The sequence below is a fragment of the Dietzia sp. NPDC055877 genome, assembly GCF_053615975.1.
This window is the reverse complement of record NZ_JBSHCV010000017.1, coordinates 1-55,648: the sequence shown is the minus strand read 5'-3', so window position 1 is coordinate 55,648 and position 55,648 is coordinate 1. Positions and strand designations below refer to the sequence as shown.

General features: G+C 70.2%; 50 protein-coding genes and 4 pseudogenes (1 of these 54 cut by a window edge). 29 read left to right on the top strand and 25 right to left on the bottom strand.

Going from position 1 to position 55,648, the window contains the following annotated elements; genetic code table 11:
• Both ACWGLC_RS14745 and ACWGLC_RS14740 read right to left on the bottom strand, forming a co-directional pair.
• Positions 1 to 1,281, bottom strand: partial view of an SPFH domain-containing protein gene (locus tag ACWGLC_RS14745; protein WP_452100591.1) — the 5' portion only. 21 nt of this gene lie to the left of the window's left edge; the window shows 1,281 of its 1,302 coding nt (coding positions 1-1,281); its start codon is at positions 1,279 to 1,281; its stop codon lies beyond the left edge, outside the window.
• Between the two features lie 68 nt (positions 1,282 to 1,349).
• Positions 1,350 to 1,784: an NfeD family protein gene (locus ACWGLC_RS14740; protein ID WP_452100590.1), complete on the bottom strand. Its 435-nt coding sequence runs from the start codon at positions 1,782 to 1,784 to the stop codon at positions 1,350 to 1,352.
• Positions 1,785 to 1,893: 109 nt separating this feature from the next.
• On the opposite strand from ACWGLC_RS14740, the gene ACWGLC_RS14735 reads away from it, so the two are divergent.
• The gene (locus ACWGLC_RS14735; RefSeq protein WP_452100589.1) at positions 1,894 to 2,784 is read left to right on the top strand and encodes a cation diffusion facilitator family transporter; all 891 of its coding nucleotides are present in this window, start codon (positions 1,894 to 1,896) and stop codon (positions 2,782 to 2,784) included.
• 246 nt (positions 2,785 to 3,030) lie between these two features.
• Positions 3,031 to 3,429: an MmcQ/YjbR family DNA-binding protein gene (locus ACWGLC_RS14730; RefSeq protein WP_344991776.1), complete on the top strand. Its 399-nt coding sequence runs from the start codon at positions 3,031 to 3,033 to the stop codon at positions 3,427 to 3,429.
• A gap of 72 nt (positions 3,430 to 3,501) precedes the next feature.
• Here ACWGLC_RS14730 and ACWGLC_RS14725 read toward each other — a convergent pair whose 3' ends face one another.
• From ACWGLC_RS14725 to ACWGLC_RS14715, 3 genes and pseudogenes are all read right to left on the bottom strand, one after another.
• Entirely contained in the window at positions 3,502 to 5,118 is a 1,617-nt protein-coding gene (locus ACWGLC_RS14725) for an MFS transporter (protein WP_452100588.1), read from the bottom strand.
• Positions 5,115 to 6,148, bottom strand: a pseudogene (gene glsA / locus ACWGLC_RS14720) (glutaminase A). Before glsA ends, ACWGLC_RS14725 begins: the two are co-directional and overlap by 4 nt.
• Positions 6,148 to 7,143 carry a carbon-nitrogen hydrolase family protein gene (locus ACWGLC_RS14715; protein ID WP_452100587.1) on the bottom strand — a complete coding sequence of 332 codons (996 nt, stop codon included), beginning with the start codon at positions 7,141 to 7,143 and terminating at the stop codon, positions 6,148 to 6,150. Before ACWGLC_RS14715 ends, glsA begins: the two are co-directional and overlap by 1 nt.
• A gap of 134 nt (positions 7,144 to 7,277) precedes the next feature.
• On the opposite strand from ACWGLC_RS14715, the gene ACWGLC_RS14710 reads away from it, so the two are divergent.
• On the top strand, positions 7,278 to 7,706 hold the full coding sequence (locus ACWGLC_RS14710) for a hypothetical protein (protein WP_452100586.1): 429 nt from the start codon (positions 7,278 to 7,280) through the stop codon (positions 7,704 to 7,706).
• A 60-nt stretch (positions 7,707 to 7,766) separates the two neighbouring features.
• A complete protein-coding gene (locus ACWGLC_RS14705) occupies positions 7,767 to 8,072 on the top strand; it encodes a hypothetical protein (protein ID WP_452100585.1) in 306 nt (101 codons plus the stop codon).
• A 63-nt stretch (positions 8,073 to 8,135) separates the two neighbouring features.
• On the opposite strand, the gene ACWGLC_RS14700 is transcribed toward ACWGLC_RS14705, so the two are convergent.
• From ACWGLC_RS14700 to ACWGLC_RS14680, 5 genes are all read right to left on the bottom strand, one after another.
• A complete protein-coding gene (locus ACWGLC_RS14700) occupies positions 8,136 to 9,008 on the bottom strand; it encodes an alpha/beta fold hydrolase (protein ID WP_452100584.1) in 873 nt (290 codons plus the stop codon).
• A gap of 86 nt (positions 9,009 to 9,094) precedes the next feature.
• The gene (locus ACWGLC_RS14695) at positions 9,095 to 10,081 is read right to left on the bottom strand and encodes a glycine betaine ABC transporter substrate-binding protein (RefSeq protein WP_452100583.1); all 987 of its coding nucleotides are present in this window, start codon (positions 10,079 to 10,081) and stop codon (positions 9,095 to 9,097) included.
• A complete protein-coding gene (locus ACWGLC_RS14690; protein WP_452100582.1) occupies positions 10,078 to 10,839 on the bottom strand; it encodes an ABC transporter permease in 762 nt (253 codons plus the stop codon). The genes ACWGLC_RS14695 and ACWGLC_RS14690 overlap by 4 nt, the downstream gene beginning before the upstream one ends.
• Positions 10,836 to 11,993, bottom strand: a complete 1,158-nt coding sequence (locus tag ACWGLC_RS14685) for an ABC transporter ATP-binding protein (RefSeq protein ID WP_452100606.1) — start codon at positions 11,991 to 11,993, stop codon at positions 10,836 to 10,838. The genes ACWGLC_RS14690 and ACWGLC_RS14685 overlap by 4 nt, the downstream gene beginning before the upstream one ends.
• An 86-nt stretch (positions 11,994 to 12,079) precedes the next feature.
• Entirely contained in the window at positions 12,080 to 12,724 is a 645-nt protein-coding gene (locus ACWGLC_RS14680; RefSeq protein WP_230930502.1) for an ABC transporter permease, read from the bottom strand.
• 116 nt (positions 12,725 to 12,840) lie between these two features.
• On the opposite strand from ACWGLC_RS14680, the gene ACWGLC_RS14675 reads away from it, so the two are divergent.
• Entirely contained in the window at positions 12,841 to 13,773 is a 933-nt protein-coding gene (locus ACWGLC_RS14675; RefSeq protein ID WP_452100581.1) for an inositol monophosphatase family protein, read from the top strand.
• 222 nt (positions 13,774 to 13,995) lie between these two features.
• On the opposite strand, the gene ACWGLC_RS14670 is transcribed toward ACWGLC_RS14675, so the two are convergent.
• Entirely contained in the window at positions 13,996 to 14,610 is a 615-nt protein-coding gene (locus tag ACWGLC_RS14670) for a GNAT family N-acetyltransferase (RefSeq protein ID WP_452100580.1), read from the bottom strand.
• A gap of 186 nt (positions 14,611 to 14,796) precedes the next feature.
• Between ACWGLC_RS14670 and ACWGLC_RS14665 the strand changes: the two genes are divergently transcribed.
• The 3 genes from ACWGLC_RS14665 to ACWGLC_RS14655 are packed head-to-tail and all read left to right on the top strand — an operon-like array spanning position 14,797 to position 17,648.
• Positions 14,797 to 16,272, top strand: coding sequence for an MFS transporter (locus tag ACWGLC_RS14665; protein ID WP_452100605.1), 1,476 nt, complete (start codon positions 14,797 to 14,799; stop codon positions 16,270 to 16,272).
• 6 nt (positions 16,273 to 16,278) lie between these two features.
• Positions 16,279 to 16,974, top strand: coding sequence for an alpha-ketoglutarate-dependent dioxygenase AlkB family protein (locus tag ACWGLC_RS14660; RefSeq protein WP_452100579.1), 696 nt, complete (start codon positions 16,279 to 16,281; stop codon positions 16,972 to 16,974).
• Entirely contained in the window at positions 16,971 to 17,648 is a 678-nt protein-coding gene (locus ACWGLC_RS14655; protein WP_452100578.1) for a hypothetical protein, read from the top strand. The genes ACWGLC_RS14660 and ACWGLC_RS14655 overlap by 4 nt, the downstream gene beginning before the upstream one ends.
• Before the next feature lie 124 nt (positions 17,649 to 17,772).
• Here the strand turns inward: ACWGLC_RS14655 and ACWGLC_RS14650 are convergent, their stop codons facing one another.
• On the bottom strand, positions 17,773 to 18,387 hold the full coding sequence (locus ACWGLC_RS14650; RefSeq protein WP_452100577.1) for a malonic semialdehyde reductase: 615 nt from the start codon (positions 18,385 to 18,387) through the stop codon (positions 17,773 to 17,775).
• 71 nt (positions 18,388 to 18,458) lie between these two features.
• Positions 18,459 to 19,214 carry a PIG-L deacetylase family protein gene (locus ACWGLC_RS14645; protein WP_452100576.1) on the bottom strand — a complete coding sequence of 252 codons (756 nt, stop codon included), beginning with the start codon at positions 19,212 to 19,214 and terminating at the stop codon, positions 18,459 to 18,461.
• 122 nt (positions 19,215 to 19,336) lie between these two features.
• On the opposite strand from ACWGLC_RS14645, the gene ACWGLC_RS14640 reads away from it, so the two are divergent.
• Positions 19,337 to 20,494 carry an acyl-CoA dehydrogenase family protein gene (locus ACWGLC_RS14640; protein ID WP_452100575.1) on the top strand — a complete coding sequence of 386 codons (1,158 nt, stop codon included), beginning with the start codon at positions 19,337 to 19,339 and terminating at the stop codon, positions 20,492 to 20,494.
• A 286-nt stretch (positions 20,495 to 20,780) separates the two neighbouring features.
• Here the strand turns inward: ACWGLC_RS14640 and ACWGLC_RS14635 are convergent, their stop codons facing one another.
• The gene (locus tag ACWGLC_RS14635; RefSeq protein WP_452100604.1) at positions 20,781 to 21,167 is read right to left on the bottom strand and encodes a MerR family transcriptional regulator; all 387 of its coding nucleotides are present in this window, start codon (positions 21,165 to 21,167) and stop codon (positions 20,781 to 20,783) included.
• 99 nt (positions 21,168 to 21,266) lie between these two features.
• On the opposite strand from ACWGLC_RS14635, the gene ACWGLC_RS14630 reads away from it, so the two are divergent.
• The 4 genes from ACWGLC_RS14630 to ACWGLC_RS14615 all read left to right on the top strand — a co-directional run bounded on the left by ACWGLC_RS14630 (position 21,267) and on the right by ACWGLC_RS14615 (position 25,343).
• Positions 21,267 to 22,847, top strand: coding sequence for a SulP family inorganic anion transporter (locus tag ACWGLC_RS14630; RefSeq protein WP_452100574.1), 1,581 nt, complete (start codon positions 21,267 to 21,269; stop codon positions 22,845 to 22,847).
• 154 nt (positions 22,848 to 23,001) lie between these two features.
• A complete protein-coding gene (gene ectA / locus ACWGLC_RS14625; protein WP_230930511.1) occupies positions 23,002 to 23,517 on the top strand; it encodes a diaminobutyrate acetyltransferase in 516 nt (171 codons plus the stop codon).
• 70 nt (positions 23,518 to 23,587) lie between these two features.
• A complete protein-coding gene (gene ectB / locus ACWGLC_RS14620) occupies positions 23,588 to 24,883 on the top strand; it encodes a diaminobutyrate--2-oxoglutarate transaminase (RefSeq protein WP_452100573.1) in 1,296 nt (431 codons plus the stop codon).
• A 37-nt stretch (positions 24,884 to 24,920) separates the two neighbouring features.
• Positions 24,921 to 25,343, top strand: coding sequence for an ectoine synthase (locus ACWGLC_RS14615; RefSeq protein ID WP_230930513.1), 423 nt, complete (start codon positions 24,921 to 24,923; stop codon positions 25,341 to 25,343).
• A gap of 60 nt (positions 25,344 to 25,403) precedes the next feature.
• On the opposite strand, the gene ACWGLC_RS14610 is transcribed toward ACWGLC_RS14615, so the two are convergent.
• Both ACWGLC_RS14610 and ACWGLC_RS14605 read right to left on the bottom strand, forming a co-directional pair.
• Positions 25,404 to 26,231 carry a PIG-L deacetylase family protein gene (locus ACWGLC_RS14610; RefSeq protein WP_452100572.1) on the bottom strand — a complete coding sequence of 276 codons (828 nt, stop codon included), beginning with the start codon at positions 26,229 to 26,231 and terminating at the stop codon, positions 25,404 to 25,406.
• A gap of 60 nt (positions 26,232 to 26,291) precedes the next feature.
• On the bottom strand, positions 26,292 to 27,326 hold the full coding sequence (locus tag ACWGLC_RS14605; protein WP_452100571.1) for a DUF2332 domain-containing protein: 1,035 nt from the start codon (positions 27,324 to 27,326) through the stop codon (positions 26,292 to 26,294).
• A 169-nt stretch (positions 27,327 to 27,495) separates the two neighbouring features.
• Here ACWGLC_RS14605 and ACWGLC_RS14600 point away from each other — a divergent pair, with 169 nt between their 5' ends.
• The 5 genes from ACWGLC_RS14600 (at position 27,496) to ACWGLC_RS14580 (ending at position 31,439) form a co-directional block, all read left to right on the top strand.
• The gene (locus ACWGLC_RS14600; RefSeq protein ID WP_452100570.1) at positions 27,496 to 28,566 is read left to right on the top strand and encodes a glutathione S-transferase family protein; all 1,071 of its coding nucleotides are present in this window, start codon (positions 27,496 to 27,498) and stop codon (positions 28,564 to 28,566) included.
• Positions 28,567 to 28,640: 74 nt separating this feature from the next.
• Complete coding sequence (locus tag ACWGLC_RS14595) at positions 28,641 to 29,174, top strand: GtrA family protein (RefSeq protein ID WP_452100603.1); 534 nt, start codon at positions 28,641 to 28,643, stop codon at positions 29,172 to 29,174.
• A 9-nt stretch (positions 29,175 to 29,183) separates the two neighbouring features.
• Entirely contained in the window at positions 29,184 to 29,999 is an 816-nt protein-coding gene (locus tag ACWGLC_RS14590; RefSeq protein WP_452100569.1) for a trimeric intracellular cation channel family protein, read from the top strand.
• Positions 30,000 to 30,008: 9 nt separating this feature from the next.
• The gene (locus tag ACWGLC_RS14585; protein WP_452100568.1) at positions 30,009 to 30,704 is read left to right on the top strand and encodes a hypothetical protein; all 696 of its coding nucleotides are present in this window, start codon (positions 30,009 to 30,011) and stop codon (positions 30,702 to 30,704) included.
• Between the two features lie 60 nt (positions 30,705 to 30,764).
• A complete protein-coding gene (locus ACWGLC_RS14580) occupies positions 30,765 to 31,439 on the top strand; it encodes a DNA-3-methyladenine glycosylase I (protein WP_452100567.1) in 675 nt (224 codons plus the stop codon).
• Here the strand turns inward: ACWGLC_RS14580 and ACWGLC_RS14575 are convergent.
• Positions 31,428 to 32,720, bottom strand: coding sequence for a glycoside hydrolase family 3 N-terminal domain-containing protein (locus tag ACWGLC_RS14575; RefSeq protein ID WP_452100566.1), 1,293 nt, complete (start codon positions 32,718 to 32,720; stop codon positions 31,428 to 31,430). The genes ACWGLC_RS14580 and ACWGLC_RS14575 overlap by 12 nt on opposite strands.
• Positions 32,721 to 32,857: 137 nt before the next feature.
• Between ACWGLC_RS14575 and ACWGLC_RS14570 the strand changes: the two genes are divergently transcribed.
• From ACWGLC_RS14570 to ACWGLC_RS14555, 4 genes are all read left to right on the top strand, one after another.
• Positions 32,858 to 34,186 (top strand): APC family permease, encoded by a 1,329-nt coding sequence (locus ACWGLC_RS14570; RefSeq protein ID WP_452100602.1) that lies wholly within the window; start codon positions 32,858 to 32,860, stop codon positions 34,184 to 34,186.
• A gap of 10 nt (positions 34,187 to 34,196) precedes the next feature.
• A complete protein-coding gene (locus ACWGLC_RS14565) occupies positions 34,197 to 35,294 on the top strand; it encodes an NAD(P)H-dependent flavin oxidoreductase (RefSeq protein WP_452100565.1) in 1,098 nt (365 codons plus the stop codon).
• 367 nt (positions 35,295 to 35,661) lie between these two features.
• Positions 35,662 to 35,805, top strand: a complete 144-nt coding sequence (locus ACWGLC_RS14560; protein ID WP_344991861.1) for a hypothetical protein — start codon at positions 35,662 to 35,664, stop codon at positions 35,803 to 35,805.
• Between the two features lie 64 nt (positions 35,806 to 35,869).
• On the top strand, positions 35,870 to 36,040 hold the full coding sequence (locus tag ACWGLC_RS14555) for a hypothetical protein (RefSeq protein WP_344991864.1): 171 nt from the start codon (positions 35,870 to 35,872) through the stop codon (positions 36,038 to 36,040).
• Positions 36,041 to 36,117: 77 nt separating this feature from the next.
• Here the strand turns inward: ACWGLC_RS14555 and ACWGLC_RS14550 are convergent, their stop codons facing one another.
• The 4 genes from ACWGLC_RS14550 to ACWGLC_RS14535 all read right to left on the bottom strand — a co-directional run bounded on the left by ACWGLC_RS14550 (position 36,118) and on the right by ACWGLC_RS14535 (position 38,247).
• Entirely contained in the window at positions 36,118 to 36,633 is a 516-nt protein-coding gene (locus ACWGLC_RS14550) for an SRPBCC family protein (RefSeq protein ID WP_452100564.1), read from the bottom strand.
• A gap of 101 nt (positions 36,634 to 36,734) precedes the next feature.
• Positions 36,735 to 36,875 carry a hypothetical protein gene (locus ACWGLC_RS14545; protein ID WP_452100563.1) on the bottom strand — a complete coding sequence of 47 codons (141 nt, stop codon included), beginning with the start codon at positions 36,873 to 36,875 and terminating at the stop codon, positions 36,735 to 36,737.
• A 702-nt stretch (positions 36,876 to 37,577) separates the two neighbouring features.
• Entirely contained in the window at positions 37,578 to 37,733 is a 156-nt protein-coding gene (locus ACWGLC_RS14540) for a hypothetical protein (RefSeq protein ID WP_452100562.1), read from the bottom strand.
• A 367-nt stretch (positions 37,734 to 38,100) separates the two neighbouring features.
• On the bottom strand, positions 38,101 to 38,247 hold the full coding sequence (locus ACWGLC_RS14535) for a hypothetical protein (protein ID WP_452100561.1): 147 nt from the start codon (positions 38,245 to 38,247) through the stop codon (positions 38,101 to 38,103).
• 158 nt (positions 38,248 to 38,405) lie between these two features.
• Between ACWGLC_RS14535 and argJ the strand changes: the two genes are divergently transcribed.
• Complete coding sequence (argJ, locus tag ACWGLC_RS14530) at positions 38,406 to 39,836, top strand: bifunctional glutamate N-acetyltransferase/amino-acid acetyltransferase ArgJ (protein WP_452100560.1); 1,431 nt, start codon at positions 38,406 to 38,408, stop codon at positions 39,834 to 39,836.
• Positions 39,837 to 39,841: 5 nt separating this feature from the next.
• Positions 39,842 to 40,351: a nuclear transport factor 2 family protein gene (locus ACWGLC_RS14525; RefSeq protein ID WP_452100559.1), complete on the top strand. Its 510-nt coding sequence runs from the start codon at positions 39,842 to 39,844 to the stop codon at positions 40,349 to 40,351.
• Positions 40,352 to 40,595: 244 nt separating this feature from the next.
• Here ACWGLC_RS14525 and ACWGLC_RS14520 read toward each other — a convergent pair whose 3' ends face one another.
• Both ACWGLC_RS14520 and ACWGLC_RS14515 read right to left on the bottom strand, forming a co-directional pair.
• A complete protein-coding gene (locus ACWGLC_RS14520) occupies positions 40,596 to 42,473 on the bottom strand; it encodes a long-chain-acyl-CoA synthetase (protein WP_452100558.1) in 1,878 nt (625 codons plus the stop codon).
• A gap of 107 nt (positions 42,474 to 42,580) precedes the next feature.
• A pseudogene (locus ACWGLC_RS14515) lies at positions 42,581 to 43,180 on the bottom strand (TetR/AcrR family transcriptional regulator); the annotation flags it as partial.
• A 180-nt stretch (positions 43,181 to 43,360) separates the two neighbouring features.
• Between ACWGLC_RS14515 and ACWGLC_RS14510 the strand changes: the two are divergent.
• Both ACWGLC_RS14510 and ACWGLC_RS14505 read left to right on the top strand, forming a co-directional pair.
• Positions 43,361 to 43,528 (top strand): DUF2613 domain-containing protein, encoded by a 168-nt coding sequence (locus tag ACWGLC_RS14510; RefSeq protein WP_230930530.1) that lies wholly within the window; start codon positions 43,361 to 43,363, stop codon positions 43,526 to 43,528.
• Positions 43,529 to 43,564: 36 nt separating this feature from the next.
• Positions 43,565 to 47,065 (top strand): annotated as a pseudogene (locus ACWGLC_RS14505) (alpha-(1->3)-arabinofuranosyltransferase); the annotation flags it as partial.
• 1,022 nt (positions 47,066 to 48,087) lie between these two features.
• Here ACWGLC_RS14505 and ACWGLC_RS14500 read toward each other — a convergent pair.
• The gene (locus ACWGLC_RS14500; protein WP_452100557.1) at positions 48,088 to 49,419 is read right to left on the bottom strand and encodes an acyltransferase family protein; all 1,332 of its coding nucleotides are present in this window, start codon (positions 49,417 to 49,419) and stop codon (positions 48,088 to 48,090) included.
• Between the two features lie 100 nt (positions 49,420 to 49,519).
• Between ACWGLC_RS14500 and ACWGLC_RS14495 the strand changes: the two genes are divergently transcribed.
• A complete protein-coding gene (locus ACWGLC_RS14495) occupies positions 49,520 to 50,992 on the top strand; it encodes a DUF3068 domain-containing protein (RefSeq protein ID WP_452100556.1) in 1,473 nt (490 codons plus the stop codon).
• Positions 50,993 to 51,325: 333 nt separating this feature from the next.
• On the opposite strand, the gene ACWGLC_RS14490 is transcribed toward ACWGLC_RS14495, so the two are convergent.
• Entirely contained in the window at positions 51,326 to 52,522 is a 1,197-nt protein-coding gene (locus ACWGLC_RS14490; protein WP_452100601.1) for a polysaccharide biosynthesis protein, read from the bottom strand.
• Positions 52,523 to 52,710: 188 nt separating this feature from the next.
• On the opposite strand from ACWGLC_RS14490, the gene ACWGLC_RS14485 reads away from it, so the two are divergent.
• The gene (locus ACWGLC_RS14485; RefSeq protein ID WP_452100555.1) at positions 52,711 to 54,810 is read left to right on the top strand and encodes a hypothetical protein; all 2,100 of its coding nucleotides are present in this window, start codon (positions 52,711 to 52,713) and stop codon (positions 54,808 to 54,810) included.
• Positions 54,811 to 55,407: 597 nt separating this feature from the next.
• Positions 55,408 to 55,648: pseudogene (locus ACWGLC_RS14480) on the top strand (leucine zipper domain-containing protein); the annotation flags it as partial.

Here is a 55,648-nt window from a genome sequence, read left to right as displayed (position 1 = left end):
GACCGGGTAGGCACTGTAGCTGCTGGGCGAAGTCCCAGGCTGTGGGGCCTGCGGCCCGTCGATTGCGGCTGTGCCGGCCTGTCCGGGTGCAGCCTGGCCAGATGTAGAGGGGTCGGGCGCGGCCCCACCCTCGGATTCGGGAACCATGTCGAAGACGCCGGGCCTGGGCTTGCTCGCGCGGGTCTCTTCTTCGGTTACCGAGGTGGTGCCCTTCGCCGCGGCCTCCGCCATGGCGACGGACCGCGCGATCTCGGGATCGGTGGAGGTGTCGAACCACGCGTCCGGCGCGGACGGCAGATCCGCATCCGTGTCGACCTCGGAGGGTTCGTAGCGGAACACCCCGTCGTCGTCCTTCTTCGCGACGGCCTTGACGAAATTCTCCAGCGAGTCGCCGAATTGCGACGGGATCATCCACATGGTGGCGGCGTCGCCCTTGGCCATCTCCGGCAGATTCTGCACGTACTGGTAGGCCAGCATCTCCGGCGTCGGCTTGGACGCCTTGACCGCCGCATTGACGCGGGCGATCGCCGCGGCCTGGCCCTCGGCGACGAGGTAGCGCGCCGCACGCTCACCCTGCGCGCGCAGCATGCGGGACTGGCGATCGGCCTCGGCCGAGAGGATGGCCGCCTGCTTGTTGCCCTCGGCGTCGAGGATCGCGGCCTGCTTGGCGCCCTGCGCCGTGGTGATCGCAGCCTCGCGCTGGCCCTCGGCGGTGAGGATGGTGGCGCGCTTCTCGCGGTCGGCGCGCATCTGCTTCTCCATCGAGTCCTGGATGGAGGGAGGCGGATCGATCGACCGCAGCTCGACGCGGGCCACACGCAGTCCCCAGCGACCCGTCTCGGAGTCGAGCACGCCACGCAGCTGCTTGTTGATCATGTCGCGGCTGGTGAGCGTCTGCTCGAGCGTCAGACCGCCGACGACGTTACGCAGTGTCGTGGTGGCGAGCTGCTCCACAGCGATGATGTAGTTGTTGATCTCGTAGACCGCCGACTTGGGGTCGGTGACCTGGAAATAGACGACCGTGTCGATGCTCAGCGTGAGGTTGTCCTCGGTGATCATCGACTGCGGCGGGAAGGTGACGACCCGCTCGCGCAGGTCGACCTTGGCACGCACCCTGTCGATGAACGGGATGATCAGCGTCAGCTGACCGCTGGCGGTTCGTTGGTAGCGACCGAGCCGCTCGATGACGGCGGCCTCCGCCTGGGGGATGAGCTTGACCGAGCTCACCACCACCGAGGCGATTAATATGACGATGACGGCAAGGAAGATCAATCCACCCATGGCATTCCTCTGGTTGTGTCGTGCGTGTCGGGTTTATTGGTCAGACCGATGCGGAGTCCGCGACGGTCCTAGAAGCCGCGCACGACGATGGCCGTGGCGCCCTCGATCTCATGCACGAGGATCTTCTCGCCCGCGGCGAACGTCTCGCCCTCGATGAGCGGCCGCGCCGTCCAGGTGTCCCCGGAAATCTCGATCAGCCCGCTCGAGGAGTCGATGGCCTCGACGACGGTTCCGTCCCGCCCGGTCAGCGCTGCGGTGTTGGTGTCGTGCTCCGGCAGTGCCGCGAGGAGACGACGTCGGACGACCGGGCGCACGGCGACGAGCATGATGACGGAGACGAGGGCGAACGCCAGAGCCTGCCCCCAGATCGGCACGCCGAGGAACGCCGCGCCCGCACCCCCGAGCGCCCCGGCGGCCAGCATGAGCAGAAACAGTTCGCCACCCGCCGCTTCTCCGGCGGCGAGCAGCACTGCTGCCCCGAGCCAGATCAGTCCTACGTGCATGTCACGAGACTACCGGCATCACGCTGCCCGGGAGGGCGGTCCCGAGGGTCGGATCGGGGCGGACGAGCGCCGGAGCGGGACCGCTGGTGGTCGGACTAGGCTCGTCCGCGTGTCGATACTCAAGAAGTTCGCGTGGCTCTCGGTGGCCACGGCGATCGTCACCATCGTGCTCAAGATGGCGGCCTGGTATGTCACCGGTTCGGTGGGCCTGCTCTCCGATGCCGCGGAGTCGGTGGTCAACCTGGTCGCCGCCCTCATCGCGGTCGGGGCGGTGACCGTCGCCGAGCGACCGGCCGACGACGACCACCAGTACGGACACTCCAAGGCCGAGTACTTCTCGGCGGGCGTCGAGGGCGCGATGATCTTCATAGCCGCCGCGTTCATCCTCGTGGTGAGTGTCGAGCGCATCATCAATCCGGCACCGCTGGAATCCATGGGCGTCGGCCTGGCGATCTCGGTGGTCGCCGCGGTGATCAACGGGATCGTCGGGGCGGCTCTCGTGCGAGCCGGCACCACACACCGCTCGCCGACCCTCAAGGCGGACGGCAAGCACCTCATCACCGACGTGATCACCTCCGTCGGCGTGGTGGTGGGCCTGACGCTCGCGTGGCTCACCGGGTGGGAGATCCTCGACCCGTTGGTGGCGATAGGAGTGGGGCTGAACATCCTGTTCATCGGCTACAAGCTGGTCAAGGAATCCGGGATGGGGCTGATGGACGCAACCCTCCCGGAAGAGGACAACCGGGCGATCGAGGAAGTGCTGGATCGCCATCGCGAGCCGGGGCGCGTCGACTTCCACGAGTTGCGCACCCGTGAGTCAGGCAAGTGGCGCTTCGTCGAGTTCCACGCCCTGGTGCCGGGGGACTGGAGCGTCGATCGCGGGCACGACCTGGTGGAGACGGTCGAGCAGGAGATCCACGCGGCCCTGCCGAACTCCCACATCGCCAGCCACCTCGAGCCGATCGAGGACGAGCGCGCCTACAACGACGTCCATCTCTGATCTGCCCGCGGGGTAGGTCGCGCGGGGCGCGCGCCGCAGAAAGCCGGCCGGGTGTGCCGCCCGCGCTGCCGGGCCGCGGGGTGCCGGCCGGGCCGGGTCTGCCGCTCGCGCTGTTGTCGCGTGGTCGCAAATCTTGCTGGCGCCAGGGCCTGTCCTGGGAGAATGTGAGCGGGTCAGACCACTCGGCGAAATTCGGTTCGCGCAAGTCGCGCAGTCCGGCCCGGCCCCGGTCGTATTCTTATCCGCGTGGCACACCCGATCATGTTCGACGCCGACGATCCGCTGCTCGCCCGGCTGCGGGGCATCTGCATGGAGTTCCCGGACGCCGCGGAGAAGATCTCCCACGGCCGGGTGGTCTGGTTCACGACCAAGGTGTTCGCGGTCTACGGCGGCAAGGTCAAGGGCGACCACGCCGATCCGTTGCTCGATCGGGCCCTGCTCGTCCTTCCGGATCCGGCCGAGCGTCTGGCGCTGGACCAGGACGAGAGGTTCCACGTGCCCGCCTATTACGGCCCGGCCGGGTGGCTGGCCCTGCCGCTGGACGCAGGCGACGTGGACTGGGATGAGGTGGCCGAGCTGGTCGAGTCCTCGTACCGCCAGACGGCGGGCGTCCGCCGGGTGGCGCGGCTGGACGAATCCCGCTGAAGGGCCCGGCCGCCGCCCGACCGGCCGACCGACCCTGCAGGCCGGGGCCGGCCGGTCAGCCGGGGAACCGCACTAACCGGCGGCGATCTCGTGCGGCCGATAGCGCGGCAGCCGCGACGCCGGCAGGATCGCCAGCGCGCTGATCCCGGCGAGGATCAGCAGCCCCATCTTGAGGGCCCGCAGGCGCTCCTCCTCGTTGAGCTGCACCGCGTAGTCGATCTGCTCGGCGGTGGCGTCGGTCCGGGCCAGCACCTCGTCGAGGTCGTCGTTGGACACGAAGTTCACGCTGTCCAGGTCCACCTGCGCGATGAGCTCAGGCGGCAGCGCCGGGTGCTCGACCACGGCCCTGCCGATGCCGACGCTGAGCAGCGCCACGAGTAGCGCGCCGACCACGGCCGTGCCGACCGCGGAGGCGAGGTTCTGGGTGCTGCCGCGGATCGAGCCCACGTCGCCGGCGAGCTCGGCCGGGGCGGAGGTGACGAGGACGTTGAACACGAGCGTCACGAGCGCGCCCTGGCCGATACCGAACGCCACCAGCCCGATGATCGTGGGCAGCGTCTCCCAGTTGTTGTTCACCACGAACGACAGCCACACCAGCGCGGCGGTGGCCAGCGTGAACGCGGCGACCCCGATCGTGCGCGGGCTGAACCGCTTGTAGAAGCGCACGATCAGCGTCGCGGTGATGAACACGGTGATGTTGAAGGGCATCATCGCCAGCGACGTCTCGAACGGGGTGCGTCCCTGCACCACCTGGATGTAGAGGGGCACGGTGAAGTTCAGGGCCGCCTCGAGCGCCACCACGATGAACATCGCGTACACGGCCGCACGTTCGCGCCCCGAACCGAGAACCGACAGGTCGACCAGCGGGACCTTGCCCTCGCGGATGCGGCGCCTCGTCCACAGGAAGAACGCCTGGCCCAGGATGATGCCCACCACGATGAGCATCGGGGCGGGCGAGATCCCCCCGAGGTCGAACGGCGCGCCGGGCCCGGCGAAGAACGCGCCCCACGCGTTGAGGTTGTTGAACCCCAGGGTGAGGACCATGATCGCGATGCCGATGAGGAACGCGGCCACCACGTCGATCGTGATCGACGAGTCGCCGCGGTCGGACCGCAGCGTGAAGCTCAGCGCGAACACGGCGACCGCGATCGCGAACACGATCCAGAAGACGGGCCGCCAGCCCACGAGGGTGCCGAGGGTGCCGCCGATGAGGAACGCGCTCACGCCGGCCAGCGCGCGGGCAGACCCCAGCGAGCCGATCGCGGTGGCCTGCTGGTCACCGCTGTAGTTCTCGGCGATCAGCGCCACCAGCGCGGGGACGATGATCGCCGCCGCGGCGCCGGCGAGGGCCTGCCCCGCGATCGCCCAGCCCACCGAGGGGGAGAAGATCATCATGAGGGAGGAACAGGCGAAGACGACGACGACGATACGGAAGATCCGCACCCACCCGAGGCGTTGACCGAGTTTGGCCCCGGTCATCACCAGGGCTGCCACCACCAGGCCGTAGATGACGATCGTCGACCCGGCGACCGTGGGAGGGACCCCGAAATCGGAGACCATCCCGCCGATCGAGATCGGTAGCGCGGAGACGTTGAACGACATGACGATCTGGCCGAGGAAGAGCCCGACCATCGGGAGCCAGGACCGGCGTTCCTCCTGCTCGTGGTGCATGGGCGTCGTGGTGGTCATGAACGTGTCCTTTCCGCTGCGACGGTCCCGCCGATCCGCGCGTCCGCATCGGAGGCGAAGAGGTTGAGCCCGAGGGCTCGCGAGAGGTAGGCGATCGCCCGCTGGCCGCGCACGCTGTTCCCGGCCGAGTTCAGGCGGGGCGAGAACGCGCCGATCGCGCCCTTGCCAGGGGCGATCGCGACGATCCCGCCGGCCACCCCGGACTTGGCGGGGATGCCGATCTCGAACAGCCACTCCCCGGATCTCTCGTACATGCCGCTCGCGGCGAGCATCGCCAGCGTGTCGCGGCAGACCTCGGGGGAGACCACCTGCTCGCCGGTCACCGGGTTCGCGCCGCCGTCGGCGAGGGTCGCGCCCATGACCGCCAGATCCTCCGCCGTCACCAGGAGGGCGCACTGCCGGGTGTAGACGTCGACGATCTCCAGCGGGTCGGCGTCGAGCCGGCCGTAGCTCTCCAGGAGTCGCGCGATCGCCTTGTTCCGGTGATTGCTGCCCATCTCCGAGGCGTACACCGTGCCGTCCATGGTCAGCTGACGGCCCGCGAACGCGGACAGGCCGGTCCGGATCAGCTCCCACTTCTCGGCCGGGGTGGCGCCGGCATCAACGCGGTGGTGGCGATCGCGCCCGCGTTGACCATCGGGTTCATGGGGTGGCCGTCGTTCAGTTCGATCGCCATCACCGAGTTGAAGGGCAGGCCGGTGTTGTTGACGCCCACCCGGTCCTTGACCACCTCGTGCCCGTACTCGCGGCAGACGAGGGCGTAGACGAATGCCTTGGACACCGACTGGACTGTGAAGGTGTGGGCGCTGTCGCCGACCCTGTGAACCGCACCGCTGACCTCGCTCACGGCGAGACCGAACAGGCCGGGGTCGGCCTCGGCGAGGACGGGGATGTAGTCCGCGACCGTGCCGTCGTGCAGGTCGCGGTAGCGCTCGTGGGCGGTGACGGTGAGCGATTCGACCTCGTCCCAGCCGGGGAGCCGGCCGGTCGACACGCGTTGCGGGACTCCCGCCGATTCCGATGTGATCATCAACCTCCCGTCGCGGCCCGCAGGCCTGCTGTCCGCCCTGACCGCCTGTAGTAACTCCGACCCGCCAGATTCTGTTGGTGCCAGTATCCGCGCACCAGTAGCGGCAGATCCGGAATCCAGAAATCTTCTCCCACCGGAATGACGCCACCGCGGGCCCCGAGCTCGACATCTGCAGAGACGACGCCGGGCCCCTCTGTGGTCCGCCGGGAGGCCAGGACGGTGCCGTCCGGGTCGACTATCTGCGTGGCTCCCACGAACTCGGTCTCGTAACTGACGGAGAGATCCGATCCCGGTGCCAGCAGGAAGTCCGATCGGATCGATCCGCAATGGGAGGCCTGCAGCACCGGCACCCCCAGCCGCCGGGCGAACTCCGCGGGCGCGTTCTCCGACAGCGCGCGGTTGCGCCGGGCGACCGGAGCCAGCGCCCGCGAGGCGAGCCCTCCCCAGTTGCTCGGCACGGTCCACCAGTGCGTGCCCGTCATCGCGATATCGATCCGACCCCGCAGCCTGTGCACGGTCTGGTTGCGGATGAGCTCCCAGCAGCTCGCGACCCCCACCCCGCCGAGCGCGGTGTCGAACGCGCCGTCGTCGTGGCCTCCGGTGTAGAAGCAGTTCTCCCACATCGTCGGCAGGTCCTTGTCATGAGTGTGGACGCGGCCATCGGGTTCGACCAGGTGATAGCGGTTGTAGACCTCGTCGTCGTCGGCGATCAACATCGAACCGCCGATCGTCGCGCCGTACCACGCGGCCAACCGTCGGAACATCTCCACCGCCGCGTTATCGCGCGGCAGCACCGCCGCGTGGACCTCGGCGCGCATCGGCACCGGCGACGTGCAGAACTCGGGCACCGCGATGAGTTTCGCGCCCCGCTCGCCGGCCTCGACGATCATCGCCTCCAGGCGTTCCAGCGTGAGGTCGACCCGCCCGGGCACGCCCTCCAACTGGATCGCGGCGGCGTGCACGCGGCGGAGCGGGGAGTCGACGTGATCCGGCATGGATTCTCCTGGAGGGCGGTGAGCGAGATTGATGCTGCGCGGCCATCGGGCAGGCCACGTGACCTAGGATCGAAGTCTACAAATCCCCACGGTTTGTCAGGTGGATTGTTCTCTAGCCTCCCTCGAAAGGACCCATGGAACTCGGAATCGACACCCGGCTCACGCTGCTCGCCGCCGGGCTGATCTTCCTGCTGGCACTTGTGCTCGGCGTGTGGAAGTACCGGCAGATGGCGACCAGCCCGGAGCACTTCGCGCACCCTTACGTCGACATCTCGCACCGGGCTTCGCTGCTGTATTCGTTCGCCACGCTGCTCATCGCGGTGTTCGTGGAGTTGAGCAGCTGGCCGACGTGGGTGAACCTCGCGGCCGCCTCCGTACTGGTGTTCTTCTTCCTCGTGGCCATCGGGGCCTACATCGTCCACGGCGCGAAGCAGGACACCACCAATCAGTTCGAGAACCCCACGGCGTCGCTGCACATCGGCATGTGGGCGCTCGTCGTCGGCGAGATAGGCGGATTCGCGGTGCTGCTGGCCGGGTTCATCGCCGGGCAGTTCTTCGGCTAGCCGACCGGGCCGCGACCGTCGTGGCATCGCGGGCGGCATGCCGGCCGCTACGCTGGCGGCATGCCCATGCGCCCCCGCTCGCGCGGCTCGAAGCCCCGGAAATCGTCCGAGGGCATGGATCTCGGCACCCGCGCCCTGGTCCTGGGGATCGGGTCGCTGCTGTTCTCGTGGGTGCCTCTGCTCAACATCGTGGCGTTCCTCGCGGCGCTGATGGCGGTCGCCTTCGGACTGATCGCCCGCTGGCCGGCGGGCGGCATGATGGCCGGCGGTGAGCCGAACGAGCGGCGCGGCCTGTGGGGCGTGGTTCTCGGTGCGATCGCGCTGGCCGTCTTTGTGGTGACCGCGGTGCGCTACTCGGTGATCTAGTTCTCGGCGTTCCAGCGGGCGTCACAGGGCGGCGCTCCGGCGACGGGATTTCGGTGGGGGACTTCAGCGCCCGTTGGAGACCACCCAGCCGATCGCGGTGCGCATCCGGCTGGCGAACCGGCCCGGCTGGGTGGCGCACACCGCGTGGCCGCCCTGGATCGGGAACACCGCGCTGTGCGGCAGCAGGTCGGCCATCTCGTCCTGGATCGACTGCGGGAACGCGATGTCCCGCATCGTCTTGACGATCGCCACCGGAAGGTCGAGTTCATGCAGCCACGACGTGGAGTTGAAGCGCGCGACCTGACTGATCACCGTGCGATGCGCGGCGAGGGAGACCGACGACAACTCCCGCAACGCCCACGCGGTAGGGCCGGGCACCTCCTCCTCGATCTCGCGGGCTACCTCCACCGGGACCGCGTTGAGGAGCGGGGCCGTCCGCGCGAACCCGCCGAGGGTCGCCTTCTCCAGGGCGTTGCGCTGCGCGCCGGTGCCGGTGGCGGCCAGCACGAGACCGCCGAGCCGGGAGGGATCAGGACGGGCGGCCAGCTGCGCCACGATCCCGCCCATCGAGTACCCGCCCACCGCGGGCTGCTCCAGTTCCAGGTGGTCGGCGACCCGCAGGACGTCCTCCGACAAGGTCTGGAAGTCGAAGTTCCCGGTGTGGCCCATGCCGTGATGGCGCTGGTCGTAGGCGATGAGCCGGTACTCGCCGTGCAGGCGCTGAAAGGTCTGATACCAGTTGAGCATGCCGGTGGCGGCCATGCCGTGCAGCAGGATCACCGGCTGGAGGTGCTCTTCGCCGGTGTCGTACAGCCTGGTCACCACGTCGTCGGCGAGGGTGACGATCCGGCCCGTCGGCAACAGCGACATATCCGGGGCCATCCGGGGCAACCGCCGCGCGGAACGCGGCAGTGCGATGAGCGGGTTGGTGCGCATGGGAATCCTCCTCGCAGACGCCTGGCCGGTAGTCGTGTCAGCGATTGTCCGCCACGCGCGTTCCCGCCGCAGCACCCACCTCGGACTCAGCCGGCCGTCACGAGCCCCTCGGCCACCAGGAAATCCCTCGCGACCAGCGCGGGATCCTCGCCGTCCACGTCGACACGCATGTTGAGTTCCACCATCACCTCGTTGGTGAGCAGATCGATCAGGGGCTCCAGAACCTGTTCGATCTGCGGATGCGCGTCCAGGTAGCTGCCCCGCACCACCGTGGCGAGGTTGTAGACGGGGAAGAACCGCTTGTCGTCCTCCAGCACCACCAGGTCGAGGCCCTTGACCCGGCCGTCGGTGGTGTAGACCTCGCCGAACGCGCACTCGCGGCCCACGGAGGTGGCCTGGTAGATGATCCCCGGCTGCATGATCGGCGTCGGCACGGTCGCGGCGTCGAAGCCGTAGGCCTCCGCCAGGCCCGGCCAGCCGTCCCGACGCACCGAGAACTCGGTCTCCATGCAGCTCACGGCCGCCTGCGGATCGGAACGCACCAGGTCGGCGTACTCGGAGAACGTGGTCACCCCGGTGGCCTCGGCCGTGGCCCGGTTCATGGCGAACGAATAGGTGTTGTCCACGGTGGTCGGCGGCAACCAGCGGATGTCGTGCTCGGCCAGGTCGGCATCGCGCACGGCCTCCCACTGCTGCTGCGGGTCGCGCACCGGTTCGTCGTTGCCGAGGTAACTCATCCACGCGGTGCCGGTGTACTCCATGCCGATGTCCACCTGCCCGGTGACCAGCGCCTGCCGGAAGCTGTTGGAGCCGGCCAGCGAGGACATGTCGGAGACGTCCATGCCGGCCGCGGCGAGCAGGAACTCCACCAGGTAGCTGGCGATCACGCCCTCGGTGAAGTCCTTGCCGCCGACAGTCACCTTCACGCCCTCGAGCTCGGGCACGACGCCCTGCGAGCCGGGGCCCACGGGAAGCGGCACCGAGCCGCCGTTGTTCAGGCCGCAGCCGGTCGCCACGAGCACCACGGCCAGCAGAGAGGCCAGCAGCCTCCGCACCCGCGCAACGCTTCTCATCGCAGCCCCTTCGGGTTGAACAGGACCTCGCCGACCGCGCCGAGCCAGTCCACGAGCAGCGCCAGCGCCACCGCGAGGACAGCGCCCACGACCATCGTCTTGTAGTCCTGGAGCCGGTACCCGGTGTCGATGAAGATGCCCAGCCCGCCGGCGTCGACGAGGAAGCTCAGCGTGGCCGTGCCCACCGCCAGCACGAGTGTGGTGCGCAGGCCGGCGAGGATGAACGGCACCGCCAGCGGCAACTCGACCGTGCGCAGGACCCGCGTCGGCGCCATGCCCTGGCCGCGGGCTGCGTCGATGAGCGCGGGGTCGACGTTGTGGATGCCGACGATCGTGTTCCGCAGTACCGGCAGCAGCGAGTAGAACGCCACCGGCAGCACACCGATCCAGAACCCGGTCCGGTTGGTGACCAGGAACAGCAGCACGAGCAGACCGATCGCCGGCGCCGCCTGCCCGATGTTGGCGATCCCGATCGCGACCGGCGCGAGGAACCGGGTGCGCCGCCGGGTCAGGATGATCCCCAGCGGCACGCCCACGGCCACCACGATCAGCGTCACCGTCACGGTGATCTGGACGTGCTGGAGGGTCCGCTCGGTGATGGACGCCGCGTTGAGCGACGCCGCCTGGGTCTCGGTCATCGGGCTCGCGAACGCCCACCACAGCACCCCGACCACTGCGATGATCACCGCCGCCGGCTGGATGAACAGCCGGGCGGTGTCTCCGCGGGCCAGCGTCTCGGTGGCCGTGGGTGTGCTCATGACGGGTCGGCCGGGTCGGTACCGGCGGGCTCGTCGTCGTTGTGCCGGTGGTGGATGCGTCGCAACTCGTCGACCAGGTCGTCGATCCCGATCGTGCCCCGGTACGCGCCGTCGCGGTCGACGACCACGGTGGTCGCACTAGCCGTCGACAGCAGCCCGTCCAGCGCTTCCTGGAGCGTCGAATCGACCGTGACCGTGCCGCTCACGAGCTGACCCCCCGAGCCCAGGTCCGGCATCTGCGCCACCCGATCCCCGCGCACCCAGCGCACCGGGCGGCCGGCCTCGTCCAGCACCACGGCCCACTCGTCATCGGATCGGCGCAGGCGGGCGGCGAACTCGGCCGGGTCGTCGGACACCCTCGCCGTCGTCGTCGTCCCCAGGTCCACGTCCCCCACGCGCCGGAGGGTGAGGGTCTTGAGCGCGGCGTCGTCCCCGATGAACCCGGCGACCGTCTCGTCGGCCGGATTGGCCAGGATCGCCTCGGGGGTGTCGAACTGCAGGACGGACGAGCCGGGGCCGAGCACCGCGATCCGGTCGCCCAACTTCACGGCCTCCGAGAAATCGTGGGTGACGAAGACGATCGTCTTGTGCAGCTCGGACTGCAGCCGCAGCAGCTCGTCCTGCAGCGACGCGCGCGTGATGGGGTCCACCGCGCCGAACGGCTCGTCCATGAGCAGCACCGGCGGATCCGCGGCCAGCGCCCGGGCCACGCCGACGCGCTGCTGCTGCCCGCCGGACAGCTGCGCGGGATAGCGATCACGGTAGTCACCGGGGGCCAGGCCGACGAGCTCGAGCATCTCGTCCACGCGCTCGCGGGTGCGCTTCTTGTTCCACTTGAGCAGCCGCGGCACCGTGGCGACGTTCTGCGCGACCGTCATGTGCGGGAACAGCCCGGAGGCCTGGATGGCGTAGCCGATGCTGCGGCGCAGGGTGTCGGCGTCGAGGCGGCGGTTGTCCTCGCCGTCGATCGTGATGGTGCCGGAGGTGGGTTCGATGAGGCGGTTGATCATGCGCATCGTGGTGGTCTTGCCGCAGCCGGACGGCCCCACGAACACCGTCGTGTGACCGGCCGGCAGGTCGAGCGAGACGCGGTCGACGGCCGGCCGCTCCTGGCCGGGGTAGATCTTGGTGACGCCGTCCAGGACGATCGGCACGCCCGAGACAGCTGTATTGGGGCCGTCGGTGCGGGTTCTGTTGGTGCGGGGCCCGTCGGCGTGGGCCTCGCGGCCGGTGGAAGTGGTCACTGGTTCCCCCTGATGGTGAGGCGGCCGAGTAGGACGAGCAGGGCGTCCAGGACAAGAGCGAGGACGACGACGAGGACGGTCGCCGTGAGCGCCATCGGCAGGGCGGTGGGCGTTCCCACGCGGGACAGGGCGGCGAAGATGAGGTTCCCCAGGCCGGGCCCCTTGACGTAGGCGGCGATCGCGAGGATGCCCATCGACATCTGCGTGGACACCCGGATGCCGGCCAGGATCGAGGGCCACGCGAGCGGCAGCTCGACCCTGCTCAGCACGCCGAGTCGGCTCATCCCGACCCCCCGCGCGGCGTCCACGGTGGCGGCCGGCACCGCGTCCAGGCCGACGATCGTGTTGCGCAGGATCGGCAGTACGGCGTAGATGACCAGGGCGGTCATGGTGGGCAGCACGCCCAGCCCGAGCAGCGGGATGAGTAGGCCGAGCAGCGCGAACGACGGGATGGTCAGCGCGGTGGCGGCGAGTCCGGTGGCCACGGCCGAGCCGGTGCGGCTGCGGTACACGGCCACCCCGACCGCCACCGACAGCACGGTCGCGAGCAGCACGGCCTGCACGGTGGCGCTGACGTGCTGCCAGGAATCCGTGGCCAGCTGGACCCGGCGGGTCGAGAGGAAATCCATCAGGGCGGTCATCGCGCCTCGGCTCTGTTGGTGGGCGGTGTGAACACGTTAGCCGTTTCCGCACGTGTAGAGGGCCAAGACGGGGGATCCGGTCGGCGGTGCAGCGGGGGCTGGGGCACGATGGTGTGATGACGCCACGGCCCTCCCGCCCTCTCGGACCGGATCAGATCGAGCGCCTCGACGAGTTGCTCGCCGCCAGCGGCCGGATCGCCCGCCGCCACTTCCACGGTGACCTCGCCGCGCTCGGTGCCGCCGACAAGAACGCGGCAGGCGCTGGTCACGGCGTTGGTGGCGGTGCCGATTCTGCTGCCAGCGTGGATTCCGGCGGCGCCGATTCCGCCGGCGGCCCCGGCGCCCACCGCGGCTACGACCCGGTCACCGAGGCCGACCGCGCGATCGAGGAACTGCTGCGCGCGGGGATCAATGCGATGTCGCCGGGCGATCGCGTGGTGGGGGAGGAGAACGGCCCCATGGGCCCCGCCGACGCCCCCCGCACCTGGTACCTGGATCCGATCGACGGCACGAAGGCCTTCCTCACGGGTATGGCGGGTTGGGGGACGCTCGTCGGCGTGGTCGAGGACGGGCGCGCGGTGGCGGGCTGGATGGATCAGCCGATCCTGGGCGAGACGTTCTCGGCGGTGGGCGGCCGCGCCGTGGTGCGTCGCCCGGCCGCGGACGGTGGTTCGGTGCAGATCACGGACCTGCGCACGTCGGACTGCACGGAGCTGTCCGAGGCGATCCTGTACACGACGCATCCGTCGATGTTCGGTGACAGCGGCTCGACCCGCGACCGCTACGACGAACTCGGCCGACGCGTTCGTCTCCAGCGCTTCGGCGGCGACTGCTACGCCTACTGCATGCTCGCCGCCGGCCGGGTCGACCTGGTCGTCGAGTCCGACCTCAACTCCTACGACATCGTGGCGCTGATCCCGATCATCGAGGCCGCGGGCGGGGTGATCACCGGCCCGGACGGGCGGCAGCCGCTGGAGGGCGGCACGGTGGTCGCGGCCGCGACGCCTGAGCTCGCCGAGCAGGCGTGGGCGGTGCTGGGCCGGGACTGATTCCGGCGCTGTGGCTGATCGACGGCCACTTCCGGGCCCACCGCGGCCCCGCCGGCACGGTCGGGGCCGGCCACGGCGCGCCCAACACGTCCGCGGCACCGCCTGGCCCCGCCCAGCCCGGCTGGTCTACACCTTTGCGATCCTTGTTGGCACCACTGCGGTGAAAGCTGCGAATCTTCGCAATGGTGTCGACATTTATCCGCGGCGCGAGTCTGCTGATGGTCACAGCGGGGCCGCGTCGCAGCGCATCACCCACACGGGAGGCCCGCCGGGTACCTCGGCGTGCGCGACGGTGGCGAAACCGAATCGCTCGTAGAGCCGCACGTTTCGCGGATCGGAGGTCTCCAGCGCGATTGCGTGTGCGGCGTGCGCGGCGTGTCGCGCTGCGGCCTCGAGCCCGAACCGCACCAGCGCACTGCCGAGCCCAGCACCCTGCCGGTCAGGGCGTACGCCGAGGGTCTCGAGTCGCCACGGTGCGGGCGCCGCGGTCTCGGATTCCGCAGCCGGTGGCGCGCTGTCGCCGGGCGCGAGCCGACCCGCTCGATCGCCGTGGAGCGCGATGATCTCCTGCACGGTCGCGGGGTCGGGCTCGGGGGCGTCCGGCGGGAGGAGCGCGATCACCCCGCCAGCCGGATCGGTGACGCCGACAATCCCGTGCTGGAGCGCATGACGCAGGTAGAGGAACTGGATCCTGCGCAGTCGCTCGGCGTAGCCGTCGTCGGGGATGACGAAGCGGGTCCAGGGATAGTCGGCGAACGCGGCCGCGAGGGTGTCGGCTGCGCCAGCCAGATCCGTCGGCGCGGCGGAGCGGACATGGGTACTCATCGGGTTGATCACCCGGCGCACGCTATCCGACCCGGTGATGCCGCTACCCGCGTGCCCGCGCCACCGGATGCGACGCGCGTCAACACCGGATAGAACCACGTCATGGAGCGGCGATCCCGGGGTGATGCATCCCCCGACACCAGGTCAGGACCCGGCAAGCGCAAGCTGGGCACCATCTCCACGGCGATCCCCGCCCGGATGGACCGCCTGCCCTGGGCGGGCATCCACTGGAAGGTCATCCTGGGCCTGGGGACGGTGTGGATCCTCGACGGCCTGGAGGTCACGCTCATCGGCTCGCTGGCCGCGCGGCTGGTCGAGCCGGGCAGCGGCCTGCCCATCACGGAGGGGCAGATCGGTCTCGCGGCGTCAATCTACATTCTCGGCGCCTGTCTGGGCGCGCTGTTCTTCGGGCGGCTGACCGACCGCTGGGGCCGCAAGAAGCTCTTCATGCTCACGCTGGTCGTGTACTGCATCGCCACGTTCGCCACGGCGTTCTCGGTCGAGCCGTGGATGTTCTTCCTCTGCAGATTCGTCACCGGCGCCGGGATCGGTGGCGAGTACGCGGCGATCAATTCCGCGGTCGACGAGCTCATCCCCGCGAACTACCGCGGCCGCGTGGACATTCTCATCAACGGCACCTACTGGTTGGGTGCGACGTTCGGCTCCTTCTATTCGCTGTTCTTCCTCAACACCGCATGGTTCTCCGAGGGCCTGGGTTGGCGCTTCGCGCTCGGCGTGGGCGCATTGCTGGGCGTGGTCATCATCTTCGTCCGAAGGCACGTCCCGGAGAGTCCGAGATGGTTGTTCATCCACGGCCGCGAGGACGAGGCCGACGAGATCGTGGAGGACATCGAGGAGCAGGTCGAGGAGGAGAAAGACGAGCCGCTGGAGCGGGTCGGCCGCGACGAGCAGATCACCATCCATCAGCGGGCCAGCATCCCGTTCACCGAGATCGCCAAGACCGCGTTCGGCAAGTACCCCAAGCGAGCGCTCCTGTGCCTGGCCCTGTTCATCGGCCAGGCGTTCCTCTACAACGGCATCACCTTCAACCTGGGCACGCTGTACCAGAACTACTACGGCATCGACTCAGGCAGTGCACCCCTGCTGTTGGCACTGTTCGCGATCGTGAACTTCCTCGGCGCGCTCACCCTGGGCCCGTTGTTCGACAGGGTCGGCCGCAAGAAGATGATCGCCGGCACCTACATCGGGTCCGCGCTGGTGACGGTGCCGCTGTACTTCGTCTTCCTCAACGAGGTCGGGGGCCTGTGGGGCTTCGTGGTGCTGCTGTCGTTGACGTTCTTCATCGCCACCGCCGGCGCCTCGGCCGCCTATCTGACGGTGTCGGAGATCTTCCCCATGGAGACCAGGGCCCTGGCGATCGCTTTCTTCTACGCGATCGGCACGGGCGTCGGCGGCATCATCGGACCGCTGATGTTCGGTAACTTCATCGAGAGCGGCGATCGCGCGTTGGTGGGCATGGGCTTCCTCATCGCGGCCGGGGTGATGGCGGTCGGCGGCATCGCCGAGATCTTCCTGGGCGTGGACGCCGAGGGCCAGTCGCTCGAGGACATCGCGGCCCCCATCACCGCCGCGGATCCGGACGCCGGGCACAGCTCGGAGATGGACCAGACGCCGGACGTGGACCAGAGGCCGGGCACGACGAAAGGGGGCTGATCAGGCGTGACAGAGCCGCTGTTCGGCGTCCGCCGCGAGCCGGCGATCCTCGGCCCCGGCGCGGTGCACGTGCCCGACTGGCTGAGCCGCGAGCAGCAGGAATTCCTCCTGCGGGCCTGCGCGGACTGGGCCGCGGTGCGCGCGCCGCGCTCGATCGTGCTGCCGGGTGGCGGCCGCATGTCGGTGCGTACGTTCAGCCTGGGACGCCACTGGACGCCCTATAGATACGACGACGACAACGCCGACGTCCCGCCCATCCCCGAGTGGCTCGTGCGCGCCGCCCGGTCCGCGCTGTCCGCGGCGGCCGCGGTCGATCCGCGCGTGGCGGAGACCGACTCGGCCATCTATACGCCCGATGCGGCGCTGGTGAACCTCTACGGTCCCGGCGCGACGATGGGCCTGCACCAGGACCGCGACGAGGCCAGCGGCGACCCGGTGGTCTCGCTCAGCCTGGGCGATGCGTGCACGTTCCGGTTCGGCACTCCCGAGCACCGCGGCCGCCCGTACACGGACGTGCGTCTGGAGTCGGGGGACCTGGTGGTGTTCGGCGGGCCGTCTCGGATGGCGTTCCACGGGGTGCCGAAGGTCGTCGACGGTACGGCTCCCGCCTGGTGCCGCGACGTGCTGGGCGCGGCCCCCGGTCGGGTGAACATCACCCTCCGACGCACGCGCCCCGCGGACCCGCCTACGCTGGGTCCATGAGCGCGAGTGTGAGCCCGACTTCATCTTCTGGTCGTGGCAAGGCCATCCTGTTGATCGTCCTGGTGGCGGTCGTGGCCGTGGTCGCGGCGGTGCTGACGGTGGTCGTCTCGCAGAAGACCTACGCCCCGGGCGAGCGCACGCTGAGCCCCAAGATCCAGGTGGCGGCGGGCTCCGACCACATTGACGAGGCCGCAGGGCTCGCCATCCGCGTCCCCGAGGGGTGGCAGGCCGAGTCCGGCGACCTGCTGTTCGGGACCACTGCGCTGCTCCCCGAGAAGGTGTCGACGGACGGCGGCGCGGGCGGACTCGTCTTCATCGGTGCACTGACCGAGGAGATGCTGGGCGGCCAGGAGGTCAACAACGAGCAGGCCGCCTACGCGCTGGCCTCCGCCATCGGCCAGACCGTCCTTCCGGTCCCGGGCCAGCCCACCGACGAGAGCCTGGAGCCGATCTCGAGCCGTGTCGGCGACGGCTCGGCGTTGTCCTTTCGGGTGATCCCCATGGCCCAGCAGGCGATGCTCGGCCCGGAGGGAGCGCTGATCTACACGGCAGTCGTGGGTGAGGGCGACGACAGGTACTGGCTCACCTACATCGGCTCGCCGGCCGACGGCAGCATGGATTCGCCGCGCGCCGAGTGGGCGGACGAGATCGTCGAGCGCTTCCGCCCGGCCTGACCTCGCGCTGCTGACCAGGCTTTTTCCCGCGCCGACAGCAAGAACAGGCCGGACCCTGTCGGGATCCGGCCTGTTCTTGTATCACCGCGGGGGCGCGGGATCAGACTGCTGCGGGAACGCAGGGTCAGAGGGTCGTGACGACCTCGTCGTAGTCCAGGCGCGGGAGGCGGTCGAACCAGGCGTTCTCGGCGGGCTTGCCGATGTTGACCGCGACGAGCACACGGTGGCGTCCGTCGGGGAAGAACTCCGTGGCGATCGCGTCGGCGTCGAAGCCGGTCATCGGGCCGGCGGCCAGGCCGGCCGCGCGGATGCCGAGGATCAGGTAGCCGATCTGCAGGCCGGCGTTGAGCTCGGCCGTGCCGATGCGCGCGTCCTCGTCGGCGAACAGGTCGCGGGCGCCGGGGAAGTGGGGGAAGACCTTCGGCAGCTCGTCGTGGAAGTCCACGTCGGCGGCCAGTAGAGCCACGGCCGGGGCGGCGGCGGTCTTGGCCTGGTTGCCCTCGGCCAGGAGGGGGATCAGACGGGCCTTGGCCTCCTCCGAACGCAGCACCACGACGCGCAGCGGCTGGTTGTTCATCGAGGTGGGGGCCCACTTGACCAGGTCGTAGATCGCCTCGAGCTGCTCGTCCGTCACCGGCTCACCGGTGAAGGCGTTGGCGGTGCGGGCCTCGCGGAAGAGGAGGTCCTGGGCGGCCTCGTCGATCTGGATGGCCTGGGCGGTGTCCAAAGAAGTTGTCATGTCTAGTAGAACGGGCCGCCGGTCCGGATTGATTCCGGGACCGGCGGTGACGCTCCTCACGTGGCTCGCGATCAGGGGCGCTTGCGGGTGAAGCCCACCACCGGGTTGCCGTCGGCCAGGCCCTCGACGGGCGCCACCATGCGCTCGACCTGCGTCTGCGCCTGCTCGCGCACCGGCGTCTGCGGGTCGAGCACCGACATGTACTCCTTGTGCTCGGCCAGCGCGTCGATGGCCGGGTCGACGAACCCCGTGACGTCGACGTAGTGGCTCGGCCGGGGATCGGACTCGAACCACATCTGTGGGCGCCCCTCGCGCGAGTCCACGCCGACCGCGGCCACCAGATCGTCGTAGGCGGCGCCCACCGCGTCGCCGAACTCCATGTGATCGGACTGGTTGGGCATACCCGGGCCGAACTCCGGGCCCGAGTACAGGGACACCACGATGTCCGGCCGGTGCTTGCGGATCGAGTCGGCGATCGCGTCCCGCAACTCACCGTTGTTGACGATCCGACTGTCCGGGAAACCCAGGAACTCGACGGTGTCCACCCCGACGTGCGCCGCCGACCGCCGCTGCTCCTCCTCGCGGATCGGCCCGGCGATCTCCGGGGCCATGCCCTCGATCCCGGCCTCGCCACTGGACGCGAGCACGTAGACGACGCTGCGCCCCTCGGCCGTCCACCGGGCCACCGCGGCGGACATGCCGTACTCGGGATCATCAGGGTGCGCCACAAGGATGAGGCAGCGCGTCCAGTCGGTCGGGAAAGGTACGGGGAGGGCGCCCGTCTCGGGCTGGGAGTCCTGCTCTGGCCGGTCCGTGGAATCGCTCATGGCACGAGTATGGCCCCGCCCGCGCCCGCTGCATCCGGACTCGGCCAATACCGCGGTCGTAGACTGTCGCCGAACTCGATGTAAATGCTGTTGTCGTCGTCGTACTTCCTTGGAGGCCCCTCGTGTCCGCACTCTTCCCCGACTACCGCCCCTCGTGGGAAACCGACGATCACCGCCTCCTCCGGGAGCACGCCCGCGCCTTCTTCGCCAAGGAGATGACCCCCAACCAGGAGAAGTGGGCCGCGCAGAAGCACGTCGACCGCGAGACCTGGGTGCGCACCGGCGAGGCCGGCCTCATCTGCCTCGACGTGCCCGAGGAGTACGGCGGGCAGGGCGGCGACGCCGGCATGGAGTACCTCGTCACCGAGGAGCTCGTCTACTCCGGCGACACCGCGTTCGGCATGGGCGTCGGCTCCACCATCACCCCGCACTACGTCGCCAACTACGCCACCGAGGAGCAGAAGAAGGCATGGCTGCCCAAGATCTGCTCCGGTGAGTGGATCTCCGCGATCGCCATGACCGAGCCCGGCGCCGGCTCCGACCTGCAGGGAGTGCGCACCACCGCCAAGCGCGACGGTGACGACTACATCATCAACGGCTCCAAGACCTTTATCTCCAACGGCGGCTCCGCCGACTTCGTTGTGGTCGTGGCCAAGACCGACCTCGACGCCGGCCACAAGGGCATGGCCCTGTTCGCGGTCGAGGCCGACACCCCCGGCTTCGAGCGCGGCCGCGTGCTCGAGAAGATGGGCCGCCACGGCGCCGACACCGCCGAGCTGTTCTTCAACGACATGCGCGTGCCCGCCGCCAACCTGCTCGGTGGCGAGGAGGGGCAGGGCTTCTACCAGCTGATGAACCAGCTGCCGCGCGAGCGTCTGGCCATCGCGGTCGACGCGCTGGCGATGGCCGAGGCCGCCGTCGTGGAGACGCTCGAGTACACCCGCGAGCGGCAGGCGTTCGGCAAGCCGGTGCTCGACTTCCAGAACACCCGCTTTGAACTGGCGCACTGCAAGACGCAGGCCATGGCGACCCGCACGTTCGTCGACTACTGCATCGAGCAGGAGCTCGCCGGTGAGCTCGACGCCGTGACCGCCTCCATGGCCAAGATGCAGGCCACCGACATGCTCGACGACGTGGTGGACCGCTGCCTCCAGCTCTTCGGCGGCTACGGCTACATGATGGAGTACCCGATCGCGCAGAAGTTCGCCGGCGCCCGCGTCATGCGGATCTACGGCGGCACGAACGAGATCATGAAGGAGGTCATCGGGCGGGCCCTCTGAGTTCGGTCTCTGCGGGCCCGGATCGGCCGCCCCGGGCCTGCCTTGGCAGCCCGCCCCGCCCTGGCCCGCCCCGGGCCCGCCTGTATGGCAGCCCGGCCCGCCCTGGCTCGGCCTGGCTCGGCCCGCCCGCCCGTTCCATTGAGAAGAGGGTTTCGCACGTATCGGCCGGGTGCCAACGTGCGAAACCCTCTTCGCGTTTACCGGTGGGGGCGCGGGACGGGCCGGCGGGGATGGAGAGGCCGGCGAGAGTGGCGCGGGAGGGGTCGGAGAGGGTCGGTTGCGGCGCTCAGCTGAGGCGGTCGATGATCTCGACGAACTCCTCGGCGTAGGCCAGGTGCTTGCGCAGGCGCTCGAGTCGCTCCGCCGCTTCAGCGCCGATCTCGGTGATCGTGGTGCGGGCGGCGGCATCGTCGTCGGCCCCCTCGCCCACGCCCCCGGACCCGGTCCACTCCCCCCGCGCGTCGAGGGCGCGGCAGAAGTCCTTCATGCGGTCGAGGCTGAACCCGAGTGGCTTCATGCGCCGGATGAGCAGCAGGCGCTCGACGTCGGCCTCGGTGTAGAGGCGGAACCCGCCGGGGGAATGGGCGGACGGGCTGACCAGGCCGAGTTCGTCGTAGTGGCGCAGGCTGCGGATCGATAATGCAGTGCGCTCGGCGACCTCCCCGATCTTCATGGTCTGCTCGCCCTGAGTTTCCCCGGCCACAACTCTCCCGCTACGGTAGCTTTTACTCTCTCGCTACGAGAGAGTCGGTACTACGACTGTAGGTGATCTGTGAGCAACGAGTTCCCGACCGGTGTGCTGCCCTCATTCCGGGCGGCGTTCTCCTCGCCGGCCAGACTGCGGACCGAGGTGTTGGCCGGCCTGGTGGTGGCCCTGGCGTTGATCCCGGAGGCGATCTCGTTCTCGATCCTCGCGGGCGTCGACCCGCGGGTCGGCCTGTTCGCCTCGGTGACGATGGCCGTGACGATCGCGTTCACCGGCGGTCGGCCCGCCATGATCTCGGCCGCGACGGGCGCAATTGCGCTGGTCGTCGCCCCGGTGGTTGCCCAGCACGGGCTCGATTACCTCATCGCGACGGTCCTGCTGGGCGGAGCGCTGCAGATCGTCCTCTCGGTGCTGGGCGTGGCCAAGTTGATGCGGTTCATCCCGCGGTCGGTGATGATCGGCTTCGTCAATGCGCTGGCGATCCTCATCTTCTCTGCGCAGATCCCGCATCTGATCGGCGTGCCGTGGCTGGTGTACCCGCTGGTGGCGGTGGGCATCGTCATCATGGTCGGCTTCCCGCGCCTGACGACGGTCGTGCCGGCCCCGCTGATCGCGATCGTGGCGATCACGGTCGTCGTGCTGGCCGTCGGCTGGAACGTGCCCGATGTGGCGGGTCAGGGTGAGCTTCCGACGTCGTTGCCGTCGTTGCTCCTCCCCGACGTGCCGCTGACCCTGGAGACCCTTCAGATCATCGCGCCGTTCGCGCTGGCCATGGCGCTGGTCGGGCTCATGGAATCGCTCATGACCGCCAAGCTGGTCGACGACATCACCGAGACCCACTCCGACAAGACCCGCGAGGGCTGGGGCCAGGGCGTGGCCAACCTCGTCACCGGTCTCTTCGGCGGCATGGGCGGCTGCGCGATGATCGGCCAGACGATGATCAACGTCAAGGAATCCGGGGCGCGCACCCGGCTGTCGACGCTGCTCGCGGGCGTGTTCCTGCTCGTCCTGGTGGTGGTGCTCGGCGACGTCGTGGGTCTCATTCCCATGGCGGCGCTGGTCGCGGTGATGATCATGGTGTCCGTGGGGACGTTCGACTGGCATTCGGTCCACCCGCGCACCCTTAGGGTCATGCCGCTGCCGGAGACCCTGGTCATGCTGGTCACGGTGGTGGCGACGGTGTGGACCGGCAACCTGGCGATCGGCGTGGTCCTGGGCGTGCTCACCGCGATGGTGATGTTCGCCCGCCGCGTCGCGCACATGACGACGGTGGAGAAGGTCCCCGGGCCCCGCGACGACCGTCTCGACCGCGACGACCGCGACGACCGTGCCGACCGCGACGACGACAACGACGACGACCGCGACGACGACACCGGGGTCACCACCCGCACCTACCGCGTCACCGGCGAGCTGTTCTGGGCGTCGAGCAACGATCTGGTCTATCAGTTCGACTACTCCGGCGACCCCGAGCACGTGGTCCTCGACCTCACCGACGCCGACATCTGGGACGCCTCGACCGTCGCGACGCTCGATGCCGTGCAGCAGAAGTACGCGGAGAAGGGCAAGACGATGTCCGTGATCGGCCTGGACGGCGCGAGCCAGGAACGTCTCGACAAGCTCTCCGGCCGCCTCGGCGGAGCGTTCTAGGCGCTCCGGCCCCGCGGTCGGGCGTTCGCGGAACCACCGGCGAGTGACCGACCTCACTCCCCGGCGATCACCTGCACACTCATCACTAATTCAGGAACGAATTGTGGAAGGTAGATGCAACTACGAGGTGGCCTCACTACGGTGGGAGACGATTATGAGCCCAGGAGAACGAGAAGTACCCCGTACCCCTGATTCCTCGGACCCGGTTTTCCGTCCGCCCACCGCGGCAGACGGGATCCGGATGTGGGAGATCGCCCGCGACAGCCGGGTCCTCGATCTGAACTCGTCCTACGCCTACGTACTGTGGGGTGCCGAGTTCGCCGGGAGTTCGGTGGTGGTCGAGGTCGAGGGCCGTGTGGTCGGCTTCGTCACCGGCTTCATCCGTGCCGACGAGCCGGACACGATCTTCGTGTGGCAGGTCGGCGTCGACGCCGATCAGCGCGGCAAGGGACTCGCGGCCCGTCTGCTGCACAGCCTCATGGACCGCACCGGCGAGCAGCAGGGCACCGTGCGCCTGCGCACCACGATCAGCCCGGACAACGACGCCTCCAAGCGCACCTTCGGAGCCGTTGCCCGCGACCGCGGAATGTCGTTGACCAGCGAGGACTACCTGGGCGCTGATCTTCTCGGAGAGGGCCACGAGCAAGAAGACCTCTACACGATTTCCTAAGGACTGGGCGCGGGCCGCCCGGCCCGCCGCCGCTGCCCGAACGCTTTTTCATTGGAGTGAGTCAAGACAAATGACCGAGAACACGCACGATTCGAGCACCGATACCTCGATTTTCACCGACCGCGAGTCGGAGGTTCGTAGCTACTCGCGCAACTGGCCGGCGGTCTTCGACACCGCCAAGGGTGCGACGCTGACGACCGTCGACGGCGAGGACTACCTCGACTTCTTCGGCGGCGCCGGCGCGCTGAACTACGGCCACAACGACGACGACATGAAGAACGCCCTGCTGGAGTACATCACCCGCGACGGCGTCACCCATTCGCTCGACAAGTACACGGTCGCCAAGCGCGCCTTCCTGGAGACCTTCTCCAGTACGATCCTCAAGCCGCGTGGCCTGGACTACAAGGTGATGTTCCCCGGGCCGACCGGCACCAACGCCGTCGAGTCCGCGCTGAAGCTGGCCCGCAAGGTCACCGGCCGCGAGGCCATCATCAACTTCACCAACTCGTTCCACGGCATGACCCTCGGGTCGCTGTCGGTGACCGGTAACTCGATGAAGCGCGCCGGTGCCGGCATCCCGCTGGTCCACGCCACCCCTATGCCGTACGACAACTACTTCGGTGGCGTCACCGAGGACTTCCAGTGGATGGAGCGCGTGCTCGTCGACTCCGGTTCGGGCATGAACCGCCCGGCGGCCGTGATCGTCGAGTGCGTCCAGGGTGAGGGCGGCATCAACGCCGCGCGCGCCGAGTGGCTGCAGGCCCTCGACGCGCTGTGCAAGCGCCACGACATCCTGCTGATCGTCGACGACGTCCAGATGGGCTGCGGCCGCACCGGCGAGTTCTTCTCCTTCGAGTTCGCCGGCATCAAGCCGGACATCGTCTGCCTGTCCAAGTCGATCGGTGGCTACGGCCTCCCGCTGGCGGTGACCCTGTTCAACCGCGAGCTCGACGAGTGGACCCCGGGCGAGCACAACGGCACCTTCCGCGGCAACAACCTGGCGTTCATCACCGCTGACGTGGCGCTGCGCAAGTACTGGGCCGACGACGCGCTCCAGAACCGCACGCTGGAGAACGGCCGCATCCTGCGCGAGCGCTTCTCGCCGCTCGTCTACAAGTACGAGGGCAAGCTCGAGCTGCGCGGCCGCGGCATGGCCTTCGGCATCGCGTTCCTCGAGGACCCGGAGCTGGCCGGCCAGGTCATGGCCCGCTGCTTCGACAACAAGATGCTGGTCGAGACCGCCGGCCCGAGCGACGAGGTCGTCAAGTTCCTGGCGCCGCTGACCCTCACCGACGAGGAGCGCGACCGCGGCATCGAGATCTGCTACGAGGCCGTCGACCACGTCCTCGCGCAGCAGTACGCCTGATCCAGTAGTACGGGACCACCCCTCAAGGAGGCATCACATGATCGTTCGCACCACCGCCGAGATCACCGATACCGATCGCCACATCAAGGGCAACAACGGTAACTGGGAGTCCAAGCGCATCGTTCTGGCCAATGACCGCGTGGGTTTCTCGTTCCACGAGACCACCATCGCCGCCGGCACGACCAACGATTTCCACTACGCCAACCACATCGAGGCCGTCTGGCTCACCCGCGGCAAGGGCACCCTGCGTGACCTCACCAACGACAAGGAGTACCCGCTCGCGGCGGGCTCGATGTACCTGCTCGACGGCAACGAGAAGCACCAGGTGATCGTGGAGGAGGAGATGCAGATGCTCTGCGTCTTCAACCCGCCCGTCGTGGGCGACGAGAACCACGACGAGAACGGCATCTACCCGCTCCTGCGTCTGCAGGACGACGGGTCGGTCGTCCGCGAGAAGTAGGACCCCGCACAGGGCAACCCCGCACAGGGCAACCCCGCACAGGGCCTGGCCGCGTCGACGTCAGTCGAACGGCCAGGCCTTCTGCATGTCCTGATCCAGGCCCGGCTCGATGAGGTACTCGGTGCCGAACGCCAGCGCGTAGACGGCGGGCGGCATGCCCAGCATGAGGCCGATGTCGCTGGTCTGGCTGGCGTGGCACTCCATCGCGCGGCGCTTGAGGGCGAGCACGTCCTCGGGCAGGTCGACGGCCCAGGCGATCTCGGACTCGGGTACGCCGACGGGCTGTCCGTCGTCGCCGGTGAGGATCATCTCGCGGAGCTCGGCCACGTCCGAACCGGCGGCGGCCAGCGCGTCGAAGAGCTCGGTGACCTCGGGCCGGTCGAGCATCTCCAGCTGCGCGGACTGGTTGGTGGTGGACTCCATCAGCCGGGGTCGGCGTGCCGCGAGCTCGGCGGCCCGGCGGGTGAGCCGGTGCACCGCGATGTGGTCGGGGTGGCCGTAGTTGCCGTGGTGGTCGTAGCCGATCACCACGTCGGCGTCCTCGCGGTCGATGATCCGGGCGAGTCGGCCGGCGGCCTCGTCGACGCTGGCCCGGTGCAGGCACAACGGGTCGTCGTTCTGGGCCCAGCCGGTCATGCCGGAGTCTCGGTATCCCAGCCAGTCGACGCGCTCGACGCCCAGGACGCGCGCGGCCGCACGGGCTTCCCCACGGCGATGTTCGACCACGTCGCCGTCGTCACCCATTCCTTCGGGTCGTTGGCCGTGGTCGCCGTCGGTGGCGAACACCGTCACCACGCGGTGGCCGGCGCGGGCGGCGAGCGCCATCATCCCGGCGGTCTGGGACGATTCGTCGTCGGGGTGGGCGTGGACAAACACGATCGTGGACACCCCGACAGTCTGCCCTCCAGCGCGTGCGCACGGCGGGTGAGGCGCCGGGGCACGTCCGGTTCAGGGCATGTCGAGGGCGCGGACCCAGTCGCCGTGGCCGTGCGCCGTGGCGAGGGGCTGCCCGTTGACGGCGACGACGAAGATGCCCCTGTGTCGCCGGATCGATTCCGGGACCTGCGCCGCGATCTCGGGCAGGAGGGTCACCCCCTCGACGGAGATCCACACCGCGCCGGCGCTACGGCAGAGCTCGGTGACGCGTCGGACGAACTCGGCCCGCTCCGGGGGCTCGAGATAGCCGAGCACCGCGGTGTGGAAGACGACGGGCGTGGAGCCGGCGGGGCAGGCGGCGACGGCGGCCTCGACCTGCTGGACGAGGTCCCCGGTGATGATGTTCGGTGGATCGGCGGCGGCGATGTCGAGTGCCGCGTCGAGGCGGGGCACGCGCTCGGCCTGCTGGCCGGGCCAGATGAGGCTGCGGAGCCAGGCGCGGGAGTCGGGGTCCGCGGGGTCGATGGGGGCCAGGTCGACCCCGCCCCGGTGGACGATCTCGGGCAGGGAGCGCGGGCGGGGGACGCCGTCGCGCAGGTCGCACTCCAGGACCGGGACCTCGGCCGGGGTGACGGAGGTGGCCAGCTCGGCGGGCTGCAGCTCGTAGGTGTGGCCGCCGCCGAGGTCGTAGCGGTAGGCGTAGCGGTCCGGGTACAGGCACAGTCCGGCGGCGGCGCCCACCTCGACCAGCGAGAGCGGGCCGGGCAGGAGCGAGAGGAACGGCAGCAGGACCGCGCAGCGCTTGGCCTCGTTGGTCTGGGTGGAGTGGGTGAGCGCGATCTGCTCGACCTCGGCCCAGTGGGCGTGCAGGAAGTCGCGGAAGGCGGCGTAGTCCTCGGTTTCGGCGGCGCCGGCGTGGCGGGCGGCGGCGAACACCAGGACGGGCTGCCGCTTGATGCGGGGTAGGCGCGCGATGAGTTCGCAGGTGGCGGGGTCGGCGGCGATCCCGCGGGCCCAGGAGAGATAGACGGGGGTGCGGCCGCGGACCTCGTACTCGGCGAATTCGGCGTAGCGGGTCGAGACGTCGTCGACGTGCGCGGAGTCCATGGCCCCAGCGTGGCATATGTCGGCGACCGTGACTCGCGACCCGGGTCGAAGGGCTGTAGAGGGGGCTAGCCTGAGGGCGTTCGCGCGGGTATGATTGGTGATGTATCAACAGTTCGGCGTATTGCTAATACGACGACGACCTCACGCCCGCCGACCGTAGGAGAGCCTCATGCCAGACGAGACCGAGTTCATCGCAGCGAAGAACGCCTCCACCGGCGGCGAGTTCGTCCGCGACGCCACCTACATCAACGACCGCGTGGTCGCCGGCCTGGAGCCGGGCAGCGACCCGGTGGGCGAGAAGATCGGCGAAATGCGCTGGCCCGTCGAGGCCGGCCGCTACCGCCTCATGGCCGCCCGGGCCTGCCCGTGGGCGAGCCGCTCGATCATCGTGCGCCGGCTCATGGGCCTGGAGGACGCCATCTCGATGGGGCTCGCCGGCCCGACGCACGACATCAACTCGTGGGTCTTCGACCTCGACCCGGACGAGAAGGATCCGGTCACCGGCCTGCACCGCCTGCAGGAGGCGTACTTCAACCGGATTCCCGACTACCCGCGCGGCATCACCGTGCCCGCCCTGGTCGATCTGCCGACGAAGTCCGTGGTGACCAACGCGTACCAGAAGCTCAACTTCGACATGCTCTCTGAGTGGACCGACTTCCACCGCGACGGCGCCCCGGACCTCTACCCGGAGGCCCATCGCGACGAGATCGACGAGCTCGACTCCTGGATCTACCCGACCGTCAACAACGGCGTGTACCGCTGCGGCTTCGCCGCCGAGCAGGGCGCCTACGAGAAGGCCTACGACGAGCTGTGGGCCTCGCTCGACCGCCTCGAGGAGCGCCTGGCCACGCGCCGCTACCTGGTGGGCGAGACCATCACCGCCGCCGACATCCGTCTGTTCACCACCCTGGTGCGCTTCGACGCGGTCTACCACGGCCACTTCAAGGCCAACCGCAGCAAGATCACCGAGATGCCCGCGCTGTGGGGCTACCTGCGCGACCTGTTCCAGACCCCCGGCTTCGGCGACACCTGCGACTTCCCGCAGATCAAGGAGCATTACTACAACGTCCACCGCGACGTGAACCCCACCGGGATCGTGCCCAAGGGGCCGGACCTGGCGGGCCTGCTCACCCCGCACCACCGCGAGGAGTTGGGCGGCAGCCCGTTCGGCAGCGGCATCGCCCCGGGCCCCATCGCGGAGCCCTCCGAGCGAGTCCCCGCCGGTCACGGAGCAGAGTAGGCCTAGACTGGCACGCTGTGACCCCGGCGCCCCCCGCGATCGGCCGCTATCGCCGTAGCCTCCGACAGTTCATCATGTTCGGGATCGTCGGCGGCTCCGGCATGGTCGTCAACATGATCGTCACGGTCTTGATGAACAAGGCCAACGGCGGCACCCAGAACGCGCAGGATGTCCTGTTCCCGATCTCCGGCACGGAGTTCAACTTCCGCTTCACCACGCTGGTGTGGATCGTCGCGTTCCTGGTGGCGAACTTCTACAACTTTATGCTCAACCGGAACTGGACCTTCGGCGCGGGCGCCAAGGCCCCGTTCTGGCACGAGTTCTGGCCGTTCCTGGTGGTGGGGTCGGTGGCGGCCATCGCGGGCATCTTCATCAAGCTCGCGTTCACCAACCCCACCTCGCCGCTGTACCTGCCGGAACCGTTCTGGCATGAGGACGCGGGCATCCATTCCCGTGAGTACTGGAGCCAGCTGCTGACGATCGTCATCACGATGCCGATCAACTTCATCGTCAACAAGCTCTGGACGTTCCGCGCGGTGCGCAACCGCCATCAGGCGCGCACGGCGAGTGTGGACGAGCCCGCGCCGGCGCCGGACGCCGTGACCTAGGGGCGCCTCGTGGAGTCCTCGCCGCTGCTGTTGTGGTTCGACCTGACGGGCGTGTTCTTCTTCGCGCTGTCCGGCAACCTGCTGGCGGCGCGTAAGGACATCGACATCACCGGCGGCCTCGTGCTGGGCCTGCTGGCCGGCCTCGGCGGCGGCATCATCCGCGACGTCCTGCTGGGGGTCACGCCGCTGGCGCTGGCCAAGCCGGTCTACCTCATCCCGCCGGTCGTGGCGGCGGTGGCGGTGTATCTTATCGGCCCGATGGTGCACCGGGTGTCCACGCTCATCGTGGTGTTCGACGCGGCCGGCCTGGGGCTGTTCTGCACGTTCGGTGCCGCCCGTGCGCTCGATCACGGCATGCCGGTGGCCTCCGCGATCGGGCTGGGCGTGGTGACGGCGGTCGGCGGCGGCCTGATGCGCGACGTGGTGGCCAACGAGATGCCGGCGGTGTTCAGCGGGTCGAACCTGTACGTCGTCCCGGCCGCGACGGGCGCGGGCCTGACGGTGGTGGCGGTGGAGACCGGCATGTGGGGGCCGATCACCGCGACCGCGCTGGCCGTGTTCGTCATCGCGTTCCGCCTGCTCGCCTGGTGGCAGCAGTGGCGCGTGCCGCTGCAGATGCGCGGCTGGACCGTGCGTGACCTCGACGTGCTCCGTCGCCGGGAGAGGTCGGTGTATGGGCGTCCAGCGCGGGGAGGGCGGGGCGGGTCGGGCGAAGAACAAGATCAAGAACACGACCACGACGACGACAACGTCACCACCCACGACCCGGACACCGGCCCGGATCCCGACTCCCGCCCCGACCCCAACCCAGACGACCGCCGGTAGGGTGTCCCGGTGCAGTATTACCTCAGTCTGCTGGGATTCGCGGCGATCGATTCGCTCAACCTCTTGGCGTTCGCCGTCATCGCGGGGCTGTGGCTGACCGCTGCCAGCCGCGGGTTGCCGTTCGCGCCGCGGGCCGCGCGCTTCACCGGCGGCGCGTTCTGCGGGATCGTGGCGCTCTCGCTGGTCTCGGTGTGGGTGATCGGCAACAACGAGGAGTTCGTCCGCAGCCTGTTCTACGACCTGTGGGCGATGGTCGTGGTGGGTGTGATCGGCCTGGTCATCACCGTGCTGGGATTGCGGGCGCCCGCGGAGAAGGCGGAGGAGGCGGTCGAGGCGCCGCTCGCTCAGAACGTGCTGCAGAAGTTCGGGATCGTGGCCACCGGCATCTCGCTGGGCATCATCCAGTCCGGCACCTCGGCGCCGTTCGCGGGCGGCATGGTGCTCATCTCGCTGCACCACACGCCGGCGTGGGTCAAGATCGTGCACATCGTGATGTTCGCGATCGTGGCGATCCTGCCCAGCGTCGCGCTGATCATCACCCTGTCGCGGGTGCCGTCCGGCAGTATCGGCGCCGCGACCCGCCGCATCGACCGGTTCCTGTCTTTCGGCCGCGTCGCCGGGCGGGTGCTCACCCTCGTGGTGGGCATCGCGCTGCTCATGGTGGCGGCGGTGCGGATCGTGCAGCTCACCGGGGTGTTGTCGTAGACCGCGCCTAGTCTGCTGGCCACCACCGCACGGGTGGGACGACGAACAGACGGAGATCTCATGCAGAACGACACGCAGGACCGGGCCACCGCCGCTACCGCCGACGCCGCCACTACCGCCGTCACCATCGGGAGTGGCTCGGTGCTGTGCGAGGACGGGCTGCGGCGGCCGCCGTGGGCGGCCCGCGATCCGCTACTGCGCGAGTATTACGACACCGAATGGGGCATGCCCGTCCACGACGAGGCCGGGCTGTACGAGCGGCTCGTGCTGGAGGGCTTCCAGTCCGGACTGAGCTGGGTGACGATCCTGCGCAAGCGCCCGGCGTTCCGGGAGGCGTTCGCGGGGTTCTCGCCCGATGCGGTGGCGGACTTCGGTGCCGATGACGTCGAGCGGCTCATGGCCGATCAGCGCATCGTGCGCAATGGCCGCAAGATCGATGCCGCGATCAGCAACGCCCGCGCGGTGGTCGAGCTCCGTTCGGACGGCGGGCTCTCGCAGCTCATCTGGTCGTATCGGCCCGAGGCCACGCCCGAGCCGCGGGTGATGGAGGAGGTGCCCACGCAGTCGCCCGAATCGGTCGCGTTGGCCAAGGATCTCAAGCGCCGGGGCTTTCGCTTCGTCGGGCCGGTGACGGTGTTCGCGCTGATGGAGGCCATCGGCGTGGTGGACACCCACCTCATGGATTCGCACCGGCGGGGCACGTCCGGCGTCTGGGTCGCCGACTCAGCGGGGTAGCGGGGCCAGAGCCGCGGCCGGTGGTGAGGTGACCGGCGGGGCGCCCGGGCCGGGAGCGACCGGTTCGATCGGGGCGGCCAGCGAGCCTGCCCCGGACATCCGGCCGGTGACCGGGCCGTTCGCGCACTCCGGGATTCCGCGCACCTCGGCCAACCGCTCCAGCGATCGGTCGAGGGCGTCGGCGGACAGTGCCCCGTTCGCCAGTGCGCCCTCGACCGAGTCGAGCGCCTCGCCGATGCCGGCGGTGGTGATCCACAGCGGGGAGTCTGCGCCGGCGATGAGGGCTTCGGTGACCGACCGGGGCAGTGGGAAGGAGTCGGAGACGGCCTTCATCCCGGAGAGGTCATCGGTGAAGATCGGTCCCTCGAACGCGGGGGCGCCGTAGCCGTGGCCCTCCCGCAGCAGCCGGTACGCGGCGGGGGAGAGCGATGCCGGCCGGTCCGCGCCCGTCAGGCCGGGGACCAGCTGATGCCCGAGCATCATCCCGGCTCCGGGGGTGGCGGCCAGCTCGGCGAACGGCCGCAGGTCGTGGGCCGCGAGTTGGTCGAGCGGTGGCACCGTCACGGTGGTGAAGTGGCTGTCGCCGGAGGAACGCCCGTGCCCGGGGAAGTGCTTGAACACCGGGGTGATCCCGGCGTCCTGCAGCCCGGCAGCGAATGCGCGGGCGTATTCGGTCACACGAGCGGGGTCGGGGGAGAAGGAGCGGTCGCCGATCACGGCCTGGTCGGGCTGGTCTGACACGTCGAGGGAGGGGGCGAAGTCCACCGTCACACCCATGCGGTTCAGGAACTCACCGCGCGTGTGGGCGGTCGCTCGGACTTGCTCGGGGCTCATGGTGGAGGCCATGACGCGTGCCGAGGGCATCGGCCCCGCGTACGGCGAGATGCGGGAGACGCGGCCGCCCTCCTCGTCGATCGCGACCAGCAGCGGCAGCGGGGCGATCTTCTGGAGCTCGGCCAGGCCACTGCCGGAGACCGCCTCGCCGACGACGCCCGAGCCGATGAACACACCGCCGATGTTGTGTTGCTCCACAGCCTGGCGGGCGTCGGCCATCGAGCTCACGCCCACGGTGAACAGCTGCGCGATCCGCTCGCGCTGGCTGAGTGCCGCGAACGGTGAGTCGCACGGCGCGGTCGGCGGTGCGGTGGCGACGTCGGCCGTGGGGGCGCCGGCCGCGGGTGGGGGCGCCTGATCCGCGGGCTCGCCGGTACCGCAACTGGCCAGCGCCAAAGCGGTGACCGATGCGGCAGCCGTCAAGCGGAGCCGGCGGAGAAGAAACACGATCTCCAATGTATCGGCCGTTCGCTCATCCTTCGCATCGCCTGACTGTCTTTCCGGAGCCGGAGGTTTCTGCCCCCGCCTGGGCAGAGGTTCATCTACGCGTCACCCGGGAATGTCAGAGTGCTCGGGTGAACCAGATGCTTGATCGACGGCTCGGTCTGACCGACGCGGTGGTGGTGGGTCTCGGAGCCATGATCGGCGCCGGCGTGTTCGTGGCGTTCGCCCCCGCCGCGGCCCGGGCTGGCTCGCTCGTGTGGGTCTCGCTCGCGATCGCCGCGGTGGTGGCGGTGTGCAACGCACTGTCCTCGGCCCGGCTGGCCGCCCAGTTCCCCGCCGCGGGCGGGACGTACGTGTACGGCCGCGAACTGCTGGGTCCGTTGCCCGGGTTCCTCGCAGGCTGGGGATTCATCGTGGGCAAGACCGCCTCGTGCGCGGCCATGGCCCTCACTGTTGGGCTGTACATCTGGCCGGAGCACGCGAACCTCGTCGCCGCGGCAGCCGTTCTTCTCCTCACCGTACTCTCGGTGCTGGGGGTGCAGCGCACGGCGACTGTGGCCAAGGTGCTGGTGGCGATCGTGCTGGTCGTGCTCGCGGTCTTTTTCGTGATGGCTTGGGTGGTGCCATCCGGCGGTGGGGCGGAGGCCGTCGCAGCCGGGACGGGCACCACCGGGCTGGGTGCTTCCGAGGTGGGGCCTGTTCCGGTGCCCGCGGTCGACGACGAGGCGTGGCCCGCCCGGATCCTCGGCGTGCTCGGCGGCGCGGGCTTCTGCTTCTTCGCTTTTGCCGGCTACGCCCGCATCGCCACGCTCGGCGAGGAGGTGCGCGACCCGGCCCGCACGATTCCGAAGGCCGTGGTGCTGGCGATCTCGCTGGTCATCGTGGTGTATGCGCTGGTGTTGGCAGCGGTCGTCCACGTCCTCGGCGTGGGCGGTGTCGCAGCCGGGGCCGCGCCGGTGCTCGAGGCGGCGGAACGCATCGGCGGCGGTGAGCTCGCCCCGGTCGTGCGGATCGCCGCAGGGATCGCCGCGCTCGGTGCGCTGCTCGGCGGCATCCTGGGCGTCTCGCGTACGACGCTCGCGATGGCCCGCGACCGGCATCTGCCCGCCCCGCTAGCCGCGGTCCACGCCACGCGGCGGACGCCGTACGTCGCCGAGATCTGCGTGGGCGTGCTCGTCGCGGTGATCGTCCTTCTCGCCGATGTGCGTCAGGCGATCGGATTCTCGTCGTTCGCCGTGCTGGTCTACTACCTGGTGGCCAACACCGCGGCCCTGCGCCTGGACCGCCGGCGCCGGCGGTTGCCGGCCTGGGTGCCGGTGCTCGGGGCGCTCGGCTGTGTGACGGTCGCTGGGAGTCTGCCGTGGGAGTCGGTGGTCGGCGGTGTCGTCGTCTTCGTCGTCGGCGGAGCGGTGTACGCGGTGACTCGGCGCGGCATGGTCCAGCCCGCCGCGCGATCCCACCAGGCGTAACGTCGGGAACATGACCGACGCCGAACCACACGCCCGCCTGCTCCCGTCGCACCTGCGCCGTCCCGTGATCGGGGCGCCCATGGCCGGCGGGCCCACCACCGGAGAGCTCATCGCGGCGGTCGGCGAGGCGGGCGGACTCGGACTGATCGGTTCCGGATACCTGGATGCGGAGGCCACCCGCTCCGAGATCGCGCGCGTCCGCGAGCTCACCGACGCGCCGTTCGGCGTCAACGTCTTTCTGCTCGACCGGGCCGACTCCGAGGCGGCCCTCGACGCGGCGGGCGGCATGGCCAGACTCGAGAAATACGCGGAAGGCTTGCGGCCTGTCGCCGAGCGGCTGAGCATCGCGCTGGCCGAGGATCCGCAGTTCACCGACTTCGACCAAGACGCCACCATCGACGCGCTGGTCGAGGAGGCGGTGCCGGTCGTCTCGTTCACGTTCGGGATCCCGGGCTCCGGGGTGGTGCAGCGGTTGCAGGCAGCGGGGTCGGCGGTGGTCGTGACCGTCGCCGGCGTCGAGGATGCGCGGCGCGCCGTGGAGGTGGGGGCGGACTGGTTGTCCGTGCAGAGCGCCGAGGCCGGCGGGCATCGATCCACCACGGCGGTGGGGGAGGAGCCCGACGACATCACCACCGTCGAACTGGTGCGGGCCGTGCGCGCTGCGCTACCGGACGTCGAGTTCGTGGCCGCCGGCGGAATCGCCACCCCGGAGGACGTGGCCGCTGCGGTGGCCGCCGGGGCGACCGGCGTGCAGCTCGGGACCGTGCTGTTGCGTACTCCGGAGGCGGGCACGAGCGCGCTGCACCGGGCGGCGCTGGGCGATCCGCGGTTCACCGAGACGCGACCCACTCGCTGCTACACGGGGCGCTACGCCCGCGCGCTGGTCAACGGGTTCGTGGCCGAGCACCACGACGCAGCCCCGGCCGCGTACCCGCACCTGCACATCCTCACCGGGCCGATGCGTAAAGCCGCCGCCCAGGCGGGCGACATCGACGTGCCGCCGCTGTGGGCCGGGTCGCGGTGGCGGGCTGCTGATGCCTACGCCGACCGGCTGGCCGGCGAGGTGGTTGCCGAGCTTTGGGAGCGTGCGCGCCCCGCAGTGGACTGAGTCTTCAGCCGGGAGGCCCCCGGAGTCCGCAGCCTCGAGCCAGACTTGATTAGCCCCGGAGCGGCTAGAAGGCGGGCAGCGGATTTTCGCGTGCTGATGCGGGCCTGGCTCCAGGGAACCCGAACGGGCGCTACCGGTGTCAGGACCCTGCCTGAAGAACGCCTGAGTTTCGGTGGCCCGGGCTCCGGCCGATCACAAGTTCGAGGAGCGGAACTTAATGAGCAACGATGACACGGCCTCCGAGCGACCAGCGAAGTTGTCGGAAATAACTCGACTGTTGTGTCGTAGATCACTGCGTGTTAAGTTCTGGTGGCACTATTCGTGAACGTCAACATTCTTTGACGTTGATTCCCGGAAGGGGAAGAAGATGGGTTCACTCACGGCGTCCACTGAAGCTATGGGCGGCGGCGTCCTGGATCTGCTCACCATCATGGCCGGCATCGACGGCCTCGTCGGCGCGATGTTCGGCTCCATCGGCGACCTCATCGGCGTCGGCGCCGACGCCGCCTGACCCTGGCCTGTCGGTAACCACCTCATCGCCATCCACTCACATCGCGGAATGCAAAGGAAGCACCATGCTATTCGGATCAATTGACAACGTCTTTGGCGCCGTCCAGGGCAGTGTCGAGGGTTTCGGGGACTTCATCGGGACCCTGCTCGGCACCGGCACAGGTAGCGTTGCCGGCCTGTTCTCCAACGTCCTCGAGGCGATCTACGCCGGTAGCGGCCAGGAGATCCCGGTCTAAAGCCTCGAGTTCGTAGCAAAGGATCGGGTGACCCCCAGGCAACTGCCTGGGGGTCTTCCGAATTTGGGTGCCTGGTGTCAGGGGTTGGCGCGACGCTCCGCTTCGGCCCCGATGTCGGCCAGGTCCTGCTCCATGGTCTTGCGGGTCGAGTTCAGTGCAACTTTGCCCATCACGCCCATCACCACTCGGGAGATGGCCGGGGCGTGCGCGGTTTCGGCGCTGAAGTGCATGAACAGAGTCGTGCCGCCGCCGGCCTCAGCCGTCAGAGTGAACACCGTCTTGTATTCGGTACCGCCGTTCTCGGCGACGATCGTCGTGGAGTGCGGTGCGTCCGCGGTCTGCACCATCATCTCTTCGGTTGACTTCATTCCGAACATCTTGCGGGTCTCGCGCCAGTGAAAGCCCGGCTCATAGACGCCGGCGGTCAGGATCTCCACCGACAACACACCGGAAAGGGTGCGGTGTGCGTTGGGAATGTCGGTGAGGACGGCCCACACGGTCTCCGGATCGGCGTCAATGTGGCGGGACAGGTCAAGCTGCATAAGCTCGAGTGTAGTGCCGCGCGGCGTCTCGGTCGGGGCAGCGAAGAACACGGTGTCGTGAAATGCACGGCGCCGGCATCCCTTCCCCATGAGTGGATGCCGGCGCGATGCCGACCGGTCAGCGGGCCAGCCCGCCGATGGTCGTTCTCGAGTCAGGAGCCCCAGTTGGCGAGGTTGCCGCCGAGGACCCAGAGGATGTTGCCGAGGAAGCCGGTGCTGACATCGAGGATGCCGGAGCCGGTGTTGAACATGACTGAACCCCAGCCGAGCTGGTCGAGAATGTCGGAGAACATAGTGCTTTCCTTTCGGAGGAGGTGCGGCGCGGAGGACGTCGCTCGGGATCGAGTTCCCGGTGAGGCTTCGAGGAAGCCCCGTTGTGGACTCGCTCCACATATCTGTGATCCGCATCACAGCGTTACGGCAGGTTGGCGAGAATTTGCGCTGATAGGCGAGTTCTGAGCCTCAATCGGACGTCTGAGATTTACAGATACCTTGCTCGCCAACGGATGTGGCCACCTTCGCCGCGATTGTTTCGATCGAGACACAATGGCCGGATCGCTGTTGTGCGACGGCGGGTCGGCCACTTTGCGGGATTCGGCGACATCGCTGGCGTGGCGACCGGGATTGTGGCACAAGGTCGAGGACGACCTCTTGGTATGAGGACGGCAGCTCACGGTGTCGAGCTTGGTGCGACGTGTCGGGCGGAGGTGTGTCGATCGACGCGCGGTGGAGTTGGCCGATCAGGAACCCCGGCAAAGAAGTCGTCCGCGAGGGTGTGGGGGAGGCTCCGAAGAGGGAGTCGCTAATCCCGCTCGGCATGGCGCGGGTGACGGGGTGTCGGCGAAGGCGTGCCAGCCTTGCGGGGCCGGGGCGACGGGTGCGACAGATCGAGCTGTGCAAGTTTGAGGCTGCGAAATGGCCAACGCTGGCATCGTCCAGAGACGATGCCAGCGTCGGTGCTGCTTAGGCTGGGTGTTAGCCCAACTTTGGCTAAATCACTCCAGCGAGCCGGTGGCCTCGGCGATGAAGCCGCCGATGGTGCTGAGGATCTCGCCGAAGATGCCAGCGGCACCGTCGACGACGTCGGAGCCGGTGCTCACGGCGTTGGAGCCGGCGGCGAGGCCGGGAAGAAAGCCAGCGATGGAACCCATGTGGTGATCCTTTCGTCATGGGCGGCGCGAGGGTGCACCGCTCCCTGTGCGGTCGAGCCGTTGAGGACCCGGAGGTTCGCCAACAACTCATGACAGGACGTTACGTATGGGGCGCGAGCCCGTCATCCGCGGGGAGGGGATGAGAAGGGGAAAGCGTCAGTCGGCTCTTTATAAGCGCAGCTAGTCTGGCCGATGAATCCTCATGTGTAATTTGGCTCACAATTGTGGTCCTGCTGCCGATGGCCGCAAAGCGCCGAGCGCGAGCGACACGATTGTGAAATGCACAACGCCGGCATCCGTCCGAAGACGAATGCCGGCGTTGCGTTGACCGGTTAGCGGGCTAGGCCGCTAGTTGGTCGAGGTCAAATCAGACGCCCTCGACGCCGATGCCGGGCAGGCCGACGGAGCCGAGAACGGTGTTGGCAACGTCGCCAGCGGTGGCCGAGCCGAAGTCGACGACGGACGAGCCGGTGGCGAGGAGGTTGTTGAAGAAGGCGAAGATGTCGTTGATCATCTGGTGATCCTTTCGTTGTGAGCGGCACCGTGCTGCGCCGCTGCTGTCGTATTGCGGTCCGTGATGGACTCGTGAAGTACATCCCGAACTCGCTACGAAACGTTACGTCGGAACCCCGACATCTCCATCTTGAGGGGTTGTCGCACAGGGGTTCTCGGATGTGCCGCGACTTATCGACGCTGGTTAGCGCCCCAAACTTGGACGTCTGTAATGTACGTCACAAACCAGAAAATCTGTGTAATCGGCGTACGCATAGCCCTTCGCCACCGCCCGCCGGGCCCGCAGGGGACAATGGCCGCATGACTGCGCACCCGCCCGCCTCACCCGCGACCGTCCCCCTGCCGGCCGGCTTCCGAGCCCATGCCGGCTCCGCGGGTCTGCGCGAGGAGGGTGATGACGTTGTCGTCGTCGTCAACGAGGGTCCCGCCCCCGCCTCGTCGGCCGTTTTCACCCGGTCCCTCTTCGCCGGCCCCTCGGTCGTCCTCAGCCGCGCCAACGCGGCGTCCGGCCGCGCGCGCGGCCTGGTGGTGGTGGCCAAGAACGCCAACGTGGCCACCGGCGAGCAGGGCATGGCCAACGCGCGCGAGGTGCTCGACCGCGCCGCGGCATCCGTCGGCGTACCGCCCGAGGACCTGCTCATCGCCTCCACCGGCGTGATCGGCCGCCAGTACCCCATGGACCTGCTGCGCACCCACCTCGACGGGCTCGCCGGCGCCGAGTTCGGCTCCGACGCCCTGGCCGTGGCCGCCGCCATGATGACCACCGACACCCACCCCAAGACCGCCGTGCGGGAAATGACGACGACGACGGGGTCCACCGCCCAGGTCGTGGGCGTGGCTAAAGGTGTCGGAATGGTCGAGCCCGACATGGCCACCATGATCGCCGTGATCTTCACCGATGCCGCCGTGGAGCCGGGTGTGCTGGACGCCGCGTTCCGCGCCGCGGTGGGTGAGACCTTCAACTGCCTGTCCGTCGACACGGACACCTCCACCTCCGACACCGCGATCGCGCTCGCCAGCGGGGTGGCCGGCGAAGTGGCCGAGGCGGACCTGCGCGAGGCGCTGCAAGACGTCTGCCTGGACCTGACCCGGCAACTGGCGCGCGACGGCGAAGGCGCCACCAAGCTCCTCACCGTCCAGGTGACCGGAGCCCGCGACCGCGACCAGGCCAAGCGCGTGGCCAAGGCGATCCTCAACTCGCCGCTGGTCAAGACCGCCGTGCACGGGGCCGACCCCAACTGGGGACGCGTCGCGATGGCGATCGGCAAATGCAGCGACGACACCGACATCGACCCGGAGCGCGTGACGATCGTCTTCGGCGACCTCGAGACCTACCCCGCCTTCCCCGGCGAGGCCGAACTCGAGCGGCTCACCGAGATCATGCGGGCCGAGGAGGTCACCATCGCCGTGGACCTGGGCGTGACGGGCGGTGCCGCGGGTGGTGCCGCGGGTGGTGCCGACGGTGGTGGTGCCGACGGTGGTGGTGCTGCCGGTGGGGCCGCGGATGGGTCGGCGGGCGGCTCCTGCACCGTCTACGGCTGCGACCTCACCCGCGAGTACATCGCCATCAACGCGGACTACACGACGTGACGGGCATGTCCGGAGTGGCCAGTGTGGGCGAGGCTGGCGCCGGTGAGGGGCCTGCACTCTCCGCCGCCGACCTCGAGGCGATCCGCGCCGTGTTCGCCCGCCGCCTCTACGTCATGGACACCAAGCAATGGGACGGCTACGGACCGTGCCACACCGAGGACGTGGTGAGCGAGTCCTGGGCGGCCGGCGGCGGTGAGGCGCAGGTGCAAGGACGGCAGGCGCTCACCGAGAAGATCCGCGACACGCTCGACGGGGCCTCGCCGGTCACGAGCGTCCACCACGGGCACACCCCGCTGATCGAGTACTCGGGGCACCACCCGGAGACGGGCGAGCCGACCGCCACCGGCATCTGGGCCATGGAGGACCGGCTGTGGTGGCAGGTCGACGGCCGCGAGCGCTGGCTGCACGGCTGGGGTCACTACCACGAGCGCTACCGCCGGGTGGACGGCCAGTGGCTCATCTCGTACCGGCGGCTCGAGCGGATCCGCGTGGACACCGGCTGGTCGCAGGCCTGAGAAGCCCCGCCCCGGCACGCGTTACTCCGCGCTCGGCCCCGCAGTTGCCGGACGTCGCCCGGCCCACTTCCCCAGTTGCAAGACATCGACCTACGGTTGCACGACTTCTCGTTCGAGGATCGGGCAGATTTCGCCACTTCTGTCGTGCAACCGGGACGGGGTGTCTTGCAACCGCGGAGGTGGGCGACGTCCGCCAGTCGCGGAGGTGGGACGGGATGTCTTGCAACTGCGTAGCTGCGGCGGCTCAGGCGGTGCCGTCGACCAGGTCGCGCTCGGCGCCCTCGTAGAGAGGCACGTATCCGTTCTTCTTGGTCAGCACGAACACCGGCTCGTCGAAGGTGCTGGTGTCGAAGGCCTGCTCGCGCAGTTCGGTCTTGCGGCTCTTGAACGTCGACGTGTGCTCGAGCTCGGCGGAGAGCCGGATGAACGCCGGTACCGCGTACGCCGGCAGGGACTTGCGCAACGCGTCGGCCATGGCCTGCCCGTCGAACTCGGCGCCGTCGTGCAGGCGGATCGCGGCCATGCCGGCCTTGCCGTCGGCACCGGTGACCGGCACGCCGTAGACCACGGCCTGGTCCACACCGGGCTGGGTGCCCACCGCGGCCTCGACCTCGGTGGTGGCCACGTTCTCGCCCTTCCAGCGGAACGTGTCGCCGAGCCGGTCGACGAACGAGGCGTGCTTGAGGCCCTGGTTCATCATGAGGTCGCCCGAGATGAACCAGGCGTCGCCGTCGCCAAACGCGTCGCGGACGATCTTCTTCTCGGTGGCCTCCGGGTCGGTGTACCCGTCGAAGGGCTGCGACGCCGAGATGCCACTGAGTAGCAGTCCGACACCGCCCTTGCCGACCTTCGACAGGCGACCGTCAGCGCCGCGGCGGGGCTCGCCGGTCTCCGGGTCGTAGTCGACGATCGCGAAATCCATCGGGCAGTAACCGGTGGACCGCGGCACGTTGAACGCGTTGACAAAGGCGATGTTGCACTCGCTGGCCGCGTAGAACTCGCAGATCCGGTCGATGCCGAACCGCTCGGTGAACTGGTCCCAGATCTCGGGGCGCAGGCCGTTGCCGGTCATCACGCGGATCGAGTGGTCGCGATCGCCCGGGCCGGGCTCCTGGTTGAGCAGGTAGCGGCAGATCTCACCGATGTAGATCGCAGCCGTGGCCCCGGAGGCGCGCGCCTGATCCCAGAACTTGGAGGCGGAGAAGTGCTCCTCGATCGCCATGCAGGCACCCGCGGCCAGGACGCAGCCGAGCCCCACCGTCAGGGCGTTGTTGTGGTACATCGGCAGCGGGCAGAGCAGGACGTCGTCCTTCTTCAACCGCACCCCGGACAGGCCGAAGCCGGCCAGGGCCCGGTTCCACCGGTAGTGCGACATCGTCGACGCCTTGGGCAGGCCCGTCGTGCCGGAGGTGAAGATGTAGTAGGCGGTCTCGGTACCGACGGTCTGGGCGGCGTCCGGGAAATCGGTCTCGCCCACCGAGTCCTCGAGCGCGGCGAGCTCGTCCTCGAGCCACGTCAGATCGGACATCGACTCCGGCCGGTCACCCGCGATGAGGCCGCGCTGCGGCAGGTCGACGGGCGAGCTGACCGCGATGAGCGTGCCGCTCCAGTCCTCGCGCGGAATGGAGTTGACGGTCTCAGCGCACTCGGCGCCCGCCAGAACCACCTTCGACTCGATGATCTTCTGCGAGTGGTCGAGCACGTCGCCCCGCTGATGGTGGTTGAGCAGGCCGACCGACGCGCCGGCCTTGGCCGCGCCCAGGATCGCGAGCATCACCTCGGTGCGGTTGGTCATGCACACGCCCACCGTGTCGCCGCGGGTGACGCCGTGATTCTTGAGGATCGCCGCGACGCGGTTGGCGCGCAGGTTGGCCTCGCCGTAGGAGACCTCCGTGCCGAGGAAACGCAGAAACGGGGCGTCGGGCTGCGAGGCCGCCAGGGACTCGAACCGCGTGCCGATCGACACGTGGTCGCTCGGGCGGGAGGTCCGCACGATCCGCAGCCCGTTCAGCACCGACGGCAGGTCCGCGATGATCGACGGCAGCCCCTTGGCCAGGTCCATCGGGCTGAGCGTGCGGGCGCCTTCGACACCGCTGGTGGTCGCTGAGGTCTTGTCTGTCACGGCTGCTCCTCGGTGGCGGCGGGGCGGTGGGTGGACGTACCGACGGTGTCCGCATTGTCGTCGTCGTCGACGATCTTGTGGGGGTCTTTCGCACCGACCGCTCCGGACAGGTCCCTGACGGGGTCGCCGGCGAGGCCGCGCCAGGCCAGGTCCACGACGACCCGCGCGGCCACCGACGTGGGCATCGCCCCGTGGGCGACCCGGTCGCCCACCGCCTCACCCGCGCCGACCAGCGCGGTGGCCACCACCTCGAGGTTCTCGCGGCTGCGCTCGTCACCCCAGTGCTGCTGCAGAACATCCGTGGTGAGATCGACCAGGCCCGAGCGGATCTTCTCGACCTCCCCGCGGAAGGCCGGCTCGGCGAACGCCTGGCGGTAGACGACGTTCCACGAGTCGGGGTGCTCGTCGACGTACTCGAGGAACGACTGCACCACGCTCTCGAGGCGGCCGCGCGGACCCGAGCCGGCGAGCGCCGCGGCGGTGAGCTGGTCGATCAGCCGCCCGGACTCGCGGACCACGCAGGCCGTGAACAGCTCCTCCTTGGAGCCGTAATAGAGGTAGAGCATCGGCTTGGAGATCTTCGCGTCGCGCGCGATGGTGTCCATGGAGGCGGAGCGGTAGCCGAGATCGGCGAACACGCGGATCGCGGAGTCGAGCATCTGCTGCTCACGGATAGCGCGTGGGATGCGCTTGGTCCCGGTCGACACAGGGCTCCTCCCGGCGGGTCGTGGGTGTGTTCTGCCACACTAACTTACCCGCCAGTAAGGACTCGTGGTCAGCGCTACCTACGAAATGGCGCGAAGCGGGGTGCTAGTCTTTCGGCGTCGGGGTGCCCCTGAGGTGCCCGCGGAACCGCACCTTTTTTCGTGAATCGCAGGGAGAACTCGATGAGCTTCGGCACCGGAGCGCTCGCCAGCGCAGTAGGCGGAATCGTCCTCGGCGGCATCGTCGCGTTCGGGCTCAACACCTCGATGGCCGAGAACACGATCCCCGAGGTGCCGCAGCCGCCCGCCGACCAGGCGCTGCTCGGCCAGGTCGAGTACGGCGCGCGCTAGCCGCCCGACCCCCTGTCAATCCTTCCTCCGGCCTAGGTGATCCGCGGGATCCGTCTCGGCGCCGGTGCGCGCGACGGCGTCGTCGCTTTTCTCGCCTTCCTTCTCCTCGCCTGCCTCCAGGCCCCGGGGCAGATCGTCCCCGACACCAAGTACGACCTGGTCGCTGACCCGGTCCGTTTCCTCGCCGGCGCCACCCACCTGTGGACCGGCATGTCCTTCGGCGGCCAGGTCCAGAACCAGGCGTACGGCTACCTGTTCCCGCAGGGGCCGTTCTTCGCGCTCTTCGACCTGGTGGGGATGCCCGCCTGGCTGACCCAACGCCTGTGGTGGGCGGTGCTGCTCACCGTGGCTTACGTGGGCGTGGTGCGCGTGGCGGCGGCGCTGCGGATCGGCACCCGCCAGACCCGCGCGGCCGCCGGGATCCTCTACGCGCTCGCCCCGCGCATGCTCGGCGACCTGGGCTCCATCTCCTCCGAGATCTGGCCCGTCGCGCTCGCGCCGTGGGTGCTGCTGCCGGTCATCCGGGTGCTGCAGGGCCGCATGTCGCCGCGCCGGGGCGGGGCGGGGGCGGCGCTCGCGCTGGCGCTGATGGGCGCGGTCAACGCCGTGGCCACCGCTGCCGCGTGCCTGCCGGCGATCCTGTGGTGGGTCATGCACCGCCCCGACCGCACGTGGGCGCGCCTGGCCGCGTGGTGGCTGCCGCTGTCCGCGGCGGTGTGCGTGTGGTGGGCGGTGCCGTTGGTGCTGCTCGGCCGCGTCTCGCCGCCGTTCCTCGACCACATCGAGTCCGCCGAGGTGACCACCCGCTGGTCCTCGGTGACGGAGGTGCTGCGCGGCGCTTCGACGTGGGTACCGTTCGTCTCCACCGACCGCATCGCGGGCGCCGCCCTCACCAGCGAGCCCGTGTACGTGCTGGCCACCGGCGTGATCGCGGCCGTCGGCGTGGTGGGTCTGCTGCGCCGGGGCATGCCCGCCCGCGGCCGGCTGCTGGTGATCGCCGCCGTGGGACTGGTCGCGATGGCCGCGCCGTGGGTGGGGCCCGCCGGCGGCGGCCTCGCCGAGACGGTGCGCGCGTTCCTCGACGGCTCCGGCGCTCCGCTGCGCAACGTCCACAAGTTCGAGCCGCTGCTGCGCCTGCCGATCGTGCTGGGCGTGGCGCATCTGCTCGCGCACCTGCTCGTGCGGGTCGGGGGGGACCGCCGCCAGGTGGCCGACACGCTGGCGCACCCTGAGCGCGACCGCTCCGTCGCGCTGGCGATGGTCGTGGTGCTGGCGGCGTCCGTCGCGGTGGCCCCGGCGTGGCTGGGCAAGCTCGCCCCGGTCGGCGCGCACGAGCAGGTGCCCGACTACTGGCCCGAGGCCGCGGCGTGGCTGTCGGAGAACGCGTCGGTGGCGGGGCCCGACGGTACCGATGACCCCGCCGGCACCACGCGCGCCCTCGTCGTGCCCGGCGCCTCCTTCGCGCGCCAGGTATGGGGCGTGACCCGCGACGAGCCCCTCCAGCCGCTCGCCGACACGCCCTGGGCCGTCCGCGATTCGGTGCCGCTGCAGCCCGCCCCCGCGATCCGCGCCCTCGACGCCGTCCAGCGTCGCCTGGCCGACGGCCGCCCCGCGCCGGGCATGGCGGCCACGCTCGCCTTGCTGGGCATCGGGTACCTGGTGGTGCGCAACGACCTCGAGGGAACCGACGCCTCCGCCTCCGCCGCCCCCCGCCCCGCGCTGGTCCACCAGGCGCTCGAGGGTTCGCCGGGCCTGGTGCGGGTCGCCGACTTCGGTGCGCCGGTCGGCGGCGCCCGCGCGCCCGAGGGGGACGACGACGGAGTTATTGCCGACGACGCCGACGGAGACATTGCCGGCAGAAACAATGCCGACGACGACAACGCCGAGGGCACCGAGCCCGTCGTCGTCCCGGATTCCGGGCTCCGGCCCGCGTATCCCGCGATCGAGATCTACCGCGTCGACTCCAGGCTGGGCTCCGATGCGACCGCCCCGGGCCCGCCGCGCTCGGCCACGGCGCCGTACACCGTGGAGGTCCGCGACCTGCCGGTGGTCGCGGGCGGCCCGGAGTCGCTCGCCGCGCTGGACGACCTCGGGGTCGGGAGCGACACGACCGGCTCCCCGGCCCGGGTGACGCGCCTGCTCGAGGCCGACGCGATCGCCGCCGACGTGGGGCCCGGATCGGACCCCTTCCCGCGGCCGCGGCCGGTGAACTCGATCGGACCGGTGCTCACCGATTCACCGATGGACCGCGAGACCGACTTCGGACGCCTCGACCACCACTCGTCCGCCGTGCGGGCCGAGGGCGATCCCCGCCGCAGCCGGGGCACGATCCCCGACTACCCGGCCTCTGTCTCCGATGAGCAGCCACCGCTGGCCCGGGCACGCTGGTGGGATGCGCGGGTGACGGTGTCGTCGTCGGCGGCGGACTCCGCCCAGACCGGCCCGGTTCGCCCGTCGCACTCGGTGGCCGCGGCGGTCGACGGCGACCCGGACAGCACGTGGCGCTCCGGAGGCCTCGGCTCGGCGTTCGGCGAGTGGATGGAGATCGAGCTGCCCGAGCCCGTCGACCGCGCCGTGCTCCGGCTGACCGTGCCCGAGCCGACCGCCGGCGCCGCGCTGACAAGTCTGCAGGTGCGCACCGACACCGGCACCACCACCGTGTTCCCGTCACTCGGCGAGGAGACGACCATCGCGCTGCCGCCGGGCGAGACCGAGCGGGTCCGCGTCACGGCCACCGGCTTCGCCGACGGCGGGCGCGGCACCTACTTCGAGATCGCCGACATCGGGCTGACCACCGGCGGCGAGGAGATCCCCCTGCTGCGCACGATCGCGCTGCCGGAGCGGCCCGCCCCAGCTGCAGACGACTCAGCCTCCGGTGATCCCGCGACCGATGACCCCGCGGCGGCCCCCTCCGGGTGGCTGCTGCGCCAGGAGCTGCCCGGCCGCTCGGACTGCGTCCACGGCGGCTCTCCGGTGGACGGGCTGGCCGGTGCCGAGGAGGAGACCGGCGCCGTCCGCTGTGCGCCCGAACTCTGGATCGAGGCCGAGGAACCAGGCCGGTTCGCCCGCCTCCTCGACGTCCCCGCCGACACCGCGGTCGTCCCGCAGCTGCTGGTCCGCCCCCGCTCCGGCCCGGCGCTCGACGACGTCCTGCGTGGCACGCCCGCCAGCCGCTTCCGGCAGGTCCGCGCCTTCGGGGACTCGGAGGTCACCGACCCCGCCGGCGGACCGAACGCGGCCGTCGACGGCGACCGCGCCACCAGCTGGCACGCCCCCGACGGGCCCTCGCCCACCCTCGAACTGCGCCTTCCCGGCCGGCACCTCGTCGACTCGCTGCGCCTGTGGGCACCCCGCGCCGCGGCCCCCGCCGCTCCTGCCGTGGTGACGATCGACACCGGCGTGCAGCGCACGAGCATCGACCTGACCGAACTCGCCACGGAGGAGGACGGCTCCGTCGTCGTCGACCTTCCCCCCGACTACACCGACCGCGTCACGCTCCGCCTCGACACCACCGCCGACGTGCGCGACCCCAATGGGGCGCCCGTGCCCGGCGGACTGGCCGAGGTCTGGGTGCAGGACGACACCGGCGCCCGCATCGGCGCACTGCCCGCGGCAGACAGCGAACCCGTGACCCTGACCTGCCAGGACGGGCCCCGGATCCACATCGGCGACCGGATCGTCGGCACGCGCATCAGCGCCTCGCGTCGCGATCTGCTCTCCGGCGCCGCAGTCCCGGCCGAACTGTGCGACAGCCGCCCGGTCGAACTCGCGGCGGGCGCGCAGGAGGTCTCGGTCGACCCCGGGGAGGCATTCACGGTGGACGCGGTGGGGCTCCGCGTCGCCCCCGGCAGCGAAGGCGGACCCACCGGCTCGGACGGCCCCGGTGGCGAGGGCGGACGCGGCGGCGAGGGCGCGGCTCGCGGCGCCGCGCCGCTCGGCGGCGGCCTCCAGGCCACGCGCGCCGTCGGCACGGTGGCCTGGGAGGACTCCCGCCGCGAGCTGTACGTGCCCGGCTCGGCGCGCGAGCGGGTGCTGGTCATCCCCGAATCGGTCACCCCGGCGTGGCAGGCGCGACTCGTGGCCGACGACGGCACCGAGCTCGCCGACCCGCGGCCCGTGACGATCGACGGCTGGAAGCAGGGCTGGGTCCTGCCCGCCGCCGACACCGGGATGACGCTCGTCCTCACCGTGCCGCTCGACCGCCCGTACCGGGCCGCGCTGCTGACCGGGCCCATCGCGCTGCTGCTGGTGCTCGTACTGTTCCTCGTGCGCGGGCAGCACGACCGTGCCGGGACACGGACGACCCCGCGGCGGGCCGGCGGCGCCGTGATCGTGGCCTCAACGGCGGTCTTCGGGTTCGTCGTGGCCGGGCCGGTGGGGCTCGCCCTGACCGCCGGTCTCACCGGTGCGGCACTGGTGGCCAGCAGATACCTGGGTGCGGGACGGGCGCGGCGATGGCTCGTCGTCGGCAGCGGGATCGGGATCGTCGCCGGCGCGGCGCTACTGGCGCGTGCCCCGTGGCCGGACCCACTCGGCTACGCCGGTGACGGCTGGGCGCCTCAGGTGGCGACGGTGTTCGGGCTGGTCTGCGCCGGGTTGGCGGCGGGCTGGCCGTCTGTGGGCGTGCCGTCGGTGGGGGCGTTGTCGTCGGACCAGTCTTCGGCTCCGTCGTCCCGGTCGTCGGCCCCGTCGTCGGACAGGCCGTCTGGCGCCGGCAGCGCGCCCGGGTCGCGGCGCGGCGACAACCAGCGGCGCGACGGCTCCTCCACCAGCGAGTAACTCACCGCGGCGATCACCGTCGACACCGCCGCGGTGAGCAACCAGATCTCGAGCATCCGCCCGGAGAACATCGGCACGAACGCGATCTGGAACGCGAAATGCAGCACCAGCACGTGCCACAGGAACACCCCGTACGACCAGCGGCCGAGCATCGTGACCGGCCCCGAACCCAGGACCGCGAAACGCTGACCCTCCGGCGCGAGCACGACCGGGGCGAGCAGGAAGAACGCCACCGCCGCGCCGAGCGCGGTGCGGGCCGCGAACTCCGGGCCGGACGGGTGGACGAACCCCTCGGTGAACCACTGCGGCACCGTCGAGGCGAGGAACGCGGCCGCCGCGAGCGCCCACCAGCCCCAGCGCGCGTGGCGGTGCCGGGCCAGGGCGGCCATACGGCCCTGTGGGGCGGCGACCAGCTCGGCGAGAATCATGCCCGCCGCGAACCAGGAGGCGAAGGCCGGCGGCAGGATCTGGTCGTTGAGCCGCTCGGGCAACCCCAGCTCATACCAGGGCACGAGCGCCCACCCGAGGCTGAGCACCCCCACCCCGGCGATCACCGGGATCCGCCACCGCGCCGCCGCATCCCGCAGCCGGGCCAGCGCCCACCACAACAGCGGCAGCACTATATAGAAGGTCATCTCCACCGACAGCGACCACGCGTGCGTCAGCCCCTCGGCCAACGAGTCCGGGACGAACACCTGCGTGAGCGTCAGGTTGGCCGTCCAGGTCGTCAGCGGGCTGGAGGCGTTCTGCGGCAGGAGTAGGAATGCCGCCGCCACCAACAGGAGGTAGGCGGGCATGATCCGCACCAGACGCGAGCGCAGGTAGGTGCGGGCCGGGCGGGCGGTGCCGGGGGCGCCGGAGCGGGCGTGCAGGGCGTGGACGCGCCACAGCAAAAAGCCCGAGAGCGCGAAGAACACGGCCACCGACAGGTCCATGCGACCCCAGACCCGGTGGATCGCCGACCCGGTCGAGGAGGCGGTCTGGAAAGCGACATGGGTGGTGAGAACGGCGAAGGCGGCCATCGCGCGCAATCCCTCGAGCGCCGGGACGAACCCGCGGGCGGCCGGGAGAGTGCCGACTCGGTGGTCGGGGGTGCCGTTTGCGTTCTTCATCACTGTTAATCTTCTCCTGATGATGGTCCGGCCCGGGCGATCGCCCCGGTGAACCCCGGGCGGTGGGCGGACCGACGGCGATACTCCAGGAGGACAACCGATGGCACGTCAGAGCAGTTCCGCGGGACGGAGGTCGACTGTTCCCGCGCTGGTCCTGGTGGGGCTCGGGACCTTCCTGATCACTATCGCACTCGCGCTGGTGTTCTTCGTGGTGCCGGCGCAGAAGAAGACCCCGCTGGACATCAACTCCACGACGGTCACCGAGGTCTCGCCCGGTGCGGTGCTCGTGGGCCTGTCGCTGGCGACCAACACTCCGACCGAGCTCAACGCCGATCGCGAGGAGTGCCGCGTGCCGGACGCGGGCGGGGACGACGCGGCCGCCGAGGGCGCCGCCGGTGAGGGCGCTGCCGAGGGCGAGGACGTCGAGGCGGTCGGCGACGACGAGGCCGACGACTCCGAGGTCCAGCTCGCCGTGAGCTGCTTCATCGACAACGACGTCCCGCTGTACTCGCAGCGTCGCGTCACGGCCGTCGAGCCCTCGGACTCCGACGTGATCACCATGCAGGCCGCGCAGTCGCTGCTGCGTGAGGACCTGGCCGATGGTGGCGACAACGCCGCGCTGATCAACGCGACCGTCGACCGCATCACCCTCGACCGCGTCACGGCCATGCCGATCGACGAGGCCACCAGCACCATGCAGATCGTAGCCGCCGGTGGCGAGGAGTCCGCCCCCGTCGGCTTCGTCCGGGATGGCCTGCAGTACAAGTTCCCGTTCGACACCGAGCAGAAGTCGTACCCGTACTTCGACGCCAGCACCTTCACCACCAACCCGATCGAGTTCGTCGGCGAGACCACCGTCGGCGGTGTCGAGGCGTACGAGTTCCGTCAGAACCTGGGCCCCATCGACATGTGGTCCTCGATCCGCGACCACTTCGCCTCGATCTCCGAGGGCTACGATCCGGCCGTCGAGTCCGTCCTGGCCAGCTACCGCCGCGACGGCATGACCGCCGGCCAGTGGGGCCTCGAGGGTGACCCGGAGCGCGAGGTCGACATGCGTCGCTTCTACACCAACACCCGCACCATCTGGGTGAACCCGTCCACCGGCCAGATCGTTAACGGCTCCGAGGACATCTTCCAGTTCTTCGCCGAGGACCAGGCCGAGGCCGACGCCTTCTTCAACGACAAGACCGCAGTGGAAGAGGAGAGGGCCGAGCCGACCCGCACGGCCGTCCGTTTCCAGTCCGGCTGGAACGAGGAGACCCAGGAGATCACGCTGGCGGGTGCGCAGGACAGCGCCGACACCCTCAACACCTTCGGCCGCGTCGTGCCGATCATTCTGGGCATCCTGGGCGTGCTGTCGCTGATCGGCGGCATCGTGCTCGGTGCCCGCGGCGGTAGCGCCGGAAGCTCCCGCACCGCGGGCCGCAGGTCGGGCGCTTCGCGTCCCGCCGGGCGTGGCGGTTCTGCTGGTCCCGCCGGTACTGCTCCGGGCGGTGACGGCTCCGCCGGGCCCGCGGGGCCTGCTGCGGGCGGCTCCGGTCCTGCAGGACCCGGTCCGGAGGCCCGCGCCTAACCTCGCGTTCGGGGCCGGGGCTGTAGTCGCCCGCAGCCCGGCCCCCGCCCGGTTGCCCCGGTCCGTTCGCCTGGCCCGCCCGTTCGCCCGGCCCGCCGCGGCGGACACATCGACAAGAGCGTTCCGCACACATCGCCCGAGTAAGGGTGTGCGGAACGCTCTTCTCGTTGACTCCAACTCCGCCCCGCCGCCCCTGCATCGATTCGTTGGCCAGCCCACCGGGGCGCAGACAGAAATCCGCCGGTCGAACTGCGCTCTGTCGCCGGAGCTCCTGCGGCAGATCGCGATTCGAGCGGCAGATCTGAGGGGCGCGACCTCAGGCGGGGTGATCGCTCAGGCCGGGCGGGCCCGGAGTGCGCGCCAGCCGGCGACGACCGTGGTGACCACCACGACGACAAGCGTCGCCCCCAGAACCCCGGTGACGTCGCGGGGCGCGAACCACACGACGACCGCCGTGAGCACCAGCCCGCACCAGGCGATGCCGGCCTCGACGGTCCGATTAGTGGCAATGGTGGCCAGCAGGAACGCCTGCAGCACACTGAGTACCACGCCGAGCGCGGCGAAGGCCCAGAGCAGCCCGGCGACCGGCTGGTAGTCGGCGCCGACGAGAACCGGCACGAGCGGGGCGGCCACTGCGGCACCGAGCACCACCACCGCGCCGATCCCCAGCAGCACACCGACGGCGGAGCGGACAGCACCTCGGTGCCCTGCGGGGTCGGCCATGCGCGGGTAGAGCACGGTACCGACGGCCTGGGGAAGCCAGAAGGCGGCCTTCGCGGCAACGGCTCCGAGCGCATATCGACCCGCGTCCTCGGGGGAGAGGAGGGCTCGGGCCAGAAGCAGGTCAACCGAGGTCAGCGCCATCATCACCAGCTGGACCTGCCCGGCCGCGAGGACGGCGGCCACCCCGGGCGACAACGGCCCAGGCGACCTCGGCCCAGGCGACCCCGGCCCGGTCTCGTGACCGAGGAAGCCGTGGGAGTCGGACGAGCCGACGGAGCTTGTGAAGCGGGAGCCGGCCGCCACGATCCGGCCCGCCACCAGCCAGGCCGCCGCCACACCGACCGCCCCGGCCGCCAACGCCGGCCCGACTCCGCCGCCGGCCGCGAGCACGCCGACCGCCGGCACGACCTTCCCTGCGCCGGCCAGTGCCAACACCACGCCCAATGCGCGGAACCGTTCGGAGCCCTGGAGCAGGCCCTGCTCGGTCGCCAGAAGACACAGCACCGGGCCCGGCACCAGGGCTGCGGCGGTGGCGAGCACGGGCGTGTTCAACAGAAGCGACACCGGCACCACGGCCAGCGCCGCGACAAGCGTGACCAGCAACGCGACCCGTCGGCCGAGCGACCGCAACGCCTCGCTCGACACCCCGCGCACGAGCTCGCGCGCCACGACCGCCTGTAGCGCGAGCGACGGCACCGCCACCAGCAACTGCGCTGACAGCAGCGCGGCAAAGGCGCCGTAGCCCTCCGGCCCCAGCCAACGCGAGGCGGGCAGATGTAGCAGGTAGGCGGCGATGTTGGCGAGCATCGAGCCCGCCGTCACCGCTCCCGCGCCGGTCAGGAAGCGCCTGGTGGCGGAGTCGGGTGCCGCCGTGCGCTCCTGATATTCCACACGGGTGATCGTAGGCGGCTTCGAGGGACGAGCCCATCCGGTGGTGCGGCGGCCGGGCAGGCGCGAGCGCGGATGCCGCCCTGGCGACGTGATGGAATGTCCGCATGTCAGCCAGCGCCGGGGTCCGCAGTCGGGTCGGCGCGGCCGCGCTGACGGACGCCGGCATCGGACTGGTCGTGACGTCCCTACTGCTGGCGGGGCTCGCGCGCCCGGGCTTCCCGCTGCTTCGGGACTGGGTGGCCACCCCGAGCCCGCCACTGTCCGATGCGGCTCTCGGGCTGGGAGAGTCGGCCGCGCGGGCGGTGCCACAGGACGTCGCGATGGTGTGGGCGAGCCGGGCTCTGGGCGCGGTCGGGCTGCCGGTCTGGCCGCTGACGGGCCTGCTCACGGCGATCTTCTGCGTGTGGCTCGCGGTCGCGGCGGGCGCCCTGGCCCGTCAGGTCGTGCCGGTGCTCGGCGGGGCAGGCGGCGCGGGCGCTGCGGATTCGGCGCGTGCCGCAGGCTCGGCGGTCTGGATCCGGCTGCCGGCGGTGGTGGGCGCGGTCTGGAATCCGTTCGTGGTGGAGCGGCTACTGCAGGGGCATTGGTCGCTGCTGGCAGGTGTCGCGGCCGTGATGACGATGCCGGTGCTCCTCGCACGTGCGGACCTCCGAGACTTACGCGCCCCGAATGGTGCAATCCGGGCGCGCAAGTCGGCGGAGAACGAGCATTCCGGGTGCGCACGTCGGGCGGGCCGCGGGGCCGGGGGAGGGCACGGCGGGCTGCGTATCACCGGGGCCTGCGCCGCGCTGGCGATCGCCGGACTCACGCCCACCGGGTGGGTGCTGGCCGTCATCGCTGCGGCAGTGGCGTTGACCTGCGCGGACGTGTCACCCGGCCGCCGGGCGTGGACCGGTGCGCGAGCGCATGCGGCCGTGGCGCTCACGGCAACGGCAGTGGTCACCGCCCTGCCCTGGTTGCTGGCGACGGCCCTGGTCAGCAGCGTGGGACCGGCAGGCGGCGCCGGACCCGCAGGTGGCGGGGGGCCGGCCGGCGCCGCGGCGACAGGGGTGGCCGCGTTCGCCGCCCGCGCCGAGCCCGGCATCGGCACGCTCGGCTCGGTCGTCGCGCTGGGCGGAATCTGGAACTCGCAGGCGGTGCCGCCGTCGCGCGCGACGTGGTGGGCGGCGGTGGCGCTGGCGCTGCTCCTACTGGTCTGGGTGTTGGCGGCGCGCGGCCTGTGGCGCTCCCGGCACCTGCCGGCGGTGCGGGCGACGATCCCGACCGCGATCCTCACCTGGCTCCTGGTGGCGATCGCCGCGACCGGGCCGGGCATCGCCGTGCTGGAGGCGCTGGTCGGGGCGGTGCCGGCCGCGGGCCTGCTGCGGGACACGCAGAAAGTCGTGGCACTCGCGCTGCCGGCGACGGTCCTCGCGCTGGCGTTCGCAACCCGCGCCCTCGCCGCGCGCCTGCGTCCGATCGGCGCGGCCATTGCGGTGACGGCCATCGCGATCGCCGCGGTCCCGGACGCTCCCCGCGCTCTGTGGGACCAGCTGCGGCCGGTCACCTTCGGCCCCGGCTGGGCGGAGGTGGCCGCGATCGTCGACGGCCAGCCTGGCGACCTGCTGGTCCTGCCGGCCGGCTCGTTCCGTTCGACGCCACTGTGGGCGGACGGCCGTGCGGTCCTTGACCCGGCGCCGCGCTTGCTCGACACTCGCGTGCTGGTTCCGGGCGACCTCGTGGTCGGCGGCGCGGGTCAGGCAGCGGTATCTGGTGAGGGAGACCGCGCGCGCCGGGCCACCGAGGCGCTCATGCGTGGCGAGGACGCACAGGTCCTGGCATCGATGGGCATCCGTTGGGTGCTCGACGAGCGCACGTCCGCCGGCCCCCGTGGCGAGTCGGCGCAGACCCTCACCGCGGAGGATGCTCCCCGAGAAACCACGACGACGACAACCTTCTCCAACCCCGAACTCATCCTCTACGAGCTGCCGCCACCGGCTGGGGCGACTCTGCCAGACTCAGCGGGCCTGCCAACGGAGGCGAGTGCCGGCGAGATCGCATCGACCTGGGAAAACACCCTGTCCGAGGCGTCCGCAGACCCGGTCTCGGGGGCCGCCCGCGGGGCGGTGCTCGCGGCGCACGCACTGTGGCTGATCGTCCTGGCCGCCTCGCTCGCGCTGGCGACGGGTCGCGCCCAGGCGGGTCGGGTCGTCCGCAACAGCTGACGCCGCAATGGGTGCCTACACGGCGGCGGCAAACCACGGTGGGGGCTGCTCGGATCCCGCACATGCAGCATTCGACGTCGACCGCGATCGCTCAATGTCGACGCGGGCCGCGTTACCGGCTCTTCCCAGATGAGGGCGTAGGTCGGCCGGGCGCGTCGGTCCGCAGATAGACGTCGAGATCTCCCGACGATGGAGGTTCTTACGCCATCCATCCGAAAGACCTCGACGTGTCCGACGCTACCCCGCCGGCCGGCTTCGGCCGCCCTGACCTGACAGCCTTCGCGTCTTATCCCAATCGACTCTGATCGGGTCTGCTGATCCTCTCGACGAGAACGCAGCGACATCACAGCCACCCAACCCCGACCGTCCGGGAAGCCGGGACACGTCACAGGGCCTGTGCTGCGGGCGTGTCGAGTGGGTCGTCCAGGGGCGACGCAGGAGCGTCGACGCGACGTGCTGAGAGGTGGTTCCAGTCGAGCACTAGCTGTAATGACCACGGACGTTGTGTCGCAGGTCGGCATGGCGGGCTGACATGAGGAAGACCTCCGTGTGAGGTGTGAAAGCGACCAAGCAACCACACCCACAACGGAGGTCTTCGTGTCCCACGCTAACGCCACCCTCACCCCGACCGGAAGGCTGCGCCTGGCCCGGTGTGTCGTCGACGACCGCTGGGGGCCCACTCGCGCGGCTGAGCGGTTCAACGTCGCCGTGACAACCGCACGCAAGTGGGCCGCTCGCTACCGCGAGTACGGCAAGGCCGGCATGGTCGACCGCTCCAGCCGCCCCCCACCGCAGCCCGACCCAGACCCCCGAGCGTCGGGAACGTCGGGTGCTGGGA

What these genes read in the sequence shown, in the direction of transcription:
- ACWGLC_RS14740 (WP_452100590.1), bottom strand. Translation starts at nt 1,784, where the DNA reads ATGCACGTAGGACTGATCTGGCTCGGGGCAGCAGTGCTGCTCGCCGCC.
- ACWGLC_RS14725 (WP_452100588.1), bottom strand. Translation starts at nt 5,118, where the DNA reads ATGACCACCACGACGCCCATGCACCACGAGCAGGAGGAACGCCGGTCC.
- ACWGLC_RS14715 (WP_452100587.1), bottom strand. Translation starts at nt 7,143, where the DNA reads ATGCCGGATCACGTCGACTCCCCGCTCCGCCGCGTGCACGCCGCCGCG.
- ACWGLC_RS14710 (WP_452100586.1), top strand. Translation starts at nt 7,278, where the DNA reads ATGGAACTCGGAATCGACACCCGGCTCACGCTGCTCGCCGCCGGGCTG.
- ACWGLC_RS14705 (WP_452100585.1), top strand. Translation starts at nt 7,767, where the DNA reads ATGCCCATGCGCCCCCGCTCGCGCGGCTCGAAGCCCCGGAAATCGTCC.
- ACWGLC_RS14700 (WP_452100584.1), bottom strand. Translation starts at nt 9,008, where the DNA reads ATGCGCACCAACCCGCTCATCGCACTGCCGCGTTCCGCGCGGCGGTTG.
- ACWGLC_RS14695 (WP_452100583.1), bottom strand. Translation starts at nt 10,081, where the DNA reads ATGAGAAGCGTTGCGCGGGTGCGGAGGCTGCTGGCCTCTCTGCTGGCC.
- ACWGLC_RS14690 (WP_452100582.1), bottom strand. Translation starts at nt 10,839, where the DNA reads ATGAGCACACCCACGGCCACCGAGACGCTGGCCCGCGGAGACACCGCC.
- ACWGLC_RS14680 (WP_230930502.1), bottom strand. Translation starts at nt 12,724, where the DNA reads ATGACCGCCCTGATGGATTTCCTCTCGACCCGCCGGGTCCAGCTGGCC.
- ACWGLC_RS14675 (WP_452100581.1), top strand. Translation starts at nt 12,841, where the DNA reads ATGACGCCACGGCCCTCCCGCCCTCTCGGACCGGATCAGATCGAGCGC.
- ACWGLC_RS14665 (WP_452100605.1), top strand. Translation starts at nt 14,797, where the DNA reads ATGGACCGCCTGCCCTGGGCGGGCATCCACTGGAAGGTCATCCTGGGC.
- ACWGLC_RS14655 (WP_452100578.1), top strand. Translation starts at nt 16,971, where the DNA reads ATGAGCGCGAGTGTGAGCCCGACTTCATCTTCTGGTCGTGGCAAGGCC.
- ACWGLC_RS14650 (WP_452100577.1), bottom strand. Translation starts at nt 18,387, where the DNA reads ATGACAACTTCTTTGGACACCGCCCAGGCCATCCAGATCGACGAGGCC.
- ACWGLC_RS14645 (WP_452100576.1), bottom strand. Translation starts at nt 19,214, where the DNA reads ATGAGCGATTCCACGGACCGGCCAGAGCAGGACTCCCAGCCCGAGACG.
- ACWGLC_RS14635 (WP_452100604.1), bottom strand. Translation starts at nt 21,167, where the DNA reads ATGAAGATCGGGGAGGTCGCCGAGCGCACTGCATTATCGATCCGCAGC.
- ectA (WP_230930511.1), top strand. Translation starts at nt 23,002, where the DNA reads ATGAGCCCAGGAGAACGAGAAGTACCCCGTACCCCTGATTCCTCGGAC.
- ectB (WP_452100573.1), top strand. Translation starts at nt 23,588, where the DNA reads ATGACCGAGAACACGCACGATTCGAGCACCGATACCTCGATTTTCACC.
- ACWGLC_RS14615 (WP_230930513.1), top strand. Translation starts at nt 24,921, where the DNA reads ATGATCGTTCGCACCACCGCCGAGATCACCGATACCGATCGCCACATC.
- ACWGLC_RS14605 (WP_452100571.1), bottom strand. Translation starts at nt 27,326, where the DNA reads ATGGACTCCGCGCACGTCGACGACGTCTCGACCCGCTACGCCGAATTC.
- ACWGLC_RS14600 (WP_452100570.1), top strand. Translation starts at nt 27,496, where the DNA reads ATGCCAGACGAGACCGAGTTCATCGCAGCGAAGAACGCCTCCACCGGC.
- ACWGLC_RS14595 (WP_452100603.1), top strand. Translation starts at nt 28,641, where the DNA reads ATGTTCGGGATCGTCGGCGGCTCCGGCATGGTCGTCAACATGATCGTC.
- ACWGLC_RS14580 (WP_452100567.1), top strand. Translation starts at nt 30,765, where the DNA reads ATGCAGAACGACACGCAGGACCGGGCCACCGCCGCTACCGCCGACGCC.
- ACWGLC_RS14570 (WP_452100602.1), top strand. Translation starts at nt 32,858, where the DNA reads ATGCTTGATCGACGGCTCGGTCTGACCGACGCGGTGGTGGTGGGTCTC.
- ACWGLC_RS14565 (WP_452100565.1), top strand. Translation starts at nt 34,197, where the DNA reads ATGACCGACGCCGAACCACACGCCCGCCTGCTCCCGTCGCACCTGCGC.
- ACWGLC_RS14560 (WP_344991861.1), top strand. Translation starts at nt 35,662, where the DNA reads ATGGGTTCACTCACGGCGTCCACTGAAGCTATGGGCGGCGGCGTCCTG.
- ACWGLC_RS14555 (WP_344991864.1), top strand. Translation starts at nt 35,870, where the DNA reads ATGCTATTCGGATCAATTGACAACGTCTTTGGCGCCGTCCAGGGCAGT.
- ACWGLC_RS14545 (WP_452100563.1), bottom strand. Translation starts at nt 36,875, where the DNA reads ATGTTCTCCGACATTCTCGACCAGCTCGGCTGGGGTTCAGTCATGTTC.
- ACWGLC_RS14540 (WP_452100562.1), bottom strand. Translation starts at nt 37,733, where the DNA reads ATGGGTTCCATCGCTGGCTTTCTTCCCGGCCTCGCCGCCGGCTCCAAC.
- ACWGLC_RS14535 (WP_452100561.1), bottom strand. Translation starts at nt 38,247, where the DNA reads ATGATCAACGACATCTTCGCCTTCTTCAACAACCTCCTCGCCACCGGC.
- argJ (WP_452100560.1), top strand. Translation starts at nt 38,406, where the DNA reads ATGTGCCGCGACTTATCGACGCTGGTTAGCGCCCCAAACTTGGACGTC.
- ACWGLC_RS14525 (WP_452100559.1), top strand. Translation starts at nt 39,842, where the DNA reads ATGTCCGGAGTGGCCAGTGTGGGCGAGGCTGGCGCCGGTGAGGGGCCT.
- ACWGLC_RS14510 (WP_230930530.1), top strand. Translation starts at nt 43,361, where the DNA reads ATGAGCTTCGGCACCGGAGCGCTCGCCAGCGCAGTAGGCGGAATCGTC.
- ACWGLC_RS14500 (WP_452100557.1), bottom strand. Translation starts at nt 49,419, where the DNA reads ATGAAGAACGCAAACGGCACCCCCGACCACCGAGTCGGCACTCTCCCG.
- ACWGLC_RS14495 (WP_452100556.1), top strand. Translation starts at nt 49,520, where the DNA reads ATGGCACGTCAGAGCAGTTCCGCGGGACGGAGGTCGACTGTTCCCGCG.
- ACWGLC_RS14490 (WP_452100601.1), bottom strand. Translation starts at nt 52,522, where the DNA reads ATGCTCGCCAACATCGCCGCCTACCTGCTACATCTGCCCGCCTCGCGT.
- ACWGLC_RS14485 (WP_452100555.1), top strand. Translation starts at nt 52,711, where the DNA reads ATGTCAGCCAGCGCCGGGGTCCGCAGTCGGGTCGGCGCGGCCGCGCTG.